The sequence below is a fragment of the Streptomyces sp. NBC_01520 genome, assembly GCF_045040375.1.
In the GTDB taxonomy this organism is placed as follows: Bacteria; Actinomycetota; Actinomycetes; order Streptomycetales; family Streptomycetaceae; genus Streptomyces.
Genome location: NZ_CP109404.1, coordinates 918571 through 975216, shown reverse-complemented (window position 1 = coordinate 975216; position 56646 = coordinate 918571). Strand labels below are relative to the sequence as shown.

52 protein-coding genes, 1 tRNA gene and 5 pseudogenes (2 of these 58 cut by a window edge) are annotated in these 56646 nt (G+C 71.0%); 30 read left to right on the top strand and 28 right to left on the bottom strand.

The annotated features are described in order from the left end of the window. Nucleotides 1–254: the 3' portion of a peptide deformylase gene (gene def / locus OG524_RS04435; RefSeq protein ID WP_405392253.1), read on the top strand. The gene continues 292 nt to the left of window position 1, outside the view; only the last 254 of its 546 coding nucleotides appear in the window; its start codon lies beyond the left edge, outside the window; its stop codon occupies nucleotides 252–254. A 95-nt stretch (nucleotides 255–349) separates the two neighbouring features. Here def and OG524_RS04430 read toward each other — a convergent pair whose 3' ends face one another. Continuing rightward, nucleotides 350–1000, bottom strand: coding sequence for a TetR family transcriptional regulator (locus OG524_RS04430; protein ID WP_361896169.1), 651 nt, complete (start codon nucleotides 998–1000; stop codon nucleotides 350–352). A gap of 176 nt (nucleotides 1001–1176) precedes the next feature. On the opposite strand from OG524_RS04430, the gene OG524_RS04425 reads away from it, so the two are divergent. Next, on the top strand, nucleotides 1177–2403 hold the full coding sequence (locus OG524_RS04425) for an acyl-CoA dehydrogenase family protein (protein ID WP_405392254.1): 1227 nt from the start codon (nucleotides 1177–1179) through the stop codon (nucleotides 2401–2403). A 49-nt stretch (nucleotides 2404–2452) separates the two neighbouring features. On the opposite strand, the gene OG524_RS04420 is transcribed toward OG524_RS04425, so the two are convergent. From OG524_RS04420 to OG524_RS04410, 3 genes are read right to left on the bottom strand one after another with little or no spacing between them, the layout of a single operon-like run. Beyond that, nucleotides 2453–2944, bottom strand: a complete 492-nt coding sequence (locus OG524_RS04420) for a glutathione peroxidase (RefSeq protein ID WP_405809153.1) — start codon at nucleotides 2942–2944, stop codon at nucleotides 2453–2455. A 32-nt stretch (nucleotides 2945–2976) separates the two neighbouring features. Continuing rightward, nucleotides 2977–3522 (bottom strand): GNAT family N-acetyltransferase, encoded by a 546-nt coding sequence (locus OG524_RS04415; RefSeq protein WP_405392256.1) that lies wholly within the window; start codon nucleotides 3520–3522, stop codon nucleotides 2977–2979. A 23-nt stretch (nucleotides 3523–3545) separates the two neighbouring features. Next, nucleotides 3546–4121: a helix-turn-helix domain-containing protein gene (locus OG524_RS04410; RefSeq protein ID WP_405392257.1), complete on the bottom strand. Its 576-nt coding sequence runs from the start codon at nucleotides 4119–4121 to the stop codon at nucleotides 3546–3548. 154 nt (nucleotides 4122–4275) lie between these two features. On the opposite strand from OG524_RS04410, the gene OG524_RS04405 reads away from it, so the two are divergent. Beyond that, nucleotides 4276–4707 carry a hypothetical protein gene (locus tag OG524_RS04405; protein WP_405392258.1) on the top strand — a complete coding sequence of 144 codons (432 nt, stop codon included), beginning with the start codon at nucleotides 4276–4278 and terminating at the stop codon, nucleotides 4705–4707. On the opposite strand, the gene OG524_RS04400 is transcribed toward OG524_RS04405, so the two are convergent. From OG524_RS04400 to OG524_RS04390, 3 genes are all read right to left on the bottom strand, one after another. Then, nucleotides 4661–5995 carry a chloride channel protein gene (locus OG524_RS04400; protein WP_405809150.1) on the bottom strand — a complete coding sequence of 445 codons (1335 nt, stop codon included), beginning with the start codon at nucleotides 5993–5995 and terminating at the stop codon, nucleotides 4661–4663. The genes OG524_RS04405 and OG524_RS04400 overlap by 47 nt on opposite strands. 155 nt (nucleotides 5996–6150) lie before the next feature. Further along, nucleotides 6151–7581 (bottom strand): DUF2252 domain-containing protein, encoded by a 1431-nt coding sequence (locus OG524_RS04395; RefSeq protein ID WP_405809149.1) that lies wholly within the window; start codon nucleotides 7579–7581, stop codon nucleotides 6151–6153. Between the two features lie 105 nt (nucleotides 7582–7686). After that, nucleotides 7687–8643, bottom strand: a complete 957-nt coding sequence (locus OG524_RS04390) for a DUF389 domain-containing protein (RefSeq protein WP_405809147.1) — start codon at nucleotides 8641–8643, stop codon at nucleotides 7687–7689. Between the two features lie 394 nt (nucleotides 8644–9037). Between OG524_RS04390 and OG524_RS04385 the strand changes: the two are divergent. After that, nucleotides 9038–9404 (top strand): annotated as a pseudogene (locus tag OG524_RS04385) (glycoside hydrolase family 15 protein); the annotation flags it as partial. Between the two features lie 6 nt (nucleotides 9405–9410). On the opposite strand, the gene OG524_RS04380 reads toward OG524_RS04385, so the two are convergent. Continuing rightward, nucleotides 9411–10103, bottom strand: a complete 693-nt coding sequence (locus OG524_RS04380) for a hypothetical protein (RefSeq protein ID WP_405809145.1) — start codon at nucleotides 10101–10103, stop codon at nucleotides 9411–9413. A 44-nt stretch (nucleotides 10104–10147) separates the two neighbouring features. Between OG524_RS04380 and OG524_RS04375 the strand changes: the two genes are divergently transcribed. Beyond that, nucleotides 10148–10378 (top strand): DUF6011 domain-containing protein, encoded by a 231-nt coding sequence (locus tag OG524_RS04375; protein WP_405392263.1) that lies wholly within the window; start codon nucleotides 10148–10150, stop codon nucleotides 10376–10378. A 14-nt stretch (nucleotides 10379–10392) separates the two neighbouring features. Here the strand turns inward: OG524_RS04375 and OG524_RS04370 are convergent, their stop codons facing one another. After that, nucleotides 10393–11271: an acyl-CoA thioesterase gene (locus OG524_RS04370; protein WP_405392264.1), complete on the bottom strand. Its 879-nt coding sequence runs from the start codon at nucleotides 11269–11271 to the stop codon at nucleotides 10393–10395. A 35-nt stretch (nucleotides 11272–11306) separates the two neighbouring features. Further along, complete coding sequence (locus OG524_RS04365; protein ID WP_405392265.1) at nucleotides 11307–13820, bottom strand: DEAD/DEAH box helicase; 2514 nt, start codon at nucleotides 13818–13820, stop codon at nucleotides 11307–11309. A gap of 153 nt (nucleotides 13821–13973) precedes the next feature. Here OG524_RS04365 and OG524_RS04360 point away from each other — a divergent pair, with 153 nt between their 5' ends. Both OG524_RS04360 and OG524_RS04355 read left to right on the top strand, forming a co-directional pair. Further along, the gene (locus OG524_RS04360) at nucleotides 13974–14765 is read left to right on the top strand and encodes a metal-dependent hydrolase (protein WP_405392266.1); all 792 of its coding nucleotides are present in this window, start codon (nucleotides 13974–13976) and stop codon (nucleotides 14763–14765) included. Nucleotides 14766–14820: 55 nt separating this feature from the next. After that, entirely contained in the window at nucleotides 14821–16356 is a 1536-nt protein-coding gene (locus OG524_RS04355) for an ATP-dependent DNA ligase (protein ID WP_405392267.1), read from the top strand. A 30-nt stretch (nucleotides 16357–16386) separates the two neighbouring features. On the opposite strand, the gene OG524_RS04350 is transcribed toward OG524_RS04355, so the two are convergent. The 6 genes and pseudogenes from OG524_RS04350 to OG524_RS04325 form a co-directional block, all read right to left on the bottom strand. Next, entirely contained in the window at nucleotides 16387–17748 is a 1362-nt protein-coding gene (locus tag OG524_RS04350; RefSeq protein WP_405809142.1) for an NAD(P)/FAD-dependent oxidoreductase, read from the bottom strand. 185 nt (nucleotides 17749–17933) lie between these two features. Further along, on the bottom strand, nucleotides 17934–19715 hold the full coding sequence (locus OG524_RS04345) for an ABC transporter ATP-binding protein (RefSeq protein WP_405809140.1): 1782 nt from the start codon (nucleotides 19713–19715) through the stop codon (nucleotides 17934–17936). Beyond that, the gene (locus OG524_RS04340) at nucleotides 19712–21652 is read right to left on the bottom strand and encodes an ABC transporter transmembrane domain-containing protein (RefSeq protein ID WP_405392270.1); all 1941 of its coding nucleotides are present in this window, start codon (nucleotides 21650–21652) and stop codon (nucleotides 19712–19714) included. The genes OG524_RS04345 and OG524_RS04340 overlap by 4 nt, the downstream gene beginning before the upstream one ends. Before the next feature lie 154 nt (nucleotides 21653–21806). Beyond that, a pseudogene (locus tag OG524_RS04335) lies at nucleotides 21807–21993 on the bottom strand (gfo/Idh/MocA family oxidoreductase); the annotation flags it as partial. 82 nt (nucleotides 21994–22075) lie between these two features. Further along, a complete protein-coding gene (locus OG524_RS04330) occupies nucleotides 22076–25018 on the bottom strand; it encodes an FAD-binding and (Fe-S)-binding domain-containing protein (RefSeq protein WP_405809137.1) in 2943 nt (980 codons plus the stop codon). A 46-nt stretch (nucleotides 25019–25064) separates the two neighbouring features. Then, the gene (locus OG524_RS04325; RefSeq protein WP_405392272.1) at nucleotides 25065–25511 is read right to left on the bottom strand and encodes a MarR family winged helix-turn-helix transcriptional regulator; all 447 of its coding nucleotides are present in this window, start codon (nucleotides 25509–25511) and stop codon (nucleotides 25065–25067) included. Between the two features lie 139 nt (nucleotides 25512–25650). Here OG524_RS04325 and OG524_RS04320 point away from each other — a divergent pair, with 139 nt between their 5' ends. Both OG524_RS04320 and OG524_RS04315 read left to right on the top strand, forming a co-directional pair. Further along, entirely contained in the window at nucleotides 25651–27459 is a 1809-nt protein-coding gene (locus OG524_RS04320; RefSeq protein WP_405809135.1) for an ABC transporter ATP-binding protein, read from the top strand. A gap of 76 nt (nucleotides 27460–27535) precedes the next feature. After that, a complete protein-coding gene (locus tag OG524_RS04315; protein ID WP_405809133.1) occupies nucleotides 27536–28171 on the top strand; it encodes a hypothetical protein in 636 nt (211 codons plus the stop codon). Nucleotides 28172–28296: 125 nt separating this feature from the next. On the opposite strand, the gene OG524_RS04310 is transcribed toward OG524_RS04315, so the two are convergent. Further along, entirely contained in the window at nucleotides 28297–29427 is a 1131-nt protein-coding gene (locus OG524_RS04310; RefSeq protein ID WP_405393321.1) for an NAD(P)-binding domain-containing protein, read from the bottom strand. Between the two features lie 88 nt (nucleotides 29428–29515). On the opposite strand from OG524_RS04310, the gene OG524_RS04305 reads away from it, so the two are divergent. Together OG524_RS04305 and OG524_RS04300 are read left to right on the top strand one after the other, a co-directional pair. Beyond that, nucleotides 29516–29938 carry a YjbQ family protein gene (locus OG524_RS04305; RefSeq protein WP_405392275.1) on the top strand — a complete coding sequence of 141 codons (423 nt, stop codon included), beginning with the start codon at nucleotides 29516–29518 and terminating at the stop codon, nucleotides 29936–29938. 143 nt (nucleotides 29939–30081) lie between these two features. Next, nucleotides 30082–30240, top strand: coding sequence for a hypothetical protein (locus tag OG524_RS04300; protein WP_405392276.1), 159 nt, complete (start codon nucleotides 30082–30084; stop codon nucleotides 30238–30240). A 215-nt stretch (nucleotides 30241–30455) separates the two neighbouring features. On the opposite strand, the pseudogene OG524_RS04295 reads toward OG524_RS04300, so the two are convergent. From OG524_RS04295 to OG524_RS04285, 3 genes and pseudogenes are all read right to left on the bottom strand, one after another. Further along, nucleotides 30456–30644, bottom strand: a pseudogene (locus OG524_RS04295) (class I SAM-dependent methyltransferase); the annotation flags it as partial. 82 nt (nucleotides 30645–30726) lie between these two features. After that, a pseudogene (locus OG524_RS04290) lies at nucleotides 30727–31408 on the bottom strand (response regulator). Next, on the bottom strand, nucleotides 31405–32514 hold the full coding sequence (locus tag OG524_RS04285; RefSeq protein ID WP_405809131.1) for a sensor histidine kinase: 1110 nt from the start codon (nucleotides 32512–32514) through the stop codon (nucleotides 31405–31407). Before OG524_RS04285 ends, OG524_RS04290 begins: the two are co-directional and overlap by 4 nt. A gap of 181 nt (nucleotides 32515–32695) precedes the next feature. On the opposite strand from OG524_RS04285, the gene OG524_RS04280 reads away from it, so the two are divergent. The 12 genes from OG524_RS04280 to OG524_RS04225 all read left to right on the top strand — a co-directional run bounded on the left by OG524_RS04280 (nucleotide 32696) and on the right by OG524_RS04225 (nucleotide 41928). Next, nucleotides 32696–33337, top strand: coding sequence for a hypothetical protein (locus OG524_RS04280; RefSeq protein ID WP_405809129.1), 642 nt, complete (start codon nucleotides 32696–32698; stop codon nucleotides 33335–33337). Beyond that, nucleotides 33330–33815, top strand: coding sequence for a hypothetical protein (locus tag OG524_RS04275; RefSeq protein ID WP_405392279.1), 486 nt, complete (start codon nucleotides 33330–33332; stop codon nucleotides 33813–33815). The genes OG524_RS04280 and OG524_RS04275 overlap by 8 nt, the downstream gene beginning before the upstream one ends. A 222-nt stretch (nucleotides 33816–34037) precedes the next feature. Further along, on the top strand, nucleotides 34038–34421 hold the full coding sequence (locus OG524_RS04270; protein WP_405809127.1) for a hypothetical protein: 384 nt from the start codon (nucleotides 34038–34040) through the stop codon (nucleotides 34419–34421). 76 nt (nucleotides 34422–34497) lie between these two features. After that, nucleotides 34498–35199, top strand: a complete 702-nt coding sequence (locus OG524_RS04265) for a hypothetical protein (protein WP_405392281.1) — start codon at nucleotides 34498–34500, stop codon at nucleotides 35197–35199. Between the two features lie 7 nt (nucleotides 35200–35206). After that, nucleotides 35207–35842, top strand: coding sequence for a MauE/DoxX family redox-associated membrane protein (locus tag OG524_RS04260; protein WP_405809125.1), 636 nt, complete (start codon nucleotides 35207–35209; stop codon nucleotides 35840–35842). After that, complete coding sequence (locus OG524_RS04255; protein ID WP_405392283.1) at nucleotides 35818–36366, top strand: hypothetical protein; 549 nt, start codon at nucleotides 35818–35820, stop codon at nucleotides 36364–36366. The genes OG524_RS04260 and OG524_RS04255 overlap by 25 nt, the downstream gene beginning before the upstream one ends. After that, complete coding sequence (locus OG524_RS04250; RefSeq protein WP_405809123.1) at nucleotides 36363–37280, top strand: peptidoglycan-binding protein; 918 nt, start codon at nucleotides 36363–36365, stop codon at nucleotides 37278–37280. The genes OG524_RS04255 and OG524_RS04250 overlap by 4 nt, the downstream gene beginning before the upstream one ends. Beyond that, entirely contained in the window at nucleotides 37281–37469 is a 189-nt protein-coding gene (locus tag OG524_RS04245) for a hypothetical protein (protein ID WP_306069138.1), read from the top strand. It abuts the gene before it with no gap. A 72-nt stretch (nucleotides 37470–37541) separates the two neighbouring features. Then, on the top strand, nucleotides 37542–38045 hold the full coding sequence (locus OG524_RS04240) for a hypothetical protein (RefSeq protein ID WP_405809121.1): 504 nt from the start codon (nucleotides 37542–37544) through the stop codon (nucleotides 38043–38045). A gap of 210 nt (nucleotides 38046–38255) precedes the next feature. Then, a complete protein-coding gene (locus tag OG524_RS04235; RefSeq protein ID WP_405392287.1) occupies nucleotides 38256–38990 on the top strand; it encodes a D-Ala-D-Ala carboxypeptidase family metallohydrolase in 735 nt (244 codons plus the stop codon). A gap of 216 nt (nucleotides 38991–39206) precedes the next feature. Beyond that, entirely contained in the window at nucleotides 39207–40955 is a 1749-nt protein-coding gene (locus OG524_RS04230) for a glycoside hydrolase domain-containing protein (protein WP_405392288.1), read from the top strand. A gap of 34 nt (nucleotides 40956–40989) precedes the next feature. After that, nucleotides 40990–41928, top strand: a complete 939-nt coding sequence (locus OG524_RS04225; protein ID WP_405392289.1) for a penicillin-insensitive murein endopeptidase — start codon at nucleotides 40990–40992, stop codon at nucleotides 41926–41928. A 55-nt stretch (nucleotides 41929–41983) separates the two neighbouring features. Here OG524_RS04225 and selD read toward each other — a convergent pair whose 3' ends face one another. After that, nucleotides 41984–43027, bottom strand: a complete 1044-nt coding sequence (gene selD, locus OG524_RS04220) for a selenide, water dikinase SelD (RefSeq protein ID WP_405392290.1) — start codon at nucleotides 43025–43027, stop codon at nucleotides 41984–41986. 56 nt (nucleotides 43028–43083) lie between these two features. Here selD and OG524_RS04215 point away from each other — a divergent pair. From OG524_RS04215 to selB, 3 genes are all read left to right on the top strand, one after another. Continuing rightward, nucleotides 43084–43177, top strand: a tRNA-Sec gene (locus OG524_RS04215). A 35-nt stretch (nucleotides 43178–43212) separates the two neighbouring features. Continuing rightward, entirely contained in the window at nucleotides 43213–44520 is a 1308-nt protein-coding gene (selA, locus tag OG524_RS04210) for an L-seryl-tRNA(Sec) selenium transferase (RefSeq protein ID WP_405812427.1), read from the top strand. 2 nt (nucleotides 44521–44522) lie between these two features. Further along, on the top strand, nucleotides 44523–46310 hold the full coding sequence (gene selB, locus OG524_RS04205; RefSeq protein WP_405392291.1) for a selenocysteine-specific translation elongation factor: 1788 nt from the start codon (nucleotides 44523–44525) through the stop codon (nucleotides 46308–46310). Here selB and OG524_RS04200 read toward each other — a convergent pair. Then, nucleotides 46294–46668 carry a DUF1254 domain-containing protein gene (locus OG524_RS04200; RefSeq protein ID WP_405392292.1) on the bottom strand — a complete coding sequence of 125 codons (375 nt, stop codon included), beginning with the start codon at nucleotides 46666–46668 and terminating at the stop codon, nucleotides 46294–46296. The genes selB and OG524_RS04200 overlap by 17 nt on opposite strands. On the opposite strand from OG524_RS04200, the gene OG524_RS04195 reads away from it, so the two are divergent. The 4 genes and pseudogenes from OG524_RS04195 to OG524_RS04180 form a co-directional block, all read left to right on the top strand. After that, nucleotides 46586–46759, top strand: coding sequence for a hypothetical protein (locus OG524_RS04195; protein ID WP_405393430.1), 174 nt, complete (start codon nucleotides 46586–46588; stop codon nucleotides 46757–46759). The two genes, OG524_RS04200 and OG524_RS04195, sit on opposite strands and share 83 nt — an antisense overlap. Before the next feature lie 356 nt (nucleotides 46760–47115). Then, a complete protein-coding gene (locus OG524_RS04190) occupies nucleotides 47116–47265 on the top strand; it encodes a hypothetical protein (protein ID WP_405809117.1) in 150 nt (49 codons plus the stop codon). Between the two features lie 216 nt (nucleotides 47266–47481). Next, nucleotides 47482–47946 (top strand): Ig-like domain-containing protein, encoded by a 465-nt coding sequence (locus tag OG524_RS04185; RefSeq protein ID WP_405809115.1) that lies wholly within the window; start codon nucleotides 47482–47484, stop codon nucleotides 47944–47946. Between the two features lie 104 nt (nucleotides 47947–48050). Then, a pseudogene (locus tag OG524_RS04180) lies at nucleotides 48051–48860 on the top strand (IS5 family transposase); the annotation flags it as partial. A gap of 436 nt (nucleotides 48861–49296) precedes the next feature. Here OG524_RS04180 and OG524_RS04175 read toward each other — a convergent pair. From OG524_RS04175 to OG524_RS04150, 6 genes are all read right to left on the bottom strand, one after another. Further along, complete coding sequence (locus OG524_RS04175; protein ID WP_405809113.1) at nucleotides 49297–50556, bottom strand: winged helix-turn-helix domain-containing protein; 1260 nt, start codon at nucleotides 50554–50556, stop codon at nucleotides 49297–49299. 3 nt (nucleotides 50557–50559) lie between these two features. Continuing rightward, nucleotides 50560–51333, bottom strand: a complete 774-nt coding sequence (locus OG524_RS04170; protein ID WP_405809112.1) for a thioesterase II family protein — start codon at nucleotides 51331–51333, stop codon at nucleotides 50560–50562. Continuing rightward, nucleotides 51321–52592 carry a cytochrome P450 gene (locus tag OG524_RS04165; protein WP_405809110.1) on the bottom strand — a complete coding sequence of 424 codons (1272 nt, stop codon included), beginning with the start codon at nucleotides 52590–52592 and terminating at the stop codon, nucleotides 51321–51323. Before OG524_RS04165 ends, OG524_RS04170 begins: the two co-directional genes overlap by 13 nt. Continuing rightward, nucleotides 52589–53338 carry a thioesterase II family protein gene (locus OG524_RS04160; RefSeq protein ID WP_405392298.1) on the bottom strand — a complete coding sequence of 250 codons (750 nt, stop codon included), beginning with the start codon at nucleotides 53336–53338 and terminating at the stop codon, nucleotides 52589–52591. Before OG524_RS04160 ends, OG524_RS04165 begins: the two co-directional genes overlap by 4 nt. A 22-nt stretch (nucleotides 53339–53360) precedes the next feature. After that, nucleotides 53361–54614 carry a cytochrome P450 gene (locus OG524_RS04155; RefSeq protein ID WP_405392299.1) on the bottom strand — a complete coding sequence of 418 codons (1254 nt, stop codon included), beginning with the start codon at nucleotides 54612–54614 and terminating at the stop codon, nucleotides 53361–53363. A gap of 98 nt (nucleotides 54615–54712) precedes the next feature. Beyond that, nucleotides 54713–56646, bottom strand: partial view of an amino acid adenylation domain-containing protein gene (locus OG524_RS04150; RefSeq protein WP_405392300.1) — the 3' portion only. It continues 397 nt past the right edge of the window; 1934 of the gene's 2331 nt are visible here — the last part of the coding sequence; the start codon falls outside the window, past its right edge — the gene reads right to left on this strand; the stop codon is at nucleotides 54713–54715.

The following is a 56646-nucleotide window of genomic DNA, read 5'->3' as shown; positions in this document are numbered from 1 at the left end:
TACGCGGACCGGAGGGGTGCCTCTCACTTCCCGGCCTGGAAGCGGGCACCCCGCGCTTCGACCACGCGGTGGTCGAGGGCCGCACCGTCATGGGCGAACCGGTGCGCGTCACCGGCACCGGCTGGTTCGCCCGCTGTCTGCAGCACGAGTGCGACCACCTCGACGGCCGGGTCTACACGGACCGGCTGACCGGCCTGCGCCGCACCAGGGTCCTGCGCGCGGCCCGGCGGGCGCCGTGGGGGCGTACGGACTGATCCCGTCGTACGGACCGGTCCCGTCGTACGGACTGGTCCCGTCGTACGGACTGGTCCCGTCGTGCGCGGACCGGCCCCGTCGTACGGATGGCGGTTCAGAACCCGGGGCCGCCCGGCAGGTCGCCCGCCTCGGCCAGCCTGCCCCAGAGCAGGTCGGCGAGGCTGCGTACCAACTGCTCGCGTGAGCAGGGGCGGTCGCCCAGCCACCAGTCGCCGGCGGCGTGCATCATGCCGACGATGCCGTGGCCCCAGATCCGGGCCATCTGTTCGCTGTCGGGTCCGAGGTCGACCCGTTCGGAGATCACCTTGCCGAGCTCCTCACCGAGCCTGCGCAGCAACGGGGCGGAGTGCCGGCCGACGTCGAAGCCCTGCTCGGGGGAGGGTGCCGCGTCGTCGGACGGGTGCATCAGGAAGCGGTAGACCTGCGGACGGGCCTCGATCGCCGCGAGATAGGTGTCCAGGGTCGCCTCGACCCGCTCGCGGCGCTCCGACGGGGCATCGAGCGCGGCGCGCAGGGCGCTCAGCAGAGCGTCGGTGTGGCGCTTGGCGAGGGCGCGGTAGAGGCCGCCCTTGTCGCCGAAGTGACGGTAGAGGATGGGTTTGGTGATTCCGGCCTCCGCGGCGATCGCGTTCATCGACGCCTGCGGGCCGTCCCGGAGAACCACGCGGTCCGCGGCCTCCAGCAGCTCCCGGCGGCGGCGCTCGGCCGCCGTCCGCTGTCGCTCGGCCCCTCGTGTGGTCTCCATGTCGTCTCTCCCCGCCCCCGCAAGCTGTCCCGCGATCTCTTGACGCCCGGGCAACGTAACACCATGCCCTACGGTGCGCGGATCCGCGGTTGAGCGGTTGACAGTGACTACTTGCTGGTAACAGACTGATGTTACCGTGAGTAACATATCGTTGTCCGGAAGTGCATGGAGGGAACATGGCCGAGTTCACGCTCGAGCTCAACGACGACCAGAAGCAGGTCCGTGACTGGCTTCACGGCTTCGCCGCGGATGTGATCCGACCGGCCGCTTCGGAGTGGGACGAGCGTGAGGAAACGCCCTGGCCCGTCATCCAGGAGGCGGCCAAGGTCGGCATCTACTCCCTCGACTTCTACGCCCAGCAGTTCTTCGACCCTACGGGCCTCGGCATCCCGGTGGCCATGGAGGAGCTGTTCTGGGGTGACGCGGGCATCGCCCTGTCGATCGTAGGTACGGGCCTGGCGGCCGTCGGTGTCCTCGCCAACGGCACCGAGGAACAGATCGGCACCTGGATCCCGCAGATGTACGGCGACGCCGACGACGTGAAACTCGCCGCCTTCTGCTCCTCCGAGCCGGACGCCGGTTCCGACGTCGCCTCGATGCGTACCCGCGCGGTGTACGACGAGGCCAAGGACGAGTGGATACTCAACGGCACGAAGACCTGGGCGACCAACGGCGGTATCGCCAACGTCCACGTCGTCGTCGCGGTCGTCGACCCGGAGCTGGGCTCGAAGGGCCACGCCTCCTTCATCGTCCCGCCTGCCACCCCGGGCCTGTCCCAGGGACAGAAGTTCAAGAAGCACGGCATCCGTGCCTCGCACACCGCCGAAGTGGTCCTGGAGGACGCCCGCGTTCCCGGGCACTGCCTGCTCGGCGGCAAGGAGAAGCTCGACGAGCGCCTCGCCCGGGCCCGTGAGCGTGCCAAGTCCGGTGGGGAGCGCGTCAAGAACGCCGCGATGGCCACGTTCGAGGCGTCCCGCCCTGCCGTCGGCGCCATGGCGGTCGGAACCGCCCGTGCCGCCTACGAGGTCGCTCTCGACTACGCGAAGACCCGGACCCAGTTCGGCCGCCCCATCATCGACAACCAGGGGATCGCCTTCCAGCTGGCCGACATGCGCACGCAGATCGACGCGGCCCGGCTGCTGGTCTGGCGCGCCTCCTGGATGGCGAGCGCCGGCAAGCCGTTCACCTCGGCCGAGGGCTCGATGTCGAAGCTGTTCGCGAGCGAGACGGCGAAGTCGGTGACCGCCCAGGCCGTCCAGATCCTTGGCGGCAACGGCTTCACCCGCGAGTACCCGGTGGAGCGCATGCATCGTGACGCCGCGATCTACACCATCTTCGAGGGCACGAGCGAGATCCAGCGCCTGGTGATCGCCCGCACCCTGTCGGGGATGCCGATCCGCTGACGGACGCCGACGGGCCGGACCGCACGACGGTCCGGCCCCCGGGGCCGTTCTACTTCTTCGGCAGGTGCGCCTCGATGGCGGTGAGGACCTCGGGGGCCTCCGGCTCGGTCCGGGGGCGGATCCGGGCGACCGGCTCGCCGGCCGGGGAGACCAGGAACTTCTCGAAGTTCCACTGGACGTCACCGGCCGCACCCTCGGAGTCGGCCAGCTTCGTCAGTTCCGCATACAACGGGTGCCGGTCCTCGCCGTTGACGTCGACCTTCTCCAGGAGAGGGAAGCTGACCCCGTACGTCGTCGAGCAGAATGTCTGGATCTCCTCCGCGGAGCCCGGCTCCTGGCCCGCGAACTGGTTGCAGGGCACACCGAGCACGGTGAAGCCGCGGTCCCCGTACTCCTTCTGGAGCCGCTCCAGACCTGCGTACTGCGGGGTGAGGCCGCACTTCGACGCGACGTTCACCAGCAGGACCGCGGAGCCGTCGTAGGCCCCCAGCGTGGTGGGCTCGCCGGTGAGGGTGCGGAGCGGGATGTCGTGCAGCGTCATGGAAGATCTCCTCTGTTGCGTGGCGTCGCTGTTCATTGTGCCGCCGCCAGTGGATTCGCGGGGCCGACCGCCTTGTAGTAGAAGGTGGTCGCCCTCAGCACACCGCCCGGGTCGCCCGCGTACGCGGGAATCGATCCGCACTCCGTCCAGCCCGCGGCGCTGTAGAGCCGTTCGGCCGGGCTGCCGGTCTCGGTGTCCAGGACCAGCAGCGTCAGCCCTTCGGCAGCCGCGGACCGCTCGACGGCTGCCAGCAGGGCCCGGCCGACACCCCGGCCCCGGGACGAGGGGCGCACCATCAGCTTGGCGACCTCCGCGCGGTGGCGGGCGTTCGGCAGGGCGGGCATGACCAGGCCGATCGTGCCGGCCAGCCGCTCCCCGTCGCGGGCGATCCACACCTGGTGGCGCCCCGCCTCGACCGCGACGGCCCGCTCCCGCCACCAGGTGGCGGCGGACGCCCGGTCCAGTGGCTTCAGGAATCCCACCGAGGCGCCGCCCTCCACGGTCTCGATCAGCAGGGCGGCCAACTCGTCGGCGTACGTGACGAGCTCGGGGCCGGTCAAGGGGACGATCTCGGTCATGGAGCGGGGTCCTCTCACATCGTTCACGGCAGGACGATCAGCAGGGCGTAGCGGGCCCGGTCCGGGCCCGGGCAGTGGAAGCGCGAGGGGCCGCGCAGCCGGAAGCGCAGACAGTCACCGCGGCGCACGGTGTGCACGGTGTCCTCGACGGTGATCTCGACCGTGCCTTCCAGTACCCAGATGTGCTGCTCCACACCGGGCACCGGCGGTTCCTCGTACGAGAGGGCGGCGCCGGCGTCGAGCGTGCCCTCGACGATCTCCGCGCGCAGGCCGCTGTGCGGCGGTGAGACGGAGCGGCGTACGAAACCGGACCGCTCGTCCCGCCACACCGGCTGCCGGTCGGCGGGCACCAGGGCCGGTGGTTCCGTCTCCACCTCCATCAGCAGCCGCGACATCGTCCGCCCGTAAGCCGTGCACAGCCGCCCGAGCACGGTCGCGGTGGGACTCAGCTCGCCGCGCTCCAGCCGCGACAGGGTCGAACGGCTCACCTCGGTGCGCCGGGACAGCTCGTCCAGCGACCAGCCGTGTTCGATGCGGAGCCGGCCCAGCCGGACCGCGAGCCGGGCGCCGACGGAGTCCGGCTCGTCGTTGTCTCTCATATTCAGGATCATATCCCTGATAAGAGATATGGGGGGTGAGCCGCCAGGGTCGGTGTGCCGATCAGGTGATGCCGTGTCAGGCTGATAAAGGGAAGATAAGCCGCATACCGGTTCATTCGGGCCGGATGGCGACTGGAGAACCGAGGAGGCCGACATGGCCAGAAATGTGAGCGATTCGCGAGCGGATCACGACACCGTGGGCTCGCGCTCATCCGCGTCCGGCTGGACGGTCTTCGCGGCCGTACTGATGATCTTCGGCGGGGCCATGGCGATCCTCGAAGGGATCGCCGCCATCGCCAAGGACGACGTGTTCGTCGCCACACGCAACTACGTGTTCCAGTTCAACCTGACCGGCTGGGGATGGATCCACCTCATTCTGGGCATCGTCATCCTCCTGGCCGGCTGCGCCCTGTTCACAGGAGCCCTGTGGGCGCGCGCCGTCGGCGTCCTGGGCGCCGGACTCGGTGTGGTCGCCCACTTCCTGTGGCTGCCGTACTACCCGTTCTGGTCCCTCGTGCTCATCGCCGTGTACATCATCGTCATCTGGGCGCTGTGCGCGGGACCGCAACGGGACGCTCGAGCCTGAGCACCAGGACGTAGGAGACCACCACCGAGACGATCACGAGCGGCATCACCGTGATGCCCTCGGATCCCAGCAGCAGTGTGGCGAGCAGTACCGATGTCATCGGCAGTTTCAGCATCGCCACACACATGGCGCCGACGCCCATCGCGAAACCGGACGTCACGTCCAGTCCCGGCAGATGAGAAAGGGCCAGTCCGCCCGCCGCCCCCACGAACATCGCGGGGAAGATGGGACCACCCCGGAAGCTGCTCAACGACGCGCAGTATGCGAGCGCCTTGCAGGCGACGAGCACCAGGAGCGTACCGGCGGAGTACGCGGCGTTGTCGCTGAGCAGCCCGCCCAGGGCGTCCTGGCCCGAGTAGAGCACCTCGGAGGCATCCTCCCCGGTGCTCTCGGCGTACAGGAGCGCGAGTGCGCCGACGATCACACCCGTCCCCGCGGTGGCGGCCACCCTGCGCCGCTCGACCCGCTCCTGCAGGTACAGCGAGAGCTGCTTGATCCCCGTGCCCAGGAGAGCCGCCGCGACCCCCAGCGCGACCGCCCAGCCGAACTCGGCGAAGCCCGGCTGCCCCGTGTGCGGAACGTGGGGGAGGGTCAGGGAGTACGTACCCAGGCCCGTCCACGAACCCAGTCCGATGAAGATGAGCGAGCCGATACCCGAGGCGAGCAGCCCCGGCACGAGCGCCACACCGAGCATCGTCCCGGCGATGCCTGACGCCTCCATCAGCAGGAACGCGCCGAGGAGCGGCGAGCCCAGCAGGGCGCTGACGGCCGCGAAACTCCCGGCTGCCGCGACCAGGACGCGCCCGCCGGGCTTGATTCCGGGTTTGACCAGACGTACCGCGTACACGGCCAGGCCGCCGCCGAGGGTGATCAGCGGAGCCTCCGGTCCGAGCACCGCGCCGAGCCCCAGGGAGGTCAGTGCGGCCAGTGTGATCCCCGGAAGCTCCGCGGCGGTCGGCGGGCCCGTGTTCACCAGGCCCTCGGCGGGCCTGTGCCCGCCCAGGCCCGGCAGGTGGCGGATGGTCAGTCCGGTCAGCAGGCCGGCCACGGCGAGCAGCGGCACCGGCCACCACGACGGCGTCCCGTCGAAGCCCAGGCCCCGGGGCAGGTCCTCGTAGGTCAGCGACTGCAGTTCGTGGACGAGGGCCAGGAAGCCGAACGCCGCGGCGGAGATGGGGACTCCGAGGATCGCCACCATGATCAGGAGCACCGTGTATCCCCGGGTGCGGACGACCTCCATCGGGTCGGGGGACTCCGTGCCGGGTGTTCCGATCGGTTCGGCCGACATGGTCATGGTCTCCTCAGCGTCGGGCCCGGCCGGAACGTGCTGTCCCGGCGGGGTCCACACGGTGATACCACGATGTGGCGTTCTGTCCGTGACGTCCCGATTGTTGAGGTGCGGCGAGTCCTGCGGCGTCGGCAGTTGCCGAGGTGTCCTACCGCCTACCGGTCGTCCTCCCCGGCCGCGGGAAGCCTGCCCGCGGCCACCGCGTCGGTCAGCGCCCGGTGGTCCCGCTCGTTGCGGTCGGCGTACCGTTCGGCGAACGTCGCCAGCGCCCGGTCGAACACGTCGCGGCGCCCCAGATACGCCGCGATGGCGATCCGGTCGCCGGACCGCGCGTGGGCGCGGGCCAGCGTCGCCCCGCACAGCTCGCCGAACGCCCGCATCCCGCGCGGCACCATCAGCTCCGGTTCGACGACGCCCTTCCAGTCGCGCAGCTGGCGCACGTAGAAGTCGCGGCGCCTGCCGTCGATCCCGTCCACCCGTTCCCAGCCGAGGAAGATGTCCCCGGCGGCCTGCATCATGCGCTGGCCCGCGACCACCCGCTCGCCCTGATTCCGGTACGCGCTCGGCCCGGCGTACGGGGCGAGCGCCGAGGTGTCGGCCTCCTTCGCCTGGAGGAAGAGCGGGTCCGCGCCGTCCCTGCCCAGCAGCAGGATGATCCAGCAACGGGTCCCGACGCTGCCCACACCCACGACCTTGCGGGCCATGTCAGCCGGACGGAAGTCCGCGAGCAGGGCCCGGCGGTCCGAGGGGAGGCTGCGGCCGTAGCGCCGGAGCAGCTTGTGGACCTGCTTCTCCAGCGCGCCGCGTTCCGCCTCGGGGAGCAGGTCCGCCAGCGGTACGAGCAGAGGCGGGTCCGGGGCGATCCGGAGTCGCCCGTCGGCGGTCTCGGTGAGTTTGTCGAAGGCCTGCAGGCTGTCCCGGGTGCGGGCCTTCGCGGTCACCTCGGCCAGCCGCCTGCGGCCGCGAGCGGTCAGCTTCTCCGCTGCCAGGCTGCGCAGGAGGTCCGCGTCGGTCCGGGTGTACCAGACCTCGAGATTGCGCATGCCGGCGAACCGGGTCATCGACTCCCGGTACGAACGCACCGTGGCCCGCACGATGTCCGCCCGCTTCCGGTCCGAGAAGTCGTTCGCCCGCCCCGCGATGACGAGGCTCGCCGCCAGCCGCTTGACGTCCCACTCCCAGGGCCCGGGCAGCGTCTCGTCGAAGTCGTTGATGTCGAACAGCAGATGGCGCTCGGGGGAGGCGAGCAGTCTGAAGTTCATCAGATGGGCGTCGCCGCACAGCTGGGCCCGGATCCCCGAATCCGGCGTGCCCGCCAGGTCGGACGCCATCACGGCGGCGGCCCCCCGGTAGAAGCGGAACGGGGACTCGGTCATCCGCCCGTACCGGATCGGCACGAGTTCGGGGACCCTCGCCGCCGACTGGGTCCGGAGGATGTCCAGCGGATCCGCGCGGTCCGCCGCCGGCTCGAACGCGGCATGGCTGGAGCGGGGCGCCCGGCGCCGGGCCGCCTTGCCGAGCGCGGCCCGTTCCCCGGGGGTCGCGCCCGGCGCGACGCGGAGCGGCGAGGTGTCGTCCTGGGTCATCGGGGACCCTCCTGACTGCCTGAGCGGAGTGCGGAGACTGCCCACCATCATTCCGGTTCGTCCGGGATTCGGCCTGTTCCGGCAGCCCCGGCCTTCGTACGCCGGTCAGGTCTGCTGTGCGCTTTTGTCCCGGCGCAGGGCCACCCGCCGCCAGATCGCCCGCTGGCACCTGAGCGCCGCGGCGCCGACCACGACGAGCACCGAGATGTTGACCAGCAGCTGGATGAGCGAGCCCCCGGCCGCGGACCAGCTGGTGAACGCCGTGGACACGCTGATGTCCGCGGCGGCGGGAATGGTCGTGACGGAGATGAACACCCCGAGAAGGGAGGTCGTCCTGGCCTCGGTGAGCGACACGATGCCCACGATCCCGGCCAGGGTCGCGACGGCGACCGAGAAGAAGTTCGGTGTGTTGATCAGGTTGGAGACCGGCCGCAGCCCCGCGTCGAAGGCCTCCGACTGGAATCCGAAACCGCGGATGACGAGGCTGAAGAGGAAGGTCACCAGGATCGTCAGCAGGAACCCCACGCAGAGGGCCGACAGCCCCCGCCGCACCATGCCGCGGTCGCCCCGGTCGATGCCCAGTGCCACCGCGACGATCGCCCCGTACTCGGGACCGACGACCATCGCCGCGACGATCAGGATCTGGGAGTTGGTGACGATGCCGACCGCACCGATGAGACCCGCGATGACCAGGTACAGGTAGAAACTCGGCGCGTACCTCCCCTCGGACCTGATGCGCGCCTCCACCTGCTCCCACACCGGCGCGTTGGCCAGCACCCCGAGGCGGCGCAGCGCGGCCTCCGAGGCCCGCCCCGAGAACGCCATGTCCACCGGCTCGATGACGAGCGAGCCGAGGACGTCGACCCGCAGGTCCCGCAGGCCGTGCAGCACGTCGTTGGCCGCCCCCGCCAGCACGTCGCAGGCGACGGAGTCACCGTCCGGGTTGCGGGCCGTGCCCCGTTGCACGATCAGGTTCAGCACGTAGGGGTCGTCGGCGAGGAACTCCACGACCTGGTCGGTGCGGTCGGGTGGGCTCACCGCGCGGACATGGATCATGTCCATCGCGTACCTCCGCCGGGCAGAGAGAGCGGCCGGGTGCCGCGTAGCGGAAAGTGGCCCAGATGGCGGTACGGCGGAGATTGGACGGTCATGGACCGATACCCTCCCATAGCGGCACACGGTCCGGTGGGCGACCTGCGGACGCGCCCTGGGCTTGTCGAGCGGTGTCGATCTGGTTCGCCGCCCCCGTTCGATCCCCCAGCATCTTCGCCGCGCTGCTGGACCACGACCGCGGCGGCTTCTTCCGGCCGTCGCCCGGCGACCCCGGAATCACCTGCAAGCAGCTCTACTGCCCGGACACCGCCCTGATCGTCACCCGCTTCATGCCATCCGACGGCGTCGGCGAGGTCCTCGACCAGGTGGCACCCTCACCTCCGGGGCGCCACCCGCCGGCACGGGATTCCTCGCCCCCAAGGACCCCGGCCGGCTGTCCACGCCGGACGCCATGGAGGCCACCCGCGTCTTTGACAGCCTGGTCCACGGCTACGACCCCGCGGCCTCCCGGACGGCCTGCGCGGCTCCGAAGGGACGTTCAGCCTCTGCACGCTCCTCCACGTCGACGCGCCGGCCCGTGCCGGACGCCTGCGGCCCGCCCGCCACATGTTCGAGAAGATGCTCACCTACGCCAACCACGTGGGCCTCCTCGCCGAGGAGATCGGCCCCAGCGGAGAGCAACCGGGCACCTTCCCGCAGGCGTTCACCCACCTCTCCTCATCACCGCGGCGCGCACCCTCGACGAGGCACTCGACCGGCAGCGCGACTGACCCCCGTCACTCCTTCCTGTCGTCCCACTCCGTGCCGAGCAGCCAGCTGTCGAAGGTCCGCAGCAGCGCCATCAGCGCCACGCCAAGCCGCCAGTCGTACCCCGGCGCGTGCAGACGCACCGAGTCGTCCTTCGACGTGAACTCCAACGCGGCCCGCCTGCCCGCACGCCACACGATGCGACGGGGACCGCGCGCCGCGTCACCACTGCCGCCGAGCAGGCTCAGCACGATGATCAGCGTCTGTATCGGCAAGAACAGCCACCACACGTACCACCAGAAGATCCGGCCCTTGAAGCCCACCGCCTCCGGTCCGCCCGCCGGAGTCACCATCCACCGGGTGCGCAGACCCCTGCCACGCAGCGCCTTCTCGCGGACGAACGTGCCGATGGGCTCGCCGTGCGCACCGAGCACCTGGTACGTCGAGACACCGTTTCCGGCCGACACGGTCACCAGGGTGGCCAGCCGCTCCCGGCGGTGCTCGTCCGCCCACAGCACGAAGGAGCGCACACCGCCGCCCCGCGCCGCCCGGTAGGCGGGTATGCCCCCGGGCGGCAGCTCGCGCTCCACGTATGCCGCCACGCGCTCAGGCGCCGAACCGTCCACGCACAGCACCAGGTCCCTTACCGGGGCGGGGACACCGCCCTCGGCCACCTGCCCCTCCGCCCGCGCCGACGGCCCCATCCTCAGTACGCTGCCCACCGCTGCCTCCGTGACATGTCCTACCGGCTTGAGAGGATCCGTACGTGGAATCCTCCGAGCCCCTTCCCGAACTCTTTCCCGGACCGCAGCCGGAAGCCGGCCGCCGCGAGGTCCGCCGCCCGGTGCGGTGTGCCCTGTGCGGACGGCCCCTCACCGGTGTGGAGTCCCGCCGCACCGGACTCGGCCCCGCCTGCGACGCCAAACTGCACCCGGCGGGCCCGGACATCCGGACCCGCCGGCACGAGGTCGACCAGGACCCACTGCCCGGCACCTGACCCCCAGGACAGGCCTACGCGCCGTCGAGACGGCGGAACAGCCCCTCCTGGACCACCGACACCAGCAACTGCCCCTGGCGGTCGTAGATCCGCCCCCTGGCCAGACCCCGGCCGCCCGTGGCGATCGGCGACTCCTGGTCGTACAGGAACCACTCGTCCGCCCGGAACGGCCGGTGGAACCACATGGCGTGGTCCAGCGACGCCATGTCGAAGCCCCGCGGCCCCCACAACGGCTCCACCGGGATCCGGACCGCGTCCAGCAGCGTCATGTCGCTCGCGTACGTCAGCGCACACGTGTGCACGAGCGGGTCGTCGCCCAGCGGGCCGACCGCCCGCATCCACACCGCGCTGCGCGGGTCCGCGTCCTTGATCTCCTCCCGCGTCCAGCGCAGCCGGTCGACGTAGCGGATGTCGAAGGGCTGACGCCGCGCCATCCGCTCCAGCGCCTCCGGCAGCCCGCCCAGGTGCTCGCGCACCTCTTCGGTGACCGTCGGCAGCTCTTCCGGGTCCGGCACCGTACGGGCGGGCGGCAGCTGGTGCTCGAAGCCCGCCTCCTCGGGACGGTGGAAGGAAGCCGTCAGGTTGAAGATCGTCCGGCCCTGCTGCACGGCCGTGACCCGGCGGGTCGTGAAGGACCGGCCGTCCCGCACCCGCTCGACCTGGTACACGATCGGCACGCCGGGACGGCCGGGCCGCAGGAAGTAGGCGTGCAGCGAGTGCACCGGACGGTCCCCGTCCGTGGTGCGCCCGGCCGCGACGAGCGCCTGCCCCGCGACCTGGCCGCCGAACACCCGTTGCAGGGACTCCTCCGGGCTGCGCCCACGGAAGATGTCGACCTCGATCCGCTCCAGGTCGAGAAGATCGACCAGGAGGTCGGCGGGGTTCGTCGTCATGCCGTTCTTCTCCGCATCCGAAGCCCTGTCCTCCGTCACAGCTGGCCCACGGCGGTGACCCGGACGACTGCCCGGCCCTCCTCGTCGGAGGCCGCCAGATCGACCTCCGCACGGATGCCCCAGTCATGGTCACCCGCCGGGTCGGCAAAGGCCTGCCACACCCGCCACAGACCGTGCTCCGGGTCCTCGTCGATCTTCAGCAGCTTCGGGCCGCGCGCGTCCGGACCCGTACCCAGGTCCTCGTGCGCGTCCCAGTAGCCGTCCATCGCCTCGCCCCAGGCGTCCTCGTCCCAGCCCGAGTCGCCGTCGAGCTCGCCCAGGTCGCGGACCCGGTCCAGTGCGGCCAGTTCCACCCGGCGGAACATCGCGTTGCGCACCAGGACCCGGAAGGCGCGGGCATTGGCCGTGACCGGCTTGACCTCGTCGGCCCGCTCCTGCGCCTGCTCGGCGGTCTCCACCTCCGGGTTGGCCAGCTGCTCCCACTCGTCCAGCAGGCTGGAGTCCACCTGACGCACCATCTCGCCGAGCCAGGCGATCAGGTCCTCCAGGTCCTCGGACTTCAGGTCGTCCGGGATGGTGTGCTCCAGAGCCTTGTACGCACTCGCCAGATAGCGCAGCACGATGCCCTCGGTGCGGGCCAGCTCGTAGTTCGATGTGAACTCCGTGAACGTCATGGCCCGTTCGTACATGTCCCGGATCACCGACTTCGGCGACACGGGGTGGTCGCCGACCCACGGATGGCTCGTGCGGTACACGTCGTACGCGTGCCAGAGCAGCTCGCTCAGCGGCTTGGGGTACGTGACCTCCTGGAGCCGCTCCATCCGCTCCTCGTACTCGACACCGTCCGCCTTCATCTGCCCGACGGCCTCGCCCCGTGCCTTGTTCTGCTGGGCGGCGAGGATCTGCCGCGGGTCGTCCAGTGTCGACTCGACGACCGAGACCATGTCCAGGGCGTACGAGGGGGACTCGGCGTCCAGCAGGTCGAAGGCGGCCAGCGCGAAGGTGGACAGCGGCTGGTTCAGCGCGAAGTCCTGCTGGAGATCGACGGTGAGGCGCACGATCCGGCCCTCGGCGTCCGGGGTGTCGAGCTGTTCCACGACACCGCCGTCGAGCAGCGAACGGTAGATCGCGATGGCCCGCCGGATGTGCCGGAGCTGGGCCCGGCGCGGCTCGTGGTTGTCCTCCAGCAGGTGCCGCATCGCCTCGAACGCGTTGCCCGGACGGGCGATGACCGAGAGCAGCATCGTGTGCGTGACCCGGAAGCGCGAGGTCAGCGGCTCGGGATCCGAGGTGATCAGCTTGTCGAAGGTCGTCTCCGACCAGGCGACGAAGCCCTCCGGGGCCTTCTTGCGGACCACCTTGCGCTTCTTCTTGGGGTCGTCGCCCGCCTTCTTGACGGCCTTCTCGTTCTCGATGACGTGCTCGGGGGCCTGGGCGACGACGAAGCCCGCCGTGTCGAAGCCCGCCCGGCCGGCCCGCCCGGCGATCTGGTGGAACTCGCGGGCGCGCAGCGTGCGCACCCGGGTGCCGTCGTACTTGGTGAGAGCGGTGAACAGCACCGTACGGATCGGCACGTTGACGCCGACACCCAGCGTGTCCGTGCCGCAGATCACCTTCAGCAGACCCGCCTGCGCCAGCTTCTCGACCAGGCGGCGGTACTTGGGGAGCATGCCCGCGTGGTGCACCCCGATCCCGTGCCGCACGTAGCGGGAGAGGTTCTGGCCGAACTTGGTGGTGAAGCGGAAGTTGCCGATCAGATCGGCGATCTTCTCCTTCTCCTCCTTCGTACACATGTTGATGCTCATCAGCGACTGCGCGCGCTCCACGGCCGCGGCCTGTGTGAAGTGCACGATGTAGACGGGCGACTGCCGGGTGTCGAGCAGCTCCGTGAGCGTCTCCGTGATCGGCGTCAGGCGGTACTCGTAGCTGAGCGGGACCGGACGCGTCGCCGAGCGCACCACGGAGGTGGGACGGCCGGTGCGGCGGGTCAGGTCCTCCTCGAACATCCTGACGTCGCCGAGGGTGGCCGACATCAGGATGAACTGGGCCTGCGGAAGCTCCAGGATCGGGATCTGCCAGGCCCAGCCGCGGTCCGCCTCCGCGTAGAAATGGAACTCGTCCATCACGACCTGGCCGATGTCGGCGTACTTGCCGTCACGCAGCGCGATGGAGGCGAGGACCTCGGCGGTGCAGCAGATGACCGGGGCGTCGGCGTTGACCGAGGCGTCGCCGGTCAGCATGCCCACGTTCTCCGTGCCGAAGAGCTTGCACAGGTCGAAGAACTTCTCCGAGACCAGCGCCTTGATCGGCGCGGTGTAGAACGTGACCTTGTCCTGGGCCAGCGCCGTGAAGTGCGCACCCGCCGCGACCAGGCTCTTTCCGGAGCCGGTGGGGGTGGAAAGGATGACGTTCGCCCCGGAGACCACCTCGATCAGCGCCTCCTCCTGAGCCGGATAGAGGGTGATGCCCTGCGATTCGGTCCATGACGAGAAGGCCTCGAAGAGGGCGTCCGGGTCGGCGGTCGGGGGCAGCTGATCGATAAGGGTCACGCCCCCATCTTGCCTGCCTTGTGACCGGATGCGGGAACCGGAGGACCACGCGAAGATCACGGACGATACGCTGCCCACTCAACTCGGCTGCCTCGTACAGGCAATGGCGGCCCGGCCGCGCACGGCCGAATCACTATGGGGGCGGGAACAGCCATGATGGGACCGGCACACTCTCTGTCAGGGGCGGCGGCCTGGCTGGGGGTGGGTGCCGCGGCCGCCGCCGCGGGCCACACGATGCCCTGGCCCGTCCTCGTCGTGGGGGCCCTGATCTGCGCGGGCGCCGCACTCGCCCCGGACCTCGACCACAAGTCCGCCACCATCTCGCGCGCCTTCGGCCCGGTCTCCAAGGGCCTCTGCGAGATCGTCGACAAACTCTCGTACTCCGTCTACAAGGCGACCAAGGGGGCCGGCGACCCGCGCAGGACAGGGGGACACCGCACCCTCACCCACACCTGGCTGTGGGCGGTGCTGATCGGCGGCGGCGCCTCGGCCGCGGCGATCACCGGCGGTCGCTGGGCGGTCCTGGCGATCCTCTTCGTCCACCTCGTACTCGCCGTCGAAGGCCTGCTGTGGCGGGCCGCGCGCATGTCCAGCGACGTCCTCGTCTGGCTGCTCGGTGCGACCAGCGCGTGGATCCTGGCCGGTGTGCTCGACAAGCCGGGCAACGGTTCCGACTGGCTGTTCACCGATCCCGGCCAGGAGTACCTGTGGCTGGGACTTCCCATAGTCCTCGGGGCCCTCGTCCACTGCATCGGCGACGCGCTCACCGTCTCGGGCTGCCCGATCCTGTGGCCGATCCCGCTCGGCCGCAGGCGCTGGTATCCGCTCGGACCGCCGAAGTTCATGCGCTTCCGGGCCGGCAGCTGGGTGGAGATCAAGGTCCTGATGCCCGCGTTCATGGTGCTCGGGGGAGTGGGCGCGGCAGCGGCGCTCAACTTCATCTGACCCCCGCGCGCCCGTTCCGGGAGCGGTGCGCCCCGCGCCGTAGCACCATGACCCCATGCTGCTCGCCCGGCTCGCCCACGTGTCCCTGGAGGTCGCCGCGACGTCGGCACGGACCCGGAAGGTGGCCCTCCTCGCCGGCCTGTTCCGGGAGACCGGTCCGGACGACGTCCCAGTCGTCATCCCCTACCTCGCCGGCCGCCTCCCGCAAGGGCGGCTCGGCATCGGATGGCGCGCCCTGGCCGACCCGGTGGCAGCCGCGGACGCGCCGACACTGACGGTGTCCGGCGTCGACGCGGAGCTGACGGCGATCGGGGCGCTCTCCGGCCCCGGCTCGCAGGCCGCCCGCAGGGAACGCCTCCAGCGACTGCTCGGCGCGGCCACCACCGACGAACAGCACTTCCTGCGCGCCCTGCTCACCGGCGAGGTGCGGCAGGGGGCACTGGACGCCGTCGCGGTCGACGCCCTGGCCGCGGCCACCGACGCGCCGCCCGCCGACGTACGCCGCGCCGTCATGCTCGCCGGATCACTGCGGGCCGTCGCCCGGACGCTGCTGGCCGACGGCCCGAAGGCGCTCGCGGACTTCCGGCTCACCGTCGGCCGGCCGGTCCTGCCGATGCTGGCGCACACCGCGCGCTCGGTCACCGAGGCCGTGGACAAACTGGGGCGGTGCGCCGTCGAGGAGAAACTCGACGGCATCCGCGTACAGGTGCACCGCGACGGCCCGCGGGTGCGGGCGTACACACGCACGCTCGACGACATCACCGACCGGCTGCCCGAACTGGTCACGGCGGTGGCAGGCTTCGGCGGCGACCGGTTCGTCCTCGACGGCGAGGTGATCGCGCTCGGCCCCGACGGCAGACCGCGCCCCTTCCAGGAGACTGCCGGCCGGATCGGATCCCGGCGCGACGTCGCCGCGGCGGCGGCAGCCGTCCCCGTGGTCCCCGTCTTCTTCGACGTGCTGTCCGTCGACGGACGCGAGCTCCTGGACCTCCCCCTCACCGAACGGCACACGGAGCTGGCCGCCCTGGTCCCGGAGGCCATGCGGGTACGGCGCGTCGTCGTGACGGACCCCGGGGACGACACGGCGCGCGAGGCCGCGACGGCGTTCTTCGGGGCCACACTGGCGCACGGGCACGAGGGCGTGGTGGTCAAGGGACTGGACGCGCCCTACAGCGCCGGCCGCCGGGGCGCGTCCTGGCTCAAGGTGAAACCCGTGCACACCCTGGACCTCGTGGTGCTGGCCGCCGAGTGGGGGCACGGCAGGCGCACCGGGAAACTGTCCAACCTCCATCTGGGGGCGAGGAGGCAGGACGGCTCCTTCGTCATGCTCGGCAAGACCTTCAAAGGGCTCACCGACCAGATGCTCGCCTGGCAGACCCAGCGCCTCCGGGAACTGTCCACCGGCGACGACGGACACGTCGTCACCGTGCGGCCGGAGCTCGTCGTCGAGATCGCCTACGACGGACTCCAGAGCTCCACCCGCTACCCGGCGGGCGTCACCCTGCGGTTCGCCCGGGTGCTGCGCCACCGGGAGGACAAGTCGCCGCAGGAGGCGGACACGATCGAGACGGTGCTCGGCGCGCGGACATGACCGCGGCGGGGGCCCGAGGACGGCCGCCGGTCAGCCGCGCCCGGCCGTCGACGCGGTGTGCGTGCGGAGCTGTTCCGGCGTGAGATAGGCGTCGGTGTACTCGAAGTCGCGCAGGGTCGCCGGCTTACGGGCCTGGAATCCCGTCCGCACGAAGTCGTCGCCCGCGATCGCGTTCAGCATCCAGTTGGTCAGGACCCGGGTCTTGGCGACGTTGGTCCGCAGCCCCGACCAGTGGTAGCCGCGGGCCACCAGCTGGGCCGGCAGGCCCTTCAGCTCGACGCCCAGCGGCTTGGACACCGCGTCCCGGCCGCCGAGGTCCACGACGAGACCGAGGTCCTTGTGCACGTACGGCCGCAGCGGAAGGCCGCGCAGCGAGGCGATGAGATTGTCCGCAAGCACCCGCCCCTGCCGCATGGCGTGCTGCGCGGTGGGCGGGCAGATCGCCCCGTCGCCCTTGGCCAGGTCGGGCACCGCCGCCGAGTCGCCCAGGGCGAACACCCCCTCCACGCCGGGCACCCGCATCTCCGGTGTCACCGCGAGCCTGCCGCGGACCGTCTCCGCGTCGAGTGTGGCGACGAGTGGGCTGGCCGCGACCCCGGCGGTCCAGATGAGCGTGCGGCAGGGCAGTACCCGGCCGTCGGTGAAGGTCACCTTGTCCGGCGCCGCCTCGGCCACCGACACACCGAGCGAGACCTCGATGCCCCGCTTGCGCAGGATCTCCAGCGCGGTGAGCCCCAGCTTGTCGCCGAGCTCCGGCATGAGCTTGGGCGCGATGTCGATCAGATGCCACTTGATGAGCTTCGGGTCCAGCCGGGGGTAGTGCCGGACGGCGTTGGCGGTCAGCCGCTGCAGGCAGGCGGCGGTCTCCGTGCCCGCGTATCCGCCGCCGACCACCACGAACTGCAGCCGGGACTCCCGCTCCGCCTCGTCCTGGCTGGCATCGGCCAGGTCGAGCTGGGAGATGACGTGGTCGCGGATGTAGGCGGCCTCCGCCAGCGTCTTCATGCCCCGCGCGTTGTCGACCAGACCGGGGATGTCGAACGTCCGGGTGACGCTCCCGGCGGCCAGCACGAGGTGGTCGTACGGCTCGTTCACGATCTCGTCGGTGATCTTGCGGATGACGCAGACCTTCGCCGCGGTGTCCACGCCGATGGCGCCGCCCGGCACGATCCGGGTGCGGTGACGCCGGCTGCGGCGCAGGGAGACGGCGACCGACTGGGGGGTGAGCACCCCGGACACCACCTGCGGAAGCAGCGGAAGATAGAGCTGGTACGAGAACGGCGTGACGAGGGCGATGTCCGCCTCACCGGGGGTGAGGCTGCGTTCCAGCCGGCGCACGCACTCGACTCCGGCGAAGCCTGCGCCGACAACGATGATCCTGGGTCGTGCCACGGTGTGCGTCCCTTCTCGGGCTTACGCGGTCATCGCTCGCCTGCCCCGTATCCGGAGCCAGTCACTCCTTCATCCTTACCGGAGGGGCCGCGCTTCGCCTCTTGTGGGACGCGTCTCCTGTACGACGCGGGCGACGGCCGGGCGTGCGGGGCCGGCCCGGGGACTCCCGGACCGGACCCGCGGGCTCACCCGTGCCAGGACCGCCACAGCGCCGCGTACGCGCCGTCCGCCGCCACCAACTCGTCGTGGCTGCCCAGCTCGCTGATCCGGCCCTCCTCGACGACCGCGATGACATCCGCGTCGTGCGCCGTGTGCAGCCGGTGCGCGATCGCGATCACCGTCCGGCCGTCCAGCACCCGGGCCAGCGAACGCTCCAGATGCCGCGCGGCCCGCGGGTCGAGGAGCGAGGTCGCTTCGTCCAGCACCAGGGTGTGCGGGTCCGCGAGGACCAGCCGGGCAAGCGCGATCTGCTGTGCCTGCGCCGGGGTGAGGGACAGACCGCCCGAACCGACCTCCGCGTCCAGACCGTCCGCCAGGGCCTTCGCCCAGCCGTCCGCGTCGACCGCGGCGAGCGAGGCCCACAGCTCCGCGTCCTCGGCACCCGCACGGGCCAGCAGCAGGTTGTCCCGGAGCGAACCCACGAAGACGTGGTGCTCCTGGTTGACGAGGGCCACATGGGTCCGTACCCGCTCCGCCGTCATCCGGGACAGCTCGGCCCCGCCCAGCGTGACCTCACCGGTCCGGGGCGCGTAGATCCCGGCCAGCAGACGCCCCAGCGTGGACTTGCCCGCGCCGGACGGCCCGACCAGGGCCAGCCGCGTACCCGGGGCGATGTCCAGCGACACCTTGTGCAGGACGTCGACACCGGCGCGGTAGCCGAAGTGCACCTCCGCGGCCCGTACCTCCTGGCCGTCCGGACCGACCCCGTCGTCGCCCGCGTCCGGCTCGATCTCCCGGACGCCCACCAGCCTGGCCAGGGACACCTGGGCGACCTGCAACTCGTCGTACCAGCGCAGGATCAGGCCGAGCGGGTCGACCATCATCTGGGCCAGCAGCGCTCCCGTCGTCAGCTGCCCGACGGTGAGCCGGCCCTCGATCACGAACCAGCCGCCGAGCAGGAGCACGGCGCCCAGGATCGTCACGTACGTGGCGTTGATGACGGGGAACAGCACGGACCGCAGGAAGAGCGTGTACCGCTCCCACGCCGTCCACTCCTTGACCCGCAGGTCGGAGAGCGCGACCCGGCCCGCACCCAGCCGGTGGGCCTCCACGGTCCGCCCGGCGTCCACGGTCTCCGCGAGCATCGCCGCGACCGCCGCGTACCCTGCGGCCTCCGAGCGGTACGCGGAGGGCGCCCGCCGGAAGTACCAGCGGCAGCCGACGACCAGCACCGGCAGGGCGATCAGCACGGCCAGGGCCAGCGGCGGGGCGGTGACGGTGAGCGCGCCCAGCAGCAGCGCGATCCACACCACGCCGATCGCCAGCTGCGGGACGGCCTCACGCATCGCGTTGGCCAGCCGGTCGATGTCCGTCGTGATACGGGAGAGCAGGTCACCGGTTCCGGCCCGCTCCAGGACGCCCGGCGGCAGCCCGACCGACCGCACGAGGAAGTCCTCGCGCAGATCGGCCAGCATCTCCTCGCCCAGCATCGCGCCGCGCAGCCGCATCGTCCGGGTGAACACGGTCTGCACGACCAGGGCCACCGCGAACACCGCGGCGGTGCGCTCCAGATGGAGGTCGGTGACCCCGCTCGACAGGTCCTCGACCAGACCGCCCAGCAGGTACGGCCCGGCGATCGAGGCGATCACCGCGATCGCGTTGACCGCGATGAGCACCGCGAACGGCCTGCGGTGCCGCCGGAACAGGGAGAGGACGTAGGTCCGTACGGTCGCCGGGGTGCCGACCGGCAGCGTCGTCGCCGACTGCGGGGCGGCCGGGTCGTACGCCGGTGGTGCGATGCCGATCATGCCCGTTCCTCGAATTCCTCGATCGCTTCGACCGACGGCGAGGCGTCGATTCCCACGAGTTGTGCCCCGGCGGCGGACGCCGCGATGTCGTCATCGGTCTCACGGGTGACGACTGCCCGGTACAGCGGCTCGTCCCGCAGCAGATCACGGTGAGTCCCGGCCGCGACGACCGTGCCCCGGTGCACCAGCACCACACGGTCGGCCAGGTCCAGCAGGAGCGGGGACGAGGCGAACGCCACCGTCGTACGGCCGCGGCGCAGCCTCTTGATACCCGCGGCGACGCGCGCCTCCGTGTGCGAGTCGACGGCCGACGTCGGCTCGTCGAGCACGAGCGCCTCCGGGTCGGTGACCAGCGAACGTGCCAGCGCGAGCCGCTGGCGCTGCCCGCCGGACAGGGACCGCCCGCGCTCGGTGATCCGGGTGCGCATGGGGTCGCCCTCGGTGTCGACGGAGGCCTGGGCGAGCGCGTCCAGCACATCACCGCACTGAGCGGCGTCCAGCGCGTCCTCGGCCGAGACCGCACCCGAGGACGGTACGTCGAGCAGTTCGCGCAGCGTTCCGGAGAGCAGCACCGGGTCCTTGTCCTGCACCAGCACCGCGGTCCGTGCCGAGTCGAGCGGCAGCTCGTCCAGCGGGACACCGCCGAGCAGCACCGAGGGGAGCGGCGCCTGAGCGGAGTCCTTCCCGGTGTCCGTCGTGTCTTCTGTGTCCGCTGTGTCTACTGCGCCTGCTGTGTCTGTCGTGATGTCTTCCTCGGCGTCCGTGATGCCTGATGCGGCCTCTGCCTCGGCGTGTCCGCCGAGACGTTCGGCCAGCCGTCCGGCCTCGTCGGGGTCGCCGCAGACCACGGCGGTGAACTGCCCCCGCGCCGCCATCAGCCCGGTGACCGGGTCGTACAGATCGCCCTCGGGCACCATGGCGTCGATCGTCGAGGGCTGCTCACTGCGCCGCAGGGACAGCACCCGGACCGCGCGTTGTGCGGAAGGCCGGGAGAAGGAGTACGCCATGGCGATCTCCTCGAAGTGCCGCAGGGGGAAGAGCATCAGCGTCGCCGCGCTGTACACGGTGACCAGCTGACCCACGTCGATCCGGCCGTCCCGGGCCAGCGAGGCCCCGTACCAGACCAGGGAGATCAGCAGGACGCCCGGCAGGAACACCTGGATGGACGAGATGAGTGCCCACATCCGGGCACTGCCGACGGCGGCCTCGCGCACTTCCTGGGAGGCGCGGCGGTAGCGGCCGAGGAACAGTTCCTCGCCGCCGATGCCGCGCAGCACCCGCAGGCCCGCCACCGTGTCGGAGGCCAGCTCGGTGGCCCTGCCCGCCTTCTCCCGCTGGATGTCCGCGCGCCGGGTGGCCCGGGGGAGCAGTGGCAGGACGGCCAGGGCGAGGATCGGCATGGCGATCGCGACCAGCGCCCCCAGGGAGGGGAGGTAGAGGACGAGCCCGACGCAGATCAGTACGAGCGCGGTGGCGGCGGCGGCGAAGCGGGACAGCGCCTCGACGAACCAGCCGATCTTCTCGACGTCACCGGTGGAGACGGCGACGACCTCCCCCGCGGCGACCCGCCTGGTCAGTGCCGAGCCGAGCTCCGCGGTCTTGCGTGCCAACAGTTGCTGGACCCGGGCGGCGGCGGTGATCCAGTTGGTGACCGCCGTCCGGTGGAGCATGGTGTCGCCCACGGCGATGAGGATGCCGAGGACCACGATGAGCGCGCCTGCCTGCGCGAGCTCCCGGCCCGAGCCTTCGATGACGGCCTGGACCGCGAGCCCGACGGTGAGCGGGAGGCCGGCGATCGCACACTGGTGCAGCAGGCCCCAGGAGAGTGATTTGAGCTGGCCGGTGAGCTGACTGCGGCCGAGCCAGAACAGAAAGCGTGGGCCTGACCGGACATCGGGATCGCCGGGATCTGAGTACGGAAGATCGCGAATCTGCATGACGTCCCAAGAATCGGAAGGGGCGGAGATCCGTGGGGGATCTCGTGGAACAGTGGGGGACCAAACCGTGCAAGGTTCGCGTCCTGCCCCCGTCCGAGGCAAGCGAATATTCCGGGGTGGGGGACCGGGCCCCGGTGCCGGGGCCCGATCCGCCCTAGTCGGCGGGCTGTTGGGAGTCCATGCCCGAGCGGGCCTTCTTCCACGCGCCGCGGGTGAAGTCCGGGATCTGCTGCGGGGCACCCCCGGCCTTGATGGAGAGGTGGCTCAGCGGGACCGGCGCGGTCCAGGTGGCCGCGGTCGTACACGTCGAAGTCGGGGACGAGCCCGAGGTGCGTGCCCTGATCCGGCGTGGAGGTGCGGCGGTGCGGCGGTGCGGGGGGGCCAGGAACCGGCGGCGGACCGGTGGGCGGCGGCCCGGCGGGCTCAGAGGACCGGCCTGGTCGCCCTCTCCAGCTCGATCAGAGCCGAGTGGTAGGGGCGGCCGGTGGCCCGGTCCATCCCGATCTCGCACATCCGGTTGGCCGACAGATACGCGTCGTACTCCCGGGTGCCCACCTCGGCCGCCTCCTTGGCGGTCGCCGAGTCCGTGAGCTCCTTGTGCAGCATCCCGCGGTCGCCCGCGAAGGCGCAGCAGCCGGCGCCGTCGGGGACGACGACCTCATCCGCGCATGCCTCCGCGACCGTACGCAACTGCGCCGCATCGCCGAGATGCTCCATGGAACAGGTCGGATGCAGGACGGCGGAGCCTGTCCTGCGGAACACGGTCAGGGTGGGGAGCAGTTCCTCGGCCGCCCAGACGAGCGAGTCGACGACGGTCAGCTCGCGGTGCAACTCCCGGTTGGCCTCGGTGAGATACGGCACCACCTCACGGGCCAGGCCCAGCGTGCACGAGGAGGCGTCGACCACCAGCGGCAGCCTGCCGCCCGCGGTCCAGCCCCAGGCGGCCTCCACGACGCGGTTGGCCATGACGGCATTGGCCGCGTCGTATCCCTTGGAGTGCCAGATCGTCGCGCAGCAGGTCCCCGCGACGTCCTGCGGAATCCACACGGGCTTGCCCGCCCGCGCCGACACGGAGACCACGGCGTCGGCGAGCGACAGCGCACCCTCGTCCTCGGGTCCGGCGAAGATGCGGTTCACACAGGCCGGGTAGTAGACGGCGCTCGCCCCCGCCCGTGCGGTGGGAGGGAGCCCGCGGGCGGCGGCGCCGGGGATCTCCGGCAGCCACTCGGGGACCAGATCCGGACGGACGGCCCTGCGGGCGAGCCGGGTCACGGATCCGAGCAGTCGGTCGCGGGTGGGCCCGGGCACGGCGTGGGCGGCGCCGACCGCGAGCCGTGCCGAGGCCTCCACCGCCTTGAAGTACTTCGCGGTGAGCGTCGCGACACGCTCCTCGCGGGGGGAGTGCCGACGGTGGCGGAAGTCCTTCATCATCGCGCCGGTGTCGATGCCGACCGGGCAGGCCAGCTTGCAGGTGGAGTCGCCCGCGCAGGTGTCCACGGCGTCGTACCCGTAGGCGTCGAGCAGACCGGCCTCCACCGGGGAACCGTCCGGCTGGCGCATCATCTCCCGGCGCAGCACGATCCGTTGGCGCGGTGTGGTGGTCAGGTCCTCGCTGGGGCAGGTCGGTTCGCAGAAGCCGCACTCGATGCACGGGTCGGCGACCGGCTCGACCGTGGGGATCGTCTTGAGCCCGCGCAGATGGGCCTTCGGGTCCCGGTCCAGGACGATCCGCGGCGCCAGCACCCCGTCCGGGTCGATGACCTGCTTCGTACGCCACATCAGCTCGGTGGCCTTCGGACCCCATTCCAGCTCCAGGAACGGGGCGATGTTCCGGCCGGTGGCGTGCTCGGCCTTCAGGGATCCGTCGAAACGGTCGACGACGAGCGAGCAGAAGTCGTCCATGAACGCCGCGTACCGCTCGACATCGGTGGGCTTCGCGGCGTCGAAGGCGAGCAGGAAGTGCAGATTCCCGTGGGCCGCGTGGCCGGCGACGGCGGCGTCGAACCCGTGGACCGCCTGGAGCGCGAGCAGCGCCTCACAGGCCTCCGCGAGCCGGGACGGCGGAACCGCGAAGTCCTCCGTGATCAGCGTCGTGCCCGAGGGGCGGGAGCCTCCGACGGCGGTGACGAACGCCTTCCGGGCCTTCCAGTACCCCGCGACGGTGCCCGCGTCCCGGGTGAACTCGTTGGTGACCGAGACAGCCGGCGTGACGAGGTCGAGACCCACGACGGCCGAGGCCGCCGCCTGCTCGTACGCCTCCAGCGCGGCCTCCTCCGGCGCCCGGAACTCCACCAGGAGCGCCGCCGTCCCGCGCGGGAGACCCGCCCAGTCCGCCGGGACCCCCTCGACCCTCACCGAGGCGCGCAGCGTGTTGCCGTCCATCAGCTCCACGGCGATCGCCCCCGCCTCGTTGAAGCGGGGGACCGCTGCCGCCGCCGAGGTCAGGGACGGGAAGAACAACAGCGCGGAGGAGACGTGCCGGTCCAGGGGCAGGGTGTCGAAGACGACCTCCGAGATGAAGCCGAAGGTGCCCTCGGAGCCGACCATCAGCCCCCGGAGGATCTGCACGGGCGTCGAGCCGTCCAGAAACGCGTCGAGCCGGTAGCCGTTGGTGTTCTTGATCTCGTACTTGGCACGGATCCGGGCCGTGAGCGAGGCGTCCGCCTCGATCTCCGCCTTGAGGGCCAGCAGCCCGTCGCACAGGCGGGGTTCCGCGTGGCGCAGCAGCTCGTCGGCTTCGGGCCCGGCCGTGTCGACCACCGTGCCGCTCGGCAGGACGAAGGTGAGCGAGGAGACCGTGCGGTACGAATTGCGCGTCGTCCCCGCGGTCATCCCCGAGGCGTTGTTCGCGACGACACCGCCCACGGTGCACGCGATGGCACTGGCCGGGTCGGGGCCCAGCAGCCTGCCGTGCCGGGCGAGCGTGATGTTCGCCCGCATGACGGTGGTCCCCGGCCGGATCCGGGCCCGCGCCCCGCCGTCCAGGACCTCGATCCCCGTCCAGTGGTGGCGTACGTCGACGAGGATGTCCTCACCCTGCGCCTGGCCGTTGAGGCTGGTGCCCGCGGCCCGGAAGACGACGTCGCGGCTCCTGCCGTGCGCGTAGGAGAGGATCGCGGAGATGTCGTCGATGTCCTCCGGGACCACCACGACCTGCGGCAGGAAGCGGTAGGGGCTGGCATCGGAGGCGTACCGCACGAGGTCGGAGACCTTCCACAGCACCTTCTCCACACCGAGCAGCGCGGTCAGATCGGCCCGCAGTGCCGCGGGTGTGCCCGAAGCCTTCCAGCCGGGCACCCGGTCGGGGGAGGGTGCGCGCGCCGTACCAGGGCGCAGGGATTCCGGCTTCGGCTCCAGCAGCGGCATCTCAGGGTCCCTTCGACGACGCGGTGCGGTGTCCGCACCGCGTGCCTCAGCAGCGGCGGCGCTCCGGCATTCCGTTGACCAGAGCGGTCAGCAGCCCGCCGAGCACCTCGCGCTGGTCGGCGGTCAACGGAGCCAGGATCTCCTCCGCGGCGGCCTTGCGCGCGCTGCGCAGCGAACGGAGCACGGCCCGGCCCTCCTCGGTGATCTCGATGCGGACCACCCGGCGGTTCGTCGGATCAGGGGCGCGGCGCACCCGGCCGCTCGCCTCCAGGCCGTCCACCAGGGTGGTGACCGCACGCGGGACGACGTCCAGACGCTGGGCGAGATCGGCCATCCGGGGTGGACCGTCGTAGTGCGCGACCGTGCGCAGCAGCCGGAACTGGGCCGGTGTGATGCCGATCGGCTCCAGCTGCCGGCTCTGGATGCGATGGAGCCTGCGGGTGAGCCGGAGCAGCTGCTCGGCCACCAGGCCGTCGGAATCGGGGGAGTCCATGAGGGAACAATATCAGGACCTTGTTCATTGTGAATAGAGGTAACAATGAGCTAGGCTCCGTAAGTCGTAAGATCCGTCCGTCCGCTCAGCCGCACGCATCCGTCCGAAGCCTGTCGGCCCCACGCTGTCGAAGGAGCTCATGAAACCCGACGAACCCAGGTGGGAGCCCCCTGCCGGTGATGCCGAACAGCCGCCCGCCGAGCTGCGCCGCATCTTCCGCCTCTTCCGCCCCTACCGCGGCAGGCTCGCGGTGGTGGGGCTGCTGGTCGGCGCCTCGTCACTGGTGTCGGTCGCCTCACCCTTCCTGCTCCGCGAGATTCTGGACACCGCGATCCCGCAGGGGCGCACGGGGCTGCTCACGCTGCTCGCGCTGGGCATGATCCTCACCGCTGTGATGACCAGCGTCTTCGGTGTCCTGCAGACGCTGATCTCCACGACGGTCGGCCAGCGCGTCATGCACGATCTGCGCACCGCCGTCTACACCCAGCTGCAGCGGATGCCGCTCGCCTTCTTCACCAGGACGCGCACGGGCGAGGTCCAGTCCCGCATCGCCAACGACATCGGCGGCATGCAGGCGACGGTCACCTCCACCGCGACGTCACTGGTCTCCAACCTCACCGCGGTCATCGCCACCGTGGTCGCCATGCTCGCGCTGGACTGGCGGCTCACCGTCGTCTCGCTGCTCCTGCTGCCCGTCTTCGTCTGGATCAGCCGCCGCGTCGGCCGTGAGCGCAAGAAGATCACCACCCAGCGCCAGAAGCAGATGGCCGCGATGGCGGCCACGGTCACGGAGTCGCTCTCGGTCAGCGGCATCCTGCTCGGCCGCACCATGGGCCGCTCGGACTCGCTCACCCGGGGTTTCGCCGAGGAGTCGGAGCGTCTGGTGGACCTGGAGGTGCGGTCCAGCATGGCCGGGCGCTGGCGGATGTCGACGATCGGCATCGTGATGGCCGCGATGCCCGCCGTCATCTACTGGGCGGCCGGCCTCACCCTCCAGTCGGGAGCCGCAGCCGTCTCCATCGGCACGCTGGTCGCCTTCGTCTCGCTCCAGCAGGGCCTGTTCCGGCCGGCCGTGAGCCTGCTCTCCACCGGCGTGCAGATGCAGACGTCCCTCGCGCTGTTCCAGCGGATCTTCGAGTACCTCGACCTCGACGTGGACATCACCGAGCCCGAGGAACCCGTCCGGCTGGAGAAGATCCGCGGCGAGGTCGCCTTCGAGGACGTCACCTTCGGCTACGACGAGAAGAGCGGTCCCACGCTGAGCGGCATCGATGTGACCGTTCCGGCCGGACACGGTCTCGCCGTCGTCGGTCCCACCGGCTCGGGCAAGTCGACGCTCAGCTATCTGGTGCCGCGGCTGTACGACGTCACCGGCGGCCGGGTCACCCTCGACGGGGTCGATGTGCGGGACCTGGACTTCGACACCCTCGCCCGGGCCGTCGGCGTGGTATCCCAGGAGACGTACCTCTTCCACGCCTCCGTCGCCGAGAACCTCCGCTTCGCCAAGCCGGAGGCCACCGAAGAGGAGATCGAGGCCGCGGCCCGCACGGCGCAGATCCACGACCACATCGCCTCCCTGCCCGACGGCTACGACACCATGGTCGGCGAGCGCGGGTACCGCTTCTCGGGCGGCGAGAAGCAGCGGCTGGCGATCGCCCGCACCATCCTCCGGGACCCGCCCGTGCTGATCCTCGACGAGGCGACCAGCGCGCTCGACACCCGTACGGAACACGCCGTGCAGCAGGCCATCGACGCGCTGTCGAAGGGCCGCACCACGCTCACCATCGCGCACCGGCTCTCGACCGTGCGGGACGCGGACGAGATCGTCGTCCTGGACGGCGGCCGGGTCGCCGAGCGCGGTTCGCACGACGAACTGCTGGAGCAGGGCGGTCGCTACGCCGCGCTCGTCCGCCGTGACGGCCTGCCGGCCCCGGTGGTCGCCTCGTAAGGCGCGACCCGGGCCTCGTAAGGTGCCCCACCCGGGCCTCGTGAAGGGCGGCGCCCGTACGGCATGATCACGTCCCATGAGAGCACTGCTCGGGGTCGAACTCCCCGGATACCGGCAGCTGGACAACGACGGCATCACCGACACCGTGGCCTGGGCGAATGACGTCGGCGACGTGCTGGCCCTGTACTACTTCGGACTGCCGCCCGACCTGCCCGCCGGCCTCGACGACGGTCCGGCCCTTCGGACCGCACTCACGCACGGGACGGCTCGGGCCGGCGGCGGACTGATAGAGGCCTCGGTGAAGACGTTGAGCGGGCTGCCCGCCTTGCGGCAGCTGGTCAAGCTGCCGCTGCCCCGGCAGCCCAGCGGCCAGGCGTTCATCGGCAGCTTCACGGTGCCGCGCGCCGGGTGCAGCACCGTGGTGAAGATCCAGGCTCCCGAGCGTGGGACGACCGGGATACGTGAGGCCGTCGTCCTGGCGAAGGTCGGCCCCGGCCAGTACTTCCGGCCCCACCCGTATGCCCCCGACGTCCAGGGCGGTCTTCCCTTCCACGTGGCGGACCATGCCCGGTGGGACGCGGAGTTCCCCGACCACCCGCTGACCCGGGTACGCCGAACCCTCGACGCGCTCGCGGAGGCGGTCACCGTGGCCCCGGAGTTCGCCGCGCTGCCCCCGTTCGCCGGACCGGCGGCTTCGGACTCCGGGCGCTGACGCGGCGCGCCGCCGCTCCTGCGGGACGGGGCGGCGGCGCGATTCGCGGTCCGCAGCCCGTCGTTCGCGTGCTGCACCCGTCCCTGCCACCCGTCACCCGCGCTCGGTGTGCTGCCCTGCGCCGGTCAGACGGTCGAGCTGTCCACCAGGTCCGGGTCGCCAATTTCCTCGCTGTCCGTGCGGCCTGTGCCGCCCGTGGCGCCTGAGCCGTTCAGCAGCCCCATGACCGAGCGGACCGCTGCCCGCCCGGCCCGGTTGGCGCCGATGGTGCTGGCGGACGGGCCGTACCCGACGAGATGGACGCGCGCGTCCCGTACCGCACGGGTGTCCTCGACACGGATGCCACCGCCCGGCTCGCGGAGCTTCAGCGGGGCCAGATGGTCGACGGCGGCCCGGAATCCGGTCGCCCACAGGATCACATCGGCCTCGGCCGTACGACCGTCGGCCCAGACCACCCCGCCCGGCGTGATCCGCTCGAACATGGGGAGCCGGTCGAGGACTCCCTCCTCACGAGCCCGCCGGATGGCGTCGTTCACCGGCAGCCCGGTCACGCTCACCACGCTCTGCGGCGGGAGCCCGCGCCGTACGCGCTCCTCCACCATGGCCACGGCGGCCCGCCCCTGCTCCTCCCCGAAGAGGCCCTCCCGGAACACCGGGGGCCTGCGCGTCACCCAGTACGTCGCGGCCGCCACCTCGGCGATCTCCATCAGGTGCTGGGTCCCCGAGGCCCCGCCGCCGACCACGACCACCCTCCGGCCGGCGAACTCCCCGGGCCCCGGGTAGTTCGCGGTGTGCAACTGCCGGCCCCGGAAGGTGTCCTGGCCCGGATAGCGCGGCCAGAACGGCCGGTCCCAGGTGCCCGTCGCGCTGATGAGCGCACGCGGGGCGTACGTACCCTCGGACGTCTCCACCAGCAGCCGGCCGGCCTCTCCCTCGCGCACGGCGCTCACCTCGACAGGACGGTGCACCCGCAGGCCGAAGCGTCGTTCGTACGCGTCGAAGTACTCGCCGATCACCGCGGACGAGGGGCGGCTGTCATCGGCGCCCGTCAGTTCCGTCCCGGGCAGGGCGTGCATGCCGTGGACCTTGCCGTAGGTGAGCGACGGCCAGCGGAACTGCCAGGCGCCACCGGGCCGTGGGGCGTGGTCGAGCACGACGAAGTCCCGGTCGGGCTCCAGCCCGGCGCGGCGCAGGTGATAGGCGGCGGACAGCCCCGCCTGCCCGGCGCCGATCACGATCACGTCCAGCTCACGCAACCCGAAGTTGTTCACGCTTCTACCAACTGTGACGGGGCCCTGGATCTTCCCGGCGCGCGACGGGGACCGGCGGCGACAGAATGGGGCCATGCCCGACTCCTTCACCACGCACGTGCTGAGCATCGCCACCGGACGGACCGAAACGGTCACGGACCTGACAGGGGACTGCGAACAGTTCCTCGCCCGCACCGCCCACGGCAGGGACGGCCTGCTCAACGTCTTCGTGCCCCACGCCACCGCCGGAATCGCGGTGCTGGAGACCGGGGCCGGCAGTGACGACGACCTCCTCGCCGCCCTGCAGACCCTGCTGCCCGCCGACGACCGCTGGCGCCACCGCCACGGCAGCCCCGGCCACGGTCGCGACCACGTGCTCCCCGCCTTCGTACCGCCGCACGCGACGCTGCCGGTGATCGGGGGGCGGCTGGAGCTCGGGACGTGGCAGTCGGTGTGCCTGGTGGATACCAACATCTCGAATTACAACCGTCAGGTGCGGTTGAGCTTCTTCGGATAGTGCGTGGCTTCGGTGGGACTGTGGAGGGGAGTCCGACCGCTCCAACTGAGTGGTGCGTGTCGATGTGATTTGATCCGGCTTCCGTCCGTGCGGCACCGCTCCTCGTCGGTGCCCGGCCGTGACGCCGTCGGCATCCCGCGAACGTGGAGGGAGACGGCGCCGAGCCCCAGCAGGCGGCCCGGCTTCGGGTTGCGCTGATGGCGGGCAGCGACGTCCCCAGAGCCGCCCGGATGGTCGCCGAGCTCCAGGAAATCAGCCCTGAGTTCGTCTGCGCGTGGGAACTCCAGGAGGTCGCCCCCTGACACGGCTGCGGCCTGCTACCGGATGATTACGAAACGCGTCGCGAGCGAGGTGGCACCTGGGTGAAGGTCATGCGTCCCAGGGGCTGAGTGTTCGAGCTGCGAGCCCAGTCACTTCTTCGTGCAGCCAACGGGCGCCCTGTAGTTGGCCTTATGAGTAGCTGGACGGATTTGGCCGGGAAAGCGTCCGGGGAAGAATAAGCAGCACGATTTGCGACCGACTGCTTCCGCGCCACTGCCAGCATCGACGCGTCAAGATCCTCCCCGACGCATTCGTACCCGAGTTCCGCGAGCCGGATCATGACGCGTCCGGTACCGCAGCCGGCGTCCAGCACCCGCGCTCCGACAGGCACGAGAGCTGCACAGAACCCCGCCTCACTGTGCACGTTCTTGCCGCTACGGGCCAGGGAGCGATCACAGCCAGAAACGCGGGGTCACTCATGCGCCCATCTCACCCGCACTTCTGTCAGAACGTCTTGGGCATGCGCCCTACTCCCGTGGGACTGGGCCGGCCAGACCGTTTTCCCAGGCCCAGGCGGCGATGCCCACCCGGTTGCGGGCCTTCAGCTTCGCCTGGACGTTCGCGATGTGGGTCTTGGCCGTGCCCGCTGCGATGAAGAGCTTCTCGCCGATCTCGGCATTGGTGAGGCCCTCGGCGACCAGCCGGGCAATCTCCTGCTCCCGGACGGTGAGAGGCGACAGAGCCGTGGGCGCTGCTGGGGCGGGGGCAGGGGCGAGGGTCTGGAGCAGGCGGACCGTGATCTGGGGGCTGATGAGGATGTCCCCGGCCATCGCCGCTCTGACACCCTCGATCAGCAGCCCGGGGCCCGAGCGCTTGAGCAGGAACCCGCAGGCGCCGTCGTGCAGTGCCGTGCGTACGTAGTCGTCGTGGTCGAAGGTGGTGACGACGAGGACACGCATCGGGTTGGGTACGTCCGGGCCGGCGAGGCGGCGGGTAAGTTCGAGGCCGTTCAGGACCGGCATGCGGATGTCGGCGAGGGATCAGGTCTGGGCCCAGGGTGCGGGCGAGGTGGACGGCGGTGAGGCCGTCCGCCGCCTCGCCGGCCACGGTCATGTCGGGCTGCGAGCCAAGAATCAGGCGGAAGCCGCTGCGTACGTCCTCCTGGTCGTCGGCGATCAGGATGCGGGTCAGGCCGAGGGGCGTCGTCATGAGGTCTCCTTCGGGAGCGTGGCAGGCAGGACGGCGGTAACCTGCCAGCCGCCGTCGCCGTGCGGCCCCGCCGAGAGGGTTCCGCCGAGGGCCTGGGCATGCTCGGTGAGTGCGGGGAGGCCGAGGCCGCCCCGCCAGGCGCGGCGGCGGGCCGGGGCGGGGCGGGCGCCGCGGTCATTGGTGACCCGGATCTCCACGGTGGTGGCGGTGTGGGTGAACGTGACGGTGGCGCGGGGGGCGTCAGGGGCGTGCCGGCGGATGTTGGTCAGCGCCTCGACGACGATGCGGTACGCGGCGGAGCCCGCCTCGCGGGAGAGCGCCTCCGTGGCCGGGGGAGGCAGGTCCAGATGCGCCTCGGTGGCTCCCGCTGAAGTGAAGTCCACTATCAGCGAGGGCAGTTGGGACACATCGGGGAGCGGCTCGGTGGCGGGTGCCTCCCGGCCGTGCAGCATCTGTACGGTCCGGTCCATCGCGGCCAGTGCGCTCAGGCCCGCCTTTTCGATGCGTTCCAGGGCGAGCACCGTGTGGGAGGGGTCGGTGGAGGCGACGAAGCGGGCCGCCTGGGCCTGGACGACGATCCCGCTGATGTCATGGGCGACGAAGTCGTGCAGGTCGCGGGACAGCTGAAGACGCTGGGCGCTGCGGGCCTCGGCCACCGCGCTGCGGCGACGCAGTTCCTGGCGGCGGGGGTAGGCGCCGGCCACCAACGCGGCTACGGGAAGCAGCCAGAAGGTGGCGATTCCGATGGATTCCAGGAAGGGCTCACCATCGACCAGCGGCAGCGGCCAGAGGGTCACCGCAAGGGCGGTCAGCGGGAGGGCCGACTTGAGTTCGCGCAGGGGTGACCAGCGGGTGACCACGGCCAGAAGGAGCAGCAGGACGGCGGTCTCCGCCAGCTTCCAGCCGGAGTCGAAACCAGCCTTCGGCAGAGCGAAGCTGGTGGTCAGGGAGAGGACCGCGCAGACCGTGGTCGGGCGGGCGAGGCGGCCGAGCCGCTGACGAACTGCGGCACGGGGGCGGGCAACGGCCCACACCAGCGTGCCTGCGGCCGCGAGCGACGGTAGAGCGCCAAGCACCTGGACGACCGGGCCGGTTGATTCCCACATGGTGATCAGCGTACGGATGTGCGATGTGGCGGGGCTCTCTGCCGAACGGCACAGGAGGGCCGGGCGGCGGCGCGATCTTTGTGCCGATCGGCGGATGGGATCGAGGCGCACCAGAGGAAAAGCTTGAGCCGTTCAGCCGACTACGGCAATACAAATACCCTGCAAAGCATGGGAGTTCATTATGCGCAACGCCGCAATCGGCGCTACAGCAGCCGTCGCCGTCCTCGCCGGGCTGGTAGCAGCCGGGCCCGCCCCTGCAGCCCCGGCTGCGTCCGTCGAGAAGAAGTCGGCGAAGACCGCGAGCGTCCATGGGGAAGCGCGAATCTCCTACATCGAGTCGATCAACGACGACATCCGCTTCACCATCCATGCCGAACAGACGCCGTTCACCCGGCCGGTGCCCCCCAAGGCTCCCGAGGGACTGTCCACAGATGCCCGGGGCACACTGAACTTCTCCCATACCCCCCGGGGCGGAGCCATGGGGTGGGCGGAGGCCCAGGTGGACTGCCTGGTCACCAGCGGCCGGACGGCGACCCTGACCGCAGTCGTAACGAAGTCGAACGTAGAGGAGATCGGCGCCCGGCTGGGCATCAGCGTCCAGCAGGGCGGGAAGGGCGAGCCGGACCGGCTCGGCTTCTCCTGGGGGGTGGTGAACGTCGACCCCGAGCACGTCGACGAGAACGGCCAGCCCTTAAGGCCGCAGGTCGGTACGTGTATGGCCCCCGCACCGTTCACGACCGTGATCAAGGGCGGCTTCAAGGTGGTCCACGCCGAGATCACCAAGTCTCCCGAGCAGCCCGGGGCGGCGATCCGCCGTGGCTGACACCCTGGCCGTCGAGACGCCCGTACAGGCCGCGCCGCAGGTCCCCCGTTCCGTCCGCCTGGCGGCGCACGCCGCCGCAGTGACCGTGGTGCCGTCCGGGCTGTGGCGGATCGCCATCGCCCTGGGGTGGGACTCCGGATTCACCGATGAGGTCCTTCGCCCGGAGAACTTTCCCGGCGAAGGATCCCCCTGTCTGATCGGACTCAGCCTGTTCGCCGAGGCGCTCGGGTTGCTCACCCTGGGCCTGGTCCACAGATGGGGCGAGGAACTTCCGCGCTGGGTACCGGTCCTGGGCGGCCGGAGAATTCCCGTATCGGCCGCGGTGATCCCTGCCTCGCTCGGTGCGGCGCTCGTCACCCTCATCACGTTCACCGGTGCGTTCGGCTGGAACGACGCGGACAACATGGGCGCCGTCGGATCACCCGACGGCGCCCACTACTGGCTGATGACCGCCTGCTATCTGCCACTGCTGGCATAGGGGCCGCTGCTCGCGGTAGTCACGGTGGCCTACTGCCGACGTCGGCGTCGGGGTCGCTGAGTCCGGCCGTAGGCAGGGCCTGGAGCATGTGCTCGGGCCGTGCTCCGGGGGAGCGATCAGCCCGCGCGGACAGGCTGGGCCGGACTGGCGAGCGGGGCAGGAGCAGTGAACAATCCTTCGGATCTCGACGTGTAGACGCGCGGGCGTTACCAGAACGTGAAAGTGACCCGGCATGAGCGGCTGATCGCGAAGGGCGTCGTCCGGCTGGACCTGGACCACTACCCGGAAGTCCTGGTCCGCAAGCCCAGGGCCTTTCCCGGCTCCACGGTTCTCGAACAGGCCCGCTCTGCAGGCAGGTTCACCCCTGTCCACGATGCCTGGTGGGACCAGGCTCGCAAGATCCATGGCGAGCGGGACGGCACCCGGGCCCTGATCGAAGTCCTGCTGCCGGGGCGGCATCTGCCCCACGAGCATGTCGTGGCCGGCCTGGCCGCGGCCCTGCGGGCCGGGGCCATGACCGCCGACGCGGTTGCCCTGGAGGTCCGCAAGGCTGCCCGCTCATCGCGGCTTTGGACCGGCCGGCTCCGGATGACCCCAAAAGGTTGACAGGGGCATGACTTCTGTCTAGTTTCCTCAACGGCTGCGGTGTCACATCAGACCCCCCGCCCCCGGGAGGATGCACATGGCCGCATCGTTCGTCACTCATCGCGCCCTCGACGGTGGGACGTACCACCTGGAGGGCGACGTCGACCTCCAGTCCCCGTGCACGTCGGCCGTCGAGGTGGTGGCCGGTGGCCGGCTGGTCGAATTCACCGCCGGGCCGGCCTCTCTGGGGGACGATGTCGCCGCCTCCCTGGGTATCGGGTCACCCGAATCCGAGCTCACCTTCCAGAAGGGCACCCTGCGCATTTTCCGGTCGGTCGAGCGCGAGCCGCGCTCGGGGCTCGTGGAGCGGCCGTCGCTCGTCGTGTGGCGTGGCGAGCGCCACTCACTCGTGACCCGGCTGTACGGCATGGGCGTGGCCGAGGTGCTCGGGCTGCTCCGGTCGGTGCGTATCGGGGAGAGCGAGTACGGGCTCACCCTCCAGCCGGATCCCTCGGCCGGAAGCGCCTTCGCGCGTCCCGCGACGCTGATCAAGGAGGTGCCCGGCCTCGGGCTGCTGGAGCTGTCGCGGCGCACGAAGGAGCACACCGCCCAGCTCCCGCCCTGGAAGGGGGTGGCGGTCGCGTCCGGCGAGCTGTTCCGCGACACGCTCTCCGACGGCAGCCCGTTCTTCGTGCTCGCCTCCACCGCGATCTGGGCCACGGTGGTGCCACTGGCGTCGACTTCTGTCGAGCGGGTACCCGATCTCGTCGGGCGGCTCACGCTCCGGCACGCCGGGTGATCCGCCGGTGATCGGTTTCTACGGCGGGCTGACCGCCTCCCTCGTCATCCTGACCCTGCTCATCGGCGCGGGCTCCCACGCCGTCACTCCGGCTGCGCTGGGCGACGCGCTGTGGGAGCACGGCGTGCTGGGCCCGCGGCTCCGCCGGTTGGCGGCCGTCATGGTGCCGGTCGCGGAGGGCGTCCTGGGGGCGGCCGGCGCGGCCGCCCTCCTGACGGGTCACCAGCGGGGGCTGCAGACCGTACTCGTCGCGGGGGCCGCCCTCTTCGGGCTCTACGCCGCCTACACGCGGCACGTCCTCGCCCTCGGCCGAGGAGGGCCGTGCGGCTGTTCCGGCCGGGACGTGCCCCTGAGCCGCTGGGTGACCCGGCGGGCCGCGGCCCTCGCCGTGCTCGCCATAACCGGCGCCGCAGTCGTCGGGGCCGGCCCCGTGCGGCTCTCCACCGCGGAGCTGATCACGCTGGTGCTTGCAGCTCCCGCCTGCACAACGCTGCTGTGGTACCTGCCCGCTGCCATGCACGAGCCGACCGCAGCGTCCGTCCACCTGCCAACGAGGGCCACTGCTCACGAGCAGGACAAGACCACCGTGCACCGGACCGCCGAAGGAGTGCCAACGCGATGGATTTCACCACCAGCGCCCTGATTGCCTCGTGGGCGGCGATCGCGCTGCTCGCGCTGGTCGTCTCGGGACTGATCAGGCAGGTGCACCAGCTGTCACGAACGCAGCCGCACCGCCCCGGGCGAGTGGGCATCGCCCCCGGCGCACAGGCTCCCGGCCTCGATGCGGCCCGGCCCGGTCCGGCAGGGCTCGACGGCCTCCTGACACCGGGCCGCGCCGCGCTGCTGCTCTTCCTCGACGCGGACTGCCGCACCTGCGTCCAGGTGCTCGCCGAAGCCGGCGCCTGGACGGTCCGCCAGGGCGACGCGGCCGCCCCGCAGGTGCTCGGGCTCTACGCGGGCGCCGGGCCGCAGGCCGGCGAGGGCGCCGTCCCGGTCAGGGACCACAGTCCGGAGCTGTTCACGGCCTACGACATCCCCGCCACCCCCTACGCGGTGGCCATCGATCCGGAACTCCGGATCGTGCGTTCCGAGCCGCTCGGTTCACCCACCGCGCTGCTGCGGCTGCTCGACGACATCGCACCCGCAACGCCGAGGAGCCAGACGTGACTTCACTGGACGACGTGCCCACGCTGCGCCGCTCAGGGAGCGGTGGCCGCCGCTCCCGGACCGGGCGCGGGGCCCTTCCCTCCTTCGCGCCGTCCAGGCGCACCGTGCTCCAGGCGGCGACCGCCGCGGGCTTCGCCGCGCTGGGAGTGTTCTCCGCGGCCCGGGAGGCGTACGCCGACGGATACGAGATCTGGACCGGCGCATGCCCCAGTTACGCCGAGGACCACAACTGCTCCCCGGGCTGCGGGCCCAGCACCATCTATGCCGACGCGTGCGTGACCTCGGGGACGAACACCGGCTTCCACCGGACGGACGGAGTCACCTGGACCCTGCGGCCCAACCAGTGCTACGCCGGTACCTACGACGGCTGGCTGTGGCGCTACAGCGCGGCTTGCGGCAGTTGCGGCTGCGGTATCGAGCGGCGGTGCCACGACGGGTACCGCAGCACCGGCTCCGGCTGGGTGAAGTCCATCTGCCGCTGGACCACCGACTGCGACTGCCCCGGCTCCATCACCTGGCCGACCATCGGCCGCGGCGCCACCGGGCCCGACGTCTTCACGATCCAGCATCTGCTCACCCACCACGGTCATCCCACGGATGTCGACGGCATCTTCGGTACGGACACGGAGGCGAAGGTCGAGGCGTTCCAGTCGGCGAGCGGACTCAGCCCCACGGGCAGCGTCAGCGCGGCGACCTGGCCGGTCCTGGTCGTCACCGTGCGCCAGGGAGACGTGAACGACGCCGTACGGGGCGCGCAGCGGCAGCTCAACAAACACGGCTCCGCACTGACGGTCGACGGCAACTTCGGTTCGCTCACCCGGCAGGCCGTCGTCTCGTTCCAGTCCCTGCACGGCCTGACCGTCGACGGCGTGGTCGGTCCGAACACCTGGCTCACACTGACCGGGACGGTCTAGGTGGGCGAGTCCGTCCGTCCTGCGGACCGGCCGAGCGGCGCCCGTGCCGTACGGGCGCTGCTCACCGACCCCGTTCTGCCCGTGGCGGCCCTGGGGATCGCGGTGATCGCCGCCGTCCTCCACGCCCCCGTCCTGACCTGGGCGATCACCGGTGGTCTGGCCGGCTACTCGCTCTCCGGCTCCGTTTGAACGCGTAACAGCGCATTCGCGCTGGCCTCGCCAGGTTGGCGGGCAACGTACAGACAGGCGCTGGTCCTCGGCGTGTTCACCTGCGGTCTGCTGGCCGGCGGGGTGCTTTCCGCCGGGGTGCTGTGGCTCGTGTCCGGTCTCTTCACGCCGGTTCCGGCCGGCGTGCGGCAAGGGCTGATCGTGGCCGTCGCGCTGCTCGCCGCGCTGCGCGACGCGGGCAAGCTGTCGCTGCGGCTGCCGCAGAACGCCCGGCAGATACCGCAGGACGTCCTGCGGCGTCATCTTGCGCGCGGAGCCCTGCAGTTCGGCTTCGAGCTCGGCACGGGCGTGCGCACCTACGTCTCGGCGAGTGCGCCGTACGCGATGGCGGTAGCAGTGCTCCTGTCCGGGGGCTCCTACGCGCCCGCCCTGGCCGCCGGACTCGGCTTCGGAGCCGGCCGGGCACTCACCCCGGCCCTGCGCAGGCTCTCCGGGGGCGGGGAGCGCTGGGACGACCGGCTCGCGGGGCGGCTGAGCGGCATGACCGTCGTGTGCTCCGTGCTGGTCGCCGCTGTCGCCTGCGCGGTCCGGCAGTAGCGTGCCCGCCCCGCCTTACCCGCCCGCCCGGTCCGGGACCGGACACCGCATTTCACTCAGGTCACTCAACTCCCTTTAGTTACAGGCATGTTGATTCGAAGATTTGGTCCTGTGGCCGATGGTGATGGTGTGGACATGCCAGGGAGTGGGGGGCCAAACTCACCTCAGCCCTCTAGCGGGGAATCGGAAATGACTCACAACGGAGGCGCCATGTTGAGGCGTACGATCCAACTTGCTCTATCGCTAGTCATGATCATGGCGGCAACGATCGGGGGGGTGCTGGCCACCGCCGCCCCGGCCCAGGCCGACGAGTGCTACAGCTGGGGCCGCACCCTGTCCGAAGGCATGTCGGGCGCCGACGTGACCCAGCTGCAGATCCGGGTGGCCGGACATGTCGACTACGGCGAGATCCTCTCCGTCGACGGCAACTTCGGCCCGCGGACCAAGGCCGCGGTCGTCAAGTTCCAGCAGGCGTACGGCCTCGGAGCGGACGGCATCGCGGGTTCTCAGACATTCAGCAAGATCTACGCACTGCAGGACCCGGACTGCACCCCCATCCACTTCACCTACGCCGAACTGAACAACTGCAACTCCGACTGGTCCGGTGGTGCGGTCAGCGCCGCGACGGCCAAGTACAACGGCCTGCGCACGATGTGGAGGCTGGAGGCCCTGCGGCACGCGCTGGGAGACGTGCCCATCGTCGTGTCCAGCGGATTCCGCTCCACGGCCTGCAACAACGCGGCGGGCGGTGTCTCGAACAGCCGGCACCTGTACGGTGACGCCGCCGACCTGATCGGCAGCCCGTCGTTCTGCCAGCTCGCCCAGCGGGCTCGCTACCACGGCTTCGGCGGCATCTACGGCCCCGGCTACCCGAACCACAACGACCACACCCACGTGGACGGAAGCACCAGCCGCTCCTGGTCGGCCCCCAACTGCGGGGTCTGACCGGCACGTCGCCACCGCACCCGCACCCGCACAGCAGCCCGCCTTCCCCGGGCCGGACTCCGGCCCGGGGGAGGCGGGCCCGTACCGTCCGCAGGGTGCGCGGCCGATCAGGCTCCGACTCCGGCCACGGGCAGGCGCCGCCCGTGGCCGAACCGGAGCAGACCTGCTGAGCCGCTGCCCCTCACTCTCCCCCCGCATTCGAGTAGGAGTGAACCGATGTCCTCCCGGATCCCCTGGCGCGCCCGCGCCGGAACTGCCCTGCTGGCGGTGCTCGCCGGTATCGGCGCGTTCGCCGCCCCCGTCCCCGCCCAGGCAGATTCCCAGCCCGAGAGCCTGCAGAGCGTCACCTACCACGGCTACCGCATCGAGGTGCCCGCCGACTGGCAGGTGGTCGATCTGGCCGAGAACCCGCGCGCCTGCCTCCGGTTCGACAGACCCGCCGTCTACCTGGGTGAGCCCGCCGAGCAGAACGACTGCCCCGCCGGAGTCGTCGGCCGTTCGGCGGGCATCGTCGTGGAGCCCATCACCGCCCGCTCCGCCGGCCAGGCGACGGCGGCGACCGCACGGACCCAGCGCGGCAAGGCCATCGCCCCGACTGCCGCGACCAGCAACGGCACCATCCAGATCGCGGTGGAGGACGCCGGCGTCCTCGTGACCGCCGCCCACACACCGGAGACCGAGAACCTCGTACGCGGCGTCCTCGCCTCGGCCGAGCTCACCGGCGGCGCCGAGCGCACCGCGCTGCCGGCCGCGGCCCAGCGGTCCGACGCCACCCCTCTGGCCGCGGCCGGACCACAACCCGGCAGTTACCTGGGCAAGGGATTCGACGCCTGCACCGCGCCCTCGCAGGCCGCAATGAACGCCTGGCAGACGAGCTCGCCGTACAGCGCGGTCGGCGTCTACATCAGCGGCTCGTTCCGCGGCTGCGCCCAGCCGAACCTGACGGCGAGCTGGGTGACCAGCCAGACCAACAACGGATGGCATCTGTTCCCCATCGACGTCGGCCGCCAGGCACCGTGCACCGGCTTCTCGCTGAAGATGTCCGCGGATCCGGCCACGGCCAAGTCCCAAGGTGTCACCGCGGCGGCAGGCGCCATCACCGCCGCGTCGAACCTCGGCATCCCGGCGGGCAGCGCCATCTACAGCGACATCGAGGCGTACACCTCCACAACCTCCTGCAAGGCGGCCGTGCTGTCGTACCTGTCGGGCTGGACCGAACGGCTGCACAGCAGCGGCTATCTGTCGGGCTTCTACTCCAGTGCAGCGTCCGGCATCAGGGACGCCGCAAGCGAGTACAACAACAGCGCCTACACGCGGGTCGACCACCTCTTCTACGCGTGGTGGAACGGCGCGGCCGACACCAACACGGGTTCCTACGTGCCGTCCACCTCCTGGTCCAACCACCAAAGGATCCACCAGTACGTGGGCGAGGTCACCGAGTCCTACGGCGGCTACTCGATCAACATCGACCGTGACTACCTGGACGTCGGCAACGGCACCCCGCCCACGCCCACCTGCACCGGGGCGAACCTCGACTTCACCGCGTACACCACCGTCCAGAGCGGCTCGACCGGAGACCGGGTCAAGGCGACCCAGTGCCTGCTCAAGGCCGCCGGCTTCGACCCCGGCACCCCGGACGGGATCTTCGGGCCCGCCACGACCACCGCCGCCCGGAACTTCCAGACCAGCAGAGGGCTCACGGCGGACGGTGTGGTCGGCGCGAAGACCTGGACGGCCCTGCTGTCCCGCGGATCCACCACGACCATCCAGAGCGGCTCGACGGGAGAGGCCGTCACCCGGCTGCAGCGCGCCCTGACTGCCGCGCTCGGCCGGACGGTTGCCATCGACGGCATCTTCGGCTCGGGCACCGCCCAGGCCGTACGCGACTACCAGTCCTCGCGCGGGCTGGGCGCCGACGGCATCGTCGGCCCCGCCACCTGGGGCGCCCTCCAGTCGGGAAAGTGAGCAGGCAGATGAACAGGAATGTGAGGCCGAGACCGTGAGACGACTCGCGCGCATCATCACGCTGTTCACCGCTCTGGCGGGCCTGTTCCTCGGGCTTGGCGTCCCCGCGCAGGCCTTCCCGCAGGCGGCGTTCCCGCTGACCAGCAACGGCAGCCGGGGTTCCGACGTCGTCGCGCTGCAGCACCTGCTTGCCGCGCACGGCCGCCCCGTGGCGGTGGACGGCGCCTTCGGCTCGGGCACGCAGAGCGCCGTGGTGGGCTTCCAGCAGTCCAAGGGCCTGGCCGCGGACGGCATCGTCGGGCCCGCCACCTGGGGCGCGCTCGCCATCACCGTACGCCAGGGCGACAACGGGCCGGCGGTGACGGCCCTCCAGTCGCTGCTCAATGCCAAGCGGGGCGCCGGTCTTTCGACCGACGGTGCCTTCGGACCCGCCACCGGCACCGCCGTCCGCACCTTCCAGTCCCATGCGGGAATCGGCGCGGACGGCGTCGTCGGGCCGACCACCTGGCAGAACCTGCTGTGGCACTACGAGAACATCAACTTCGGCGGCAGCACGATGTGCGCACAGAGCCCCGACGGCAACGCGGGCGCCCACTGGGCGACAGCCGGTGCCGTCGGTCAGCTGGAGGCCGCCGCAGCCACCTTCGCCGCGACCGGGAACGGTAAACTTCCCGTCGGCGACGCGGGCTTCGAGCACGGCGGGGACATACCCGGCCACGCCAGCCACGAAGTCGGGATGGACATCGATGTGTGGCCGGCCCGCACCGACTCGGCCCAGTGCACCGCGGGGCGTATCACCTGGCAGTCGAGCACCTACGACCGCGCTGCCACCCGCCGGCTCGTGCAGGAGATCCGGGCGAAGGCACCCGGCCACGTCCAGCTGATCTACTTCAACGATCCGCAGCTGATCTCGGAAGGGCTGACCACGAGCTACCCGAACCACGACAACCACCTGCACATCCGCTACCGGTAGCGGGCCGGCCGCGGGCCCGGGGCTCCGGCCCAGGACCCGCGGCCGTCCGCAGCGCTCAGCGGATCACCAGTGTGGTGCCGGCCACGGCGGGAACCAGTTCCCCGATGACCAGATGTCCGGGTATCTCCCCGGCGACCAGCAGCCCGCCGGAGGTCTGTGCGTCGGCAAGCAGGTGCAGCTGGTCCTGGCTCGCCCGTCCCGCGTCAAGGTGCGGGCGCACCCAGTCGAGGTTGCGCAGGGTGCCGCCGCTGACGTACCCGGCCCGCAGGGACTCCCAGGCGCCGTCGAGCACGGGGACGGCGGCGGCATCCACCACGGCCGTGACGCCGCTTGCCCTGGCCAGCTTGTGCAGATGGCCGAGCAGCCCGAATCCGGTCACATCGGTGGCGCACACGGCGCCGGCCTCCAGGGCACCCGCGGCTGCCCTGTCGTTGAGCGCCGTCATGCTGGCGACGGCGTGCGCGAAGACCTCACCGGTCCGCTTGTGGCGGTTGTTGAGTATGCCGACGCCCAGCGGTTTGGTCAGGGTCAGCGGCACGCCCGGCCGGCCGGCGTCGTTGCGCAGCAGCCGGTCCGGATCCACCAGGCCCGTCACGGCCATTCCGTAGAGCGGTTCCGGGCTGTCGATGCTGTGGCCGCCGCCGACGAAGCAGCCGGCTTCGCGGGCCACTTCGAGCGCACCCGCCAGGACCTCCCGGGCCAGCTCCGCGGGCAGTACGTCACGGGGCCAGCCCAGCAGGTTGAGCCCGACGACGGGCCGGCCGCCCATCGCGTAGACGTCGGACAGGGCGTTGGCCGCGGCGATCCGGCCCCAGTCGCGGGCGTCGTCCACGACGGGTGTGAAGAAGTCGGCCGTCGACACCAGGGCGGTGCCGTCACCCGTCAGCACCACGGCGGCGTCGTCACCGTCATCGAGTCCGACCAGCAGCCGGTCCTCGCCGCCGCCGAGGGCCTGTCCGGGAATCCAGGGCGGCAGCAGTCCCGCGACCATTGCCTCCAGTTCCCCCGGAGGAATCTTGCAGGCGCAGCCGCCGCCGTGTGCGTACTGGGTCAGCCGTATGGGCGCGGTGGGTTCGGCAGCGGGGCCAACTGACTTCATACGTCGATCATTTCACCTCTTGCCTCAGCAGTGTGCGGGGACCACAATCTTGCTCCGGAGGCGTTGGGTGGGCTGGTGCCCCTCCCGATCTTCAAAATCGGTGTGGTCCGGAAACCGGGCCAGGCGGGTTCGATTCCCGTCCGCCTCCGCTGACTTCGAACGGGGTGGCGCGGGTGCCGGACGAGATGCAGCACCCGCCGGCGGACATCCGGTGGCAGGTGCCGAGCACCACGGTGCTGCTCGGTGATCCCCGGCTGAGCGAGGCGTCCGCACGGCTGGGCAGGCCCCTCGTCAAGGCCGCGATCGCCACCGCCCAACAACTCGTACGCGACGGACGGATCGGCCCGGGCGACGCGGTCCCCGCCGCTCTTGCCGCGCTCCCCGCACACGCGGCCGGGCTGAGCCCCGTGCACAACGCCACCGGCGTCGTGCTGCACACCAATCTGGGACGGGCGCCGCTGTCGCCGTCAGCACTGGAGGCCATGGCGGCGGCAGGCGGATACACGGACGTCGAGCTGGACCTGAGCACCGGCAGGCGGGCCTCACGCGGCCGCAGCGCCATGGCCGCCCTGCGGGAAGCGGTGCCGGCGGCAGAGGCCGTGCACGTGGTCAACAACGGAGCCGCCGCCCTGGCCCTGGCGGCGGTGACGCTGGCCCTGGGGCGCGACATCCTGCTCAGCCGGGGCGAGTTCGTGGAGATCGGCGACGGATTCCGGATACCCGAACTGCTGGTCTCCTGCGGCGCCCGGATACGCGAGGTCGGCACCACCAACCGGACCCGTCTCGGCGACTACGCGGACGCCGCAGGCCCGGACACCGGTTTCATCCTCAAGGTCCACCCGTCGAACTTCACGGTGAGCGGCTTCACCGGGGGAGTGGGGACCGGGGAACTGGCGTCACTCGGCCTTCCCGTCGTCGTCGACATCGGCTCCGGCCTCCTCGCTCCCGACCCGGTGCTGCCGGACGAGCCCGACGCGGCCACGGCCCTGCGCGACGGGGCCACCCTGGTCACCGCCAGCGGGGACAAATTGCTCGGCGGGCCGCAGGCCGGGCTGGTCCTCGGCGTGGCCGCAGTCGTGGAACGGATGCGCCGCCATCCGCTGGCCCGAGCCCTACGCGTGGACAAGTTCACCCTGGCCGCGCTGGAAGCGACACTGCGCGGTCCCGAACCTCCCGTGCACGCAGCCGTGCACATGCCGCTGCCGCAGCTGCGCATCCGCACGCTGCGCCTGGCCGAGGACGCTGCCCGCCGAGGTCTGGATGCCCGCGTCGTACCCCACGAGGCGGTGGTCGGAGGAGGCGGCGCACCCGGGACCGTTCTGCCGTCCTGTGCGCTCAGCCTCCCCGACAACCTGGCAGAACCCCTGCGCACCGGTGAACCGGCCGTGCTCGGGCGGGTGGTGCGCGGCCGGCTGCTGCTGGACCTCCGGTGCGTACCGGAGGAGTCCGACAGCGACATCCTCGCCGCGGTGCTGCGCGCGGCGGGGCGGTGAACATGCGGGTCATCGCGACGGCCGGGCATGTCGACCACGGCAAGAGCACACTGATCCACGCGCTGACCGGCACCCACCCCGACCGGCTCGCGGAGGAGCGGCGCCGTGGGCTGACGATCGACCTGGGCTTCGCATCGACGGACCTGCCCTCGGGTGAACGGCTGGCGTTCGTCGACGTCCCGGGACACGAGAAGTTCGTGCCCACCATGCTGGCCGGCGTGGGACCCGTGCCCGCCGTGCTGTTCGTCGTCGCCGCCGACGAGGGCTGGAAGCCGCAGTCCGCCGAACACCTCGCCGCCGTGGACGCCCTCGGCGTACGGCACGGACTGCTGGCCGTCACCCGCTGCGACGTGGCCGACCCCGGTCCCGCCACGGCGCAGGCACGGGACCGGATCCGCTCCAGCTCCCTCGGCGACGTCGAGGCCGTGGCCGTCAGCGCCCGCACCGGCGCGGGAATCGCCGAGCTGCGCGCCGCCCTCGACCGGCTGGTCGCGCGGCTGCCGGACGGGGACGCCGACTCCCCGGTGCGGCTGTGGATCGACCGGTCCTTCACCGTCCGCGGCAGCGGGCTGGTGGTTACCGGCACCCTCGGGGCGGGGCGGATCCGCAGGGGCGACGTCCTGGTGACCGCACGCTCCGGCAGCCCCGTGCGCGTCAGAGGGCTGCAGGCACTCGGCGAGGAGACCGGCCTGGTGCGGGCCACCGCCCGTGTCGCCGTCAACCTCCGAGGCCTCGACAAGGAGTCGACGGGCCGTGGTGACGCCCTGCTCACACCCGACAGTTTCCTCCCCTGCCTGAGCTGCGACGTGCGCGTACACGGTGGAACACCTGCCACAGAACTGCCCCGCACCGCTGTCGCCCACATCGGCTCGGCGGCGGTGCCCGTGCGCGTACGGTCGCTCGGTCCGGACCTCGTCCGCCTGACCCTGCCGGAACCACTGCCGCTGCGCATCGGTGACCGCGCGGTGCTGCGCGATCCCGGCCTGCGACGGGTGCTCGCCGGTCTGACGGTGCTCGACCCCCAGCCACCGGAACTGCGGCGCCGCGGCGCGGCGGCACGGCGGGCCGCCGAGCTGGGCGACGCCCACGGCGCACCGGCCGAGGCCGCCGAGCTGCGGCGCCGACTACTGGTCAGGCGGGGGGAGTTGGCCGCGATGGGGGTGGCCGTCCACACCACACCTGTTGTGGGCGACTGGCTCGCCGACCCTGCACACTGGACCACCCTGCGCGCCCGGCTGGCCGAACTGGTGGCGGCGTACCTCTCCGAGCGGCCCATCGAGGACGGCATACCGGTGGAGGCCGCCCGGCATCGTCTGGGGCTGCCGGCGGTCTCCCTCGTGGAGGCACTGGTCACGCCGCCCCTGCGGATGAGCCGCGGACGTGTGACCGCCGGGCCCGCGGCACAGTCCGCCTCTGTGGCGGACGCGGTGCGCCGGCTCACCGCTGAACTCGACGGGCGGCCCTTCGCCGCCCCCCACGCGCAGCGGCTCGCGGAACTCGGCTTCGGCCGCCGAGAGCTCGCCGCGGCGGTGCGCCACGGAGCGATACTGCGGCTCGCGGAGCACGTGGTGCTGCTGCCGGACGCCCCCCGGCTGGCAGCCGACCGGCTGAGCGAACTCGACCAACCGTTCACCGTGGGAACGGCGAGCCGCGCCCTGGGCACCACCCGACGCGTCACCGTTCCCCTGCTGGAGCACTGCGACGGTCACGGCATCACCCAGGTGCTTCCCGACAAGCGCCGCCGGTGCGCGCAACGGGGGCGGCCGGCGTCGGTCACCGGATCACGCTGATCGCATGCCGCCGGCCCCGACCTCCGGTGGTGCGGCTGCCCGGGTGGGCGAAGAAATCCGTCCAGGCCGGGAGGATCGGCGGCAACCAGTAGCGCCTCGGGCGGGGTGGGGTTCTCCCAACGGCCCGCGGAGATCGGCCGCCAGTGGGCGGGCGAGCCGGAACTGGGTGAAGACCGCGAGGATCAGCGAGGTCCGGCGGTCGGCGGCTTCGGGGCTGCGGAGCTTCGGGCCGGTCCGGCGCAGGTTTCTGTTCGAACAGGCGGAAGGTGCGTTCGATGTCGAAGCGCCGCAGGAATGCCTGCCGGAGCAGGTCGATGTGGGGACTCGGAGGCGTCGGTGCCCGACCGCCCTCGTCCATCGGCCCCTCGGTCGTACCGTTTCACAAGATCAAGGGCAACGGCCGCAAGTCCTGGGACCGGGGCGCGCTGCTCGTCGGTGCAGCTGCGTGAGGGCGGGCCTTCCCGGCGTGGGCCCAGCACAGTGCCACACCCCATAAGTTCATGACCACACGCGGCCGTTGCCCAGCGCCCCCGTCAGGGGGCCCAGCAGGCGACCGTGTACCGGAACGCACGCCACCGCACGCCTGTCGCGCTCCGCCAGACGGTTGAGATCGCGTCAATTCCCTTGGTGCGGGAATCACTCTGATGGGTCAATTCAGGTGTCTGCACAACAGGCGATGGTCCATCGAGTCCTCGCGGACAAGCCTCCCTCCTGGGACCGAACTCATCCCGTCCGGATGAGGCCTCCGCACATCCCGTCTGCCATCGGCCGAACGAGTCGGCCTGGGCCGGTTCGGGAGACCTCCGTGGATCGGAACACCCAGTCACCGCTCGGAGAGGACTTCCGAGTGATCGCCCCGGCGGGTCCGGCGGGTTCGGTGCTGGTGAGCGTCACGACGTCGGGCGGCACCAGCAACCCACTCGCCTACCAGCGCGTCGCGCCTCCCGCGATCTAGCCAGTCGCATCGGCGCCGTCGGCCCGCTCCACCGGCTCGCTCCAGCGCATTCGAGCGAGCCGATGACTCAGGTGGGTTCGCCGGGACCCGCGCCTACCGCACATGCCATCAAAAGCGGCCTAAGGTCACGCTCCGAACGGTCAGGCGAACCCCGTCTGACGATCGGACCGAGGAGGCCCCTCAGTGAAAGCGTGTCTTGCACGTAAGCTCGGACTCGTGGTTGCCGTAGCGGCGGCTACAGTGCTGCCCCTCGCTCCGTCGGCTGCGGCCGCCGATCCGTCGTCGACCACGGTCCAGGCCACGCCCTCCTCGGCCGCGACCGGGCAGCTGGTGACCCTCGACGCGACGGTGACCTGCAGCTCGGACCCGAGCGGCGGCCTCGGCGTGTCGTTCTTCGACGGCCCCGACCTCCTGGCGACCGCACCCGTCTCCGCCGACGGACACTCCTCACTGACCACCGGTTTCACGACCACCGGAACACGCACCATCACCGCCGCCTACAACGGCGACGACAGTTGCAGCGCTTCGAGCGGCACCACCACCGTCACCGTGTCCCAAGCCCCGTCTCGCCCGGCCGGCAACCCGGGCTGCCTGCTGTGCGGGCTGATCGACTTTCACGTCGGGGACATCCACAACGAGGTCAACGTCAACAGCCACAATGTGACGCGCATCCACAAGTGAGCTCGTCCCGTCTGGTGTTCGACGCGTGCGAGGGGGTGCCACGGGCCGTGGTGCCCCTCGTCCGCCCGTTAAGACCGTGTCCCACATGGTCAGTTGTACTGGTCATGGGGAGTGGACGGCGGGGATGGATCGTTCCGGGCGGACTCTGGGAGACAGCTCGGCCGTTGCTGCCGCCGGCGCGGGTGCGGCCGCAAGGTGAAAGCGGGGTCGCGAACATCGATGATGAGGCGGTCTTCGCGGGATCATCTACGTCCTGGTCAGCGGGTGCGCCTGGCGGGCCATACCCGCCGTGCTTCGGGGCGTCGAAGTCGACCGTGCACCGCCGCTTCGCCGTCTGGTCGAGAGCTGGAGTGTGGGCCGGCTGCATCAGAAGATTCTCCAGTTCCTGGACGAACAGGGCTTGGCCGACCTGTCCCGGCGATCCTGGACTCCGCGCACGTCCGCGCTGAAAAAGGGGGCGAACTTGCAGGTCCGAGCCCCGTGGACCGGGGCAGGCCAGTTTCCGAGATGCACGTCCTGGCCGACGTGGACGGACTGCCCCTACGCATCGGGCTCTCCGCGGCCAACACCCACGACAGCCAGGCCCTGAAGCCGATGCTGTCCCATTTCCACATGGGACACGAATCCCACGCGACGGAATCCAAGCCTCGCCGCCTTCACGCAGACAAGGCGTACGACATCCCCCACCTGCGGCGACGGCTCTGGGGCAAGTACATCGGGGTCCGTATCGCACGCAAGGCATCGACTCCAGCGAGCGGCTTGGCCGGCGCAGGTGGGTCATCGAACGCACCAGGTCACGGCTGACCGGCTACCGCCGCCTCAACCACCGCTACGAGCGCAAACCAGGCAACTACCTGGCCTTTCTCGGACTGGCAACCGCTCCCTGCTGCTACAAACGGTTCCTCAAACTGACCCGTAGGACACGGTCTAAACGTAGGGCGGCCCGCTACGCTCAGGGTTGCCTTAACGGAGGTTGGCGGACACGAACGTCGACAACGCGGACCGCAGGTGCGGTTGTCGTTCCTCGACAGCTCGGAGGAACGACTGCAAGGCCTCGGCGCAGGCCGCACCCGCCATGTTCCCGCCTCTGTGCCGGCGCTCCTCGGCACAGAGGCGGGAACATCGGAGTGGCGAGGCCGTTCGCCACGGATGGGGACCGGTCGGTATCGCGGCCCCGCCGACCGTCCGCGTGCCGAGGCGGGTTCCGCCGCGGTCGGCAACGCGGTGACGCAGGCGGTCGTCCTGGAGCCACCGCTCACCGGGGAGGGACCGGCATGGTGCGGCACCAGGAGGCGATTGCGTTCCGAACATCCCGTGAGGTCCCGTTGTGGCGTGAACAGCCCCCGGCCTTCAGCCGTGCGCGGCGAGCTCCGGGAGCAGGGCGTCGCACCACTGTGCGGGAACCGGACCCTCGTGTTCGATCCGGCGCGCGCCGAGGAAGGTGGCGAGAGCGGTGACGGCCTTGCCCACCGCTTCCGCCGTGGCCTTTCCGGTGGGCGCGGCCGGTTCCGCGAAGACGCCCTCGAGGGTGAGCGTGCCACTCGTGCGGTCCAGGCGTGGGGCCACTCGGCCGATCAGGGCGTCCCCGTGCAGGATGGGCAGCACGTAGTAGCCGTAGCGGCGCTTGGACTTGGGGACGTAGATCTCCGAACGGAAGTCGAAGTCCCAGAGGCGAGCGGTGCGTTCGCGATGACAGATCAGGTTGTCGAACGGCGAGAGCAGCGTCGTGCGGGGAGTCCAATCGCCGCCGACGATCCGCTCGGTCAGGGGCAGACGGTCGGCATGAACGTACCAGCGCTCACGGGCGGAGGCGCCTTCCAGGGCGACGGGGACGAATCGGCCCTCGTCGACCAGCCGGGCGATGACGTCGGCGAGGCCCGGGTACCGGGAGCGGATGAAGTACTGCTCGATGTCCTTCTTGCGGGCGACGCCCAGCGCTCTCAGGGAGTGCTCCGCAGCGCGCGTGACGATGTCGGTTTCCGGCAGCGGGGTCCGGTCCACCCACGTGGGCAGACAACGTTCGGACAGGTCCCACAGGCGCCGTTTCCCGGAGCGCCCGGAGACCATGATCGCGCCCTGGGTCCAGAGGATGTCGAGCATGCGGTCGACGTTGCGGCCGGAGGACCAGCCCCCGGACTTCCAGGCGACAGCGGCGCGGTCGTCGAAACCGTCCGTCCGCTGCGGGCCGGTGTCACGGAGGCGTTCCAGTACTGAGTCGCGAAGTGCGGTGTTGGCCTGGAACCAGTCGGCGATCTTCTGCCGGGTCACCGACTGCTCGTCGACCAGATAGCCACGCATCATGACCTGGTGCAATTGGTAGTCCTCGGTCAGGACGATCGAGGCCGCGTGCGCCCAGTACTCGAAGAGCCGGCGCTCCTTCCAGAGAAGGTTCTCCAGTTCCTGCCGGTCATAGATTCCCAGCCGGCTCCAGAGGACCAAGAGATGGCTGTGCGCGACGACATCGATCGGATCGAGCTGTAGACACCGGAGCGTCCGAAGGACCTCCCACATGCGGCCGTGGTCACCTGCGGACGGCCAAGGGCCCTCCAGGTGCTGGCAGCTGATGGCCAGCCGGCGGGCGTGCTGGGGACGCAGCTCGATCGGTCGCATTGCTCATTCCTCGGCCATCAGCCGGTCCAGGTCGCGGCGGACGGCCAGAACCAGGTCGGAGAGGGCGTGGTCGATGAAGAAGTGGCCGCCCGGGAAGACGGTCTGGGTGAAGCCACCGGTCGTCTCCCGGTCCCAGGCCGCCATCAGGGACGGGCGGGCGGACGTCGGGTCCGCCTCGCCGGAGAAGGAGTGGATCGGTACGTTCAGCGCCGGGCGCGCCGCGTAGGGCAGGGCGGCCACCGCTGTGAGGTCCGCCCGTAGCGCGGGCAGCGTCAGTTCCAGCAGCCCGGGGTTGCCGAGTACATCCGCGGAAGTGCCGCCGAGCGCCCGCATGTAGGCGATCAACTCCTCGTCGGTCTCGTTCAGGCCGGGCACATCGCAGAGCTCGCTCGGTCCGGCGCTCGCCGCGACGAAAAGACCCAGGGGGTCGGGCAGGCCCGCGTCGCGCAACGCGTGCGCCAGGTTGAACGACACCTGGGCGCCGAAACTGTAGCCGAACAGAGCGTACGGCAGGTCCAGTCGGGGGCGCAGGGCGGCGACAAGGGCGGCGACGAGAACGTCCATCCGGTCGATCGGCGGCTCCCGCAGCCGCTTCTCCCTCCCGGGCAGTACAACCGCCTCGACCGCCATGTGCGCGGGCAGCAGCGCGGGCCAGCCTCGGAACATGGAGGCGCTGCCTCCGGCGAAGGGGAAGCAGAGGAGCCGCACCCGCGGGGCGCCGCCCCGGTGGTACGTGCGCAGCCACGGCCCCGCGCCCTCGCGGGTCAGGAACTGCACGGCTCCCCCTCCGTCGCCGGTTCGGCGGTGCCCGGGCCGGCCACGACGGGGAGTGAGGTGACCCCGTAGAAGAAGCTGACGTCCGGGAACCAGGTGACCTCGGCACCCTGCTCCAGTTCGTAGCCGGGCATCCTCGTCAGCACCGCCTCCAGCATCGCGCTGAACATCGCGCGTACCGTGCCCGCTCCGACGCAGTAGTGAGGTCCTCCGCCGAAGGAGAGATGAGCGGTCGCATCGCGGTCCAGGTCCAGGCGGCCGGCGTCGGGGAAGACGGATTCATCCCTGTTGGCCCCGGCCCAGGAAAGGAACGCCCGCTCACCCGCCCGGAGTTCGCGACCGCCGAGCCGGACGTCCTCGACCGCGGTGCGGACCGTCGACTGGATGGGGGAGACCCAGCGAAGGAACTCGTCGGCCGCACCCGGGATCAGCCCGGGATCGGCCACCAGCCTCCGCCTGAGTGCCGGCTGTCCTGCCAGGTGCCACAGGGAGGTCGCCGTGAGGCTGGAGACCGGGTGGATGCCGAGGAGCAGTACGTACATCATGGAGACGATCGCCTCGTCGGGTACCGGCTCGCCCCCGACGGTGGAGCCGAGCAACTGGGGGATCAGTCCGCTCCCCCCGCCGTCCCGGCACTCCTCCAGCGCCTCGACGATCATCAGGCACAGTTCCTGGGCGGCGTCCCGGGCACCCTCAGGATCGTGCGGGGCACTGCTCAGCGCCGTCTCCAGCACGGCGTTGACCTCGGCCCAGCGGTCCTCCGGCAGGCCGATGTCTCGCAGGGTCAGGACGCTGGGCAGTCGCTCGGTCAGGACCTGGACGATGTCGCCCCGGCCGGCCCGGACGAACTCGTCCACGTATTCGGCCGCCAGCCGCCGGAATTCCGGTATGCGGGCGGCAACCCGGCTGGGCGTGTAGAACCCCGCCAGGAGCCGGCGGTACGGCAGGGACTCGGGGGTGTCGAGCTCCAGGGGGATCATCCGCCCGGTCTGGCCGATGGGCGGGATGCTGACACCCTGCAACTGCCCGTCCGGCCTCGGGTGTGCGGTGCGAAACCGCCGGTCGCGGGTCACACCAGCGACCTCACGATACCCGGCCAGCACCCAGAATCCGTCCCAGGCGCCGCTCCAGGACACCGGGCAGGCGGCGCGCAGACGGTCGAGGGCGGAGAAGGGGTCCCGCGCGAACGCCGGGTCGTGACTGTCGAAGTCCGTGACCACGGCGTCGGCCGGTTCCGTGGCGGAGTCCGGTCCCGCCGTCACGTCGCCGCCCCCAGGCCCCGCGCGAAGACGTCGAGCAGTGCGGGCGGAGCCTCCGTGAAGGTGTAGTGCTCGCCTTCCAGCAGCTCGAAGACCGTCTCACCACAGACCGGCCAGCCGGTCATCGTCGTGTGCGGCACCTCGGCATCCGAAGCCCATCCGATGGCGGTCAGCGGGCCAGGCAGCCTCGGCGGCTCCGCCACGTGGTAGAGCTTGTTGGCGTCGATGTCGGCGCGCAGCACACCGAGTGAGAGTTCGAGGAGACTGTCGACGGGCGTGCCGCCGAGCTTGATCGTCAACCGGCGTAGTTCGTCGAGCAGTTCCGCGTCCGTCATGCCGAGGAACCGCCCGCAAGGCCCTTCGTGCGGAGCCACCTGGGAAGAGACGAACAGGCGGGCGGGGCCCGGATATCCGCGCTCGGTGATCCGTACGGCGGTCTCGTACGCCCCGAGCGCAGACCCGCAGTGCCCGAACAGACCGTAGGGCCGGTCCTGCGTGTACGGGCGCAGTCCCTCGGCCAGGTCGTCCGCCATCGCCTGGTAGGTGGCGTGCGGGGTCTCCCGGAGCCGGTTCTCACGACCGGGCAGTTGCACCGGGCAGATCTCGATGCCGCCGACGAACCGGGGCCACTGTCGGTACATGCTGGCGCCGCAGCCGGAATAGGGGATGCAGAAGAGCCGGGCGTCCGAGTCGGGACTGGGGTCACGCAGCAGCCATGCGCTGCCGCTCCTTTTCGTGGTGCTCGACATGGTCTCGCTCCGGGGTCGAGGGCTAGTAGGAGACGGTCCCGGGCAGGTTCCTGACCCGGGCGACGATCGGCAGGTGCTTGTAGCCGGCTACGAAGTTCGACCGCAGACGCTCCGGCTCGCCCACGAGCTCGAACCCCTCGAATCTGCTCAGCAGTTCTCCGAAAAGCAGCCGGAGTGTCACTTTGGCCACGGTGTGGCCCACGCAGTAGTGCGGCCCGATACCGAAGGCGATGTGCCGGTTCGGCTTGCGGCGGATGTCGAACACGAAGGGTTCCGTGAAGACCTCCTCGTCACGGTTGGCGGAACCCAGCCAGACCACGACCGCCTCGCCCGCCGCGATCTCGCGCCCCGCCAGAACGACGTCCTTGACCGCGTAGCGCATGAAGTGGTTGGCGGGCGAGGCCCAGCGCAGCGCCTCCTCGGTGCCGCCGATGGTCAGTTCCGGATGAGCCGCCCAGTCCTCGAAGACGCCGGTCCCTGTCTGGGTCGCCATCGCGGCACTGGCCACGTGCGGGGTGGTGACGTTGGCACCGAGCAGCAAGCTGTAGCAGTTGGACATGATCTCGCCGGGCGTCATCCGGCGGCCGTCCGGTTCGATGCCCATGAGGAAGCTGATCAGATCGTCGCCGGGCGCCTTGCGACGTTGGTGTACGACGTCCTGGAAGTACGCGAACAGCTCCCTGTGGGCGGTCTCCAGAGTGACCTGCGGGCCGAGCGGCAGGGTGTACTCCGGGTCATCGGGCGCGATGGCCGCCGTGGTGAGGTCGGCCAGGCGTGGCCAGTCGGCCGCAGGCAGTCCCATCAGCGTCCCGGTGACCGCCATGGGCATCGCCACCATCGCCTCGGCGAAGTCGAACACACCACCGTCCGCAAGGGGTTCGATCAGTCGGACGACCGTGCCGCGGATGGTCTCGCGGTGCCGCTCCACCGACTTCATGGACAGCGCACGCTGGAGCGGTTCCCGCAGGCGTGTGTGCTTGGGCGGATCGGTCACCGCCATCTGCTTGCCCCCGGCCGGATCGTCCGTACCGAGAATGTTCAGCAGGGTGCCGCGCTCCGAGGTGAAGAGGGAGTGGTCCCGCAGGACGATGTCGGCATCGCGGTACTTCGTGACCGACCAGAAGCCCGGTCCCTCTCCGTTCGCCGTCCAGCTGACCGGGTCCTGCCGTCTCAGACGGCCGAAGATCAGATGCGGATCGCCGTCGCTGTACAGAACCGGGTCCGTCAGGTCGGGTACGGCGGTCGACACGGGACATCCACGCATGGCTGCGCTCATGACTCCTTCGCCTTCCTTGCTGTGAGTCTGGGACCTGAGAGTGGTCTGTGGGTGTTCCTGGAGGCGTGCGGGGGCCGGGCGGGCGCCGCGGGCACGGATCAGGCCCGGAGGTACCGGGCGAGTTCAGCGATCGTCGGCTGGAGGTAGAGCACCCGGGCGGGCACCTCTACCCCGTATCCCTCCTTGAGCGTTCCGAGCAGCTCCGCCGCCAGCAGGGAGTGCCCCCCGAGGTCGAAGAAGTCGTCCTCGACACCGATGGGCTCGACCCCCAGGACCTCGCCCCACAGGGCCGCCAGCCGCCGTTCGGCCGCGTCCCGGGGCTCGGTGAACGCGTTCCCCACGTTGCGCGGGACGCGCGAGGCCGAAGGGAGCGCCCGGCGGTCGACCTTCCCGTTTGTCTTGAGAGGCAGCGCGCCGACGACGACGATCGCCCACGGCACGGCGTAGGGCGGCAGCGTCGGGCGGAGCTGTTCCCGTAGGCGTACGCCCGGGTCGGCGCCGGATTCCTCGGTCATGACGACGTAGGCAAGCAGCCGTTTGCCGCCCGCGTCGTCGGGCTGCGCGACCACGACGGCGTCCCGCACGGCGGGGAGACGGATCAACTCGGCCTCCACGTGGCTCGGTTCCACCCGGTAGCCCTGGATCTTGAGCTGGTGATCCACTCTGCCGAGGAATTCCAGTGAACCGTCCGCGGACCACCGCGCCAGATCACCGGTCCGGTACATCCGCGCACCCGGCACACCGGAGAAGACATCGGGCAGGAAGTGCTCTGCCGTCGCGGCGGCGGAGTTCACATAACCGCGTGCCAGACCGTCACCCGACGCGTAGAGCTCCCCATGGAATCCCGCCGGTACGGGTCGCAACGCCGGATCGAGCACAGCGACGTGGGTTCCCGTGACGGGGCGTCCGATGGGCACGGTGTCACCGGACCAAGGGGCGGAGGCGGTCCAGCAGGCGGTGAACGTGGTGTTCTCGGTGGGCCCGTAGCCGTTCGTGAAGAGCAGGTCCGGACGGGCCTCCAGCAGCCGTTCCAGATGACCGGGGAAGATGACGTCGCCACCGGCCACCAGATGCCGGACCCCGTCCAGTGCGTCCGGGCGGTTCGCGGTCAGCTGGTGGAAGAGTCCGGCGGTGAGCCACAGGACGGTGACGGCCTCCCGCTTCAGCAAGGTGGCCAGCTGATCGAGGTCGAGCGCACCGTCCGGGGCCATCGCCAGACGGCAGCCGTTGACCAGCGGAGCCCAGATCTCCAGGGTGGAGGCGTCGAACGCGATCGGCGCGAACTGCAGGAAGACGTCGTCGTCCTGGATGTCGATCCAGTTCGGTCTGCGCACCAGCCTGACGACCGCCCGGTGGGGTACACCGACGCCACGCGGCCGCCCGGTGGTCCCGGACGTGAAACCGACATACGCGAGGGTGTCCGGACTCTGCCGGGCCGGAGCCGGAAGCGTGGGCGGAGCCGCGGTCCAGGGCTGCTTCTCGTCGTCCGCGACGGGACCCGCACCGCTGTCGTCGGGCTTGAGTACGCGGACGCCGTCCGGTACCCGGTGCCGCAGGGCGTGTTCGGTGACGATCAGTCGGGCGCCGGATTCCCCGATCAGCCGAGCGTGCCGGGCGGGCGTGTCCTGCGCGTCGATCGCCAGATAGGCGGCGCCCGCCTTCAGGACCGCGAGCAGCGTGACGATGATCGACGGTGAGCGCCGTTGCAGCACCGCGACCACGTCGCCCTCCACGACACCCTGTGCGCGCAGCCGGCGGGCCAGAGATCCTGCCCGCTCCTCCAGCTCGGAATACGTCAGGGTCTCGTCGCCCTGGCTGACCGCGATCGCCCGCGGCGACCGGGCGGCCTGTTCCCCGACGAGTTCGTGGACACACATCGCCGACGACGGTGTTGCTGTGCCGGTTCCGTAGGCGCGCCACCGCTGCTCGTCCTCCGTGAGCCTGAGTTCCTGAGCCGGACGGCCGGGCTCCCGCGCGCCGTCGGCCGCGGCGACCCGTAGTGCGTCGTCGAGGGCGGACACGGTGAGCGGGC

Bases quoted from the DNA above. Each gene is read 5' to 3' on its own strand.
- OG524_RS04235 (WP_405392287.1), top strand. From the start codon at position 38,256: ATGTTGAGGCGTACGATCCAACTTGCTCTATCGCTAGTCATGATCATG.
- OG524_RS04405 (WP_405392258.1), top strand. From the start codon at position 4,276: ATGGCCAGAAATGTGAGCGATTCGCGAGCGGATCACGACACCGTGGGC.
- OG524_RS04305 (WP_405392275.1), top strand. From the start codon at position 29,516: ATGCCCGACTCCTTCACCACGCACGTGCTGAGCATCGCCACCGGACGG.
- OG524_RS04360 (WP_405392266.1), top strand. From the start codon at position 13,974: ATGATGGGACCGGCACACTCTCTGTCAGGGGCGGCGGCCTGGCTGGGG.
- OG524_RS04320 (WP_405809135.1), top strand. From the start codon at position 25,651: ATGAAACCCGACGAACCCAGGTGGGAGCCCCCTGCCGGTGATGCCGAA.
- OG524_RS04325 (WP_405392272.1), bottom strand. From the start codon at position 25,511: ATGGACTCCCCCGATTCCGACGGCCTGGTGGCCGAGCAGCTGCTCCGG.
- selA (WP_405812427.1), top strand. From the start codon at position 43,213: ATGCAGCACCCGCCGGCGGACATCCGGTGGCAGGTGCCGAGCACCACG.
- OG524_RS04370 (WP_405392264.1), bottom strand. From the start codon at position 11,271: ATGACGACGAACCCCGCCGACCTCCTGGTCGATCTTCTCGACCTGGAG.
- OG524_RS04155 (WP_405392299.1), bottom strand. From the start codon at position 54,614: ATGAGCGCAGCCATGCGTGGATGTCCCGTGTCGACCGCCGTACCCGAC.
- OG524_RS04315 (WP_405809133.1), top strand. From the start codon at position 27,536: ATGAGAGCACTGCTCGGGGTCGAACTCCCCGGATACCGGCAGCTGGAC.
- OG524_RS04230 (WP_405392288.1), top strand. From the start codon at position 39,207: ATGTCCTCCCGGATCCCCTGGCGCGCCCGCGCCGGAACTGCCCTGCTG.
- OG524_RS04410 (WP_405392257.1), bottom strand. From the start codon at position 4,121: ATGAGAGACAACGACGAGCCGGACTCCGTCGGCGCCCGGCTCGCGGTC.
- OG524_RS04390 (WP_405809147.1), bottom strand. From the start codon at position 8,643: ATGGACATGATCCATGTCCGCGCGGTGAGCCCACCCGACCGCACCGAC.
- OG524_RS04255 (WP_405392283.1), top strand. From the start codon at position 35,818: ATGGATTTCACCACCAGCGCCCTGATTGCCTCGTGGGCGGCGATCGCG.
- OG524_RS04340 (WP_405392270.1), bottom strand. From the start codon at position 21,652: ATGCAGATTCGCGATCTTCCGTACTCAGATCCCGGCGATCCCGATGTC.
- OG524_RS04345 (WP_405809140.1), bottom strand. From the start codon at position 19,715: ATGATCGGCATCGCACCACCGGCGTACGACCCGGCCGCCCCGCAGTCG.
- OG524_RS04265 (WP_405392281.1), top strand. From the start codon at position 34,498: ATGGCCGCATCGTTCGTCACTCATCGCGCCCTCGACGGTGGGACGTAC.
- OG524_RS04420 (WP_405809153.1), bottom strand. From the start codon at position 2,944: ATGACGCTGCACGACATCCCGCTCCGCACCCTCACCGGCGAGCCCACC.
- OG524_RS04285 (WP_405809131.1), bottom strand. From the start codon at position 32,514: ATGTGGGAATCAACCGGCCCGGTCGTCCAGGTGCTTGGCGCTCTACCG.
- OG524_RS04195 (WP_405393430.1), top strand. From the start codon at position 46,586: ATGTCGAAGCGCCGCAGGAATGCCTGCCGGAGCAGGTCGATGTGGGGA.
- OG524_RS04415 (WP_405392256.1), bottom strand. From the start codon at position 3,522: ATGACCGAGATCGTCCCCTTGACCGGCCCCGAGCTCGTCACGTACGCC.
- OG524_RS04430 (WP_361896169.1), bottom strand. From the start codon at position 1,000: ATGGAGACCACACGAGGGGCCGAGCGACAGCGGACGGCGGCCGAGCGC.
- OG524_RS04425 (WP_405392254.1), top strand. From the start codon at position 1,177: ATGGCCGAGTTCACGCTCGAGCTCAACGACGACCAGAAGCAGGTCCGT.
- OG524_RS04280 (WP_405809129.1), top strand. From the start codon at position 32,696: ATGCGCAACGCCGCAATCGGCGCTACAGCAGCCGTCGCCGTCCTCGCC.
- OG524_RS04395 (WP_405809149.1), bottom strand. From the start codon at position 7,581: ATGACCCAGGACGACACCTCGCCGCTCCGCGTCGCGCCGGGCGCGACC.
- OG524_RS04330 (WP_405809137.1), bottom strand. From the start codon at position 25,018: ATGCCGCTGCTGGAGCCGAAGCCGGAATCCCTGCGCCCTGGTACGGCG.
- OG524_RS04175 (WP_405809113.1), bottom strand. From the start codon at position 50,556: ATGCGACCGATCGAGCTGCGTCCCCAGCACGCCCGCCGGCTGGCCATC.
- OG524_RS04355 (WP_405392267.1), top strand. From the start codon at position 14,821: ATGCTGCTCGCCCGGCTCGCCCACGTGTCCCTGGAGGTCGCCGCGACG.
- OG524_RS04400 (WP_405809150.1), bottom strand. From the start codon at position 5,995: ATGTCGGCCGAACCGATCGGAACACCCGGCACGGAGTCCCCCGACCCG.
- OG524_RS04160 (WP_405392298.1), bottom strand. From the start codon at position 53,338: ATGTCGAGCACCACGAAAAGGAGCGGCAGCGCATGGCTGCTGCGTGAC.
- selD (WP_405392290.1), bottom strand. From the start codon at position 43,027: ATGAAGTCAGTTGGCCCCGCTGCCGAACCCACCGCGCCCATACGGCTG.
- OG524_RS04200 (WP_405392292.1), bottom strand. From the start codon at position 46,668: ATGGACGAGGGCGGTCGGGCACCGACGCCTCCGAGTCCCCACATCGAC.
- selB (WP_405392291.1), top strand. From the start codon at position 44,523: ATGCGGGTCATCGCGACGGCCGGGCATGTCGACCACGGCAAGAGCACA.